We start from the raw sequence: 57,671 nt of genomic DNA on the forward strand, positions 1-57,671 counted from the left end.
TAGAGAACTAATCCTGGCTTTACCGACATGCTTTGGTCCCCGTCGGGTTATCCCCTAAAGGTAAGTCGGTTGCTTTACATCGCAATGCAGGAGCGATGATTTCAAAAGAAATATATATTTTAAGCGCAAGAACGTGCGCACAAAGGGGAGGAAAATATATGAACTATAAAAAATATAGAAGATTTGAAACAATTAAATTGGCAGATCGTACATGGCCAGATCATGAAATTGAACAAGCGCCTATCTGGTGTTCGGTTGATTTACGTGATGGGAATCAAGCTTTAATTACACCAATGGATATTAATGAAAAAGTAGAAATGTTTCAAATGCTTGTTGATTTAGGCTTTAAAGAGATAGAAGTTGGTTTTCCATCATCATCACAGATTGAGTTTGACTTTTTAAGATTACTAATAGATAAAAATCTGATACCTGATGATGTGACAGTGCAGGTATTAACACAAGCGAGAGAACATTTGATTAAAAGAACATTTGAATCCTTAAAAGGATTAAAAAAGGCGATTGTGCATATTTATAATTCAACATCTATTTTACAAAGAGATGTTGTGTTTCATAAGAGTAAGGAAGAAATTAAGAAAATTGCTGTTGATGGAACAAAATTAGTCAAGGAGTTATCTCAGGATTTTGATGGAGAAGTTATTTTAGAATATTCGCCTGAAAGTTTTACTGGTACGGAAGTTGATTATGCGATGGAAGTCTGTGAAGCTGTTTTAGATACTTGGGGTGCTTCAAAAGAACATAAAGTGATTATTAATTTACCATCTACAGTTGAAATGGATACACCAAATGTATACGCCGATCAGATTGAATGGATGTGCCGTCATTTTAAAGATAGAGAAAGAGTTATTGTGAGTGTTCATCCACATAATGATAGAGGTTGTGGTGTGGCTTCTACTGAACTTGCTTTATTGGCAGGAGCTGATCGTGTTGAAGGAACATTGTTTGGAAATGGGGAAAGAACAGGAAATGTTGATATTGTGACATTGGCTTTAAATATGTTTACACATGGCATTGATCCAAAATTGGAATTAGGTCAAATGAATCAAATTAAAGATGTTTACGAAAAATGTACAAAAATGGAAATTCCACCAAGACAGCCATATGCTGGAGAACTTGTTTTTACTGCCTTTTCTGGCAGCCATCAAGATGCCATTAATAAAGGTATGTATGCTTATCATCAACGTGGAGATGGTATTTGGGAAGTCCCTTATTTACCAATTGATCCAGCTGACTTAAATCGTCAATATGAGCCAATTGTACGTATTAATTCACAATCAGGTAAAGGTGGAGTGGCTTTTGTTATGGATACAGTCTTTGGATATCATTTACCAAAAGCTTTACAGGCTGATTTTGCAAAAGCTATTCAAAATATTAGTGAAATTGAAGGAGAAGTTTCTCCAGAACGTATTTATGACACATTTAAAAAGGAATATATAGATTTGGAATATCCATATAAATTTATTAAACAGAGATTAATAGATATTAGTGATGAAGATAATGAGTATGAAAGACGCGCTGAAGTGACAATTGAAGATCATGGTGAAGTGAAAACTTTAATTGGATATGGCAATGGACCTATTGATGCAGTTAAGAACGCATTCAATGCCACAGATGATTTTCTATATACAGATTTAGTGGATTATAGTGAACATGCTTTAACATCTGGTTCAAATTCTAAAGCTGCTGCCTATGTCCAATTAAGACCACAAGGTGAAGAGCTTTGTGAGTATGGGGTAGGAGTGCATTTGAATATTACAACAGCGACGATTAAAGCTATGATTTCAGCTATGAATCGTATTTATAAAAATATAAAAAAGGAAGGATAATTTATGGAAGAACTTATTTTATCAATTCTTGTACACAATAGTGCAGGGGTCCTGACACGTGTGAGTGGTTTGTTTTCAAGACGTGGCTATAACATTGATAGTTTAACCGTAGGACCAACAAACACAGAAGGTGTTTCAAGAATGACAGTGGTTGCACATGGGAATCAGCAAATTCTTGAACAGATTGAAAAACAGCTTAGAAAATTAGAAGATGTCATTGAAATCTTTGCCTTACCAAGCGAAGCATCTGTTTACCGTGAACTTGTCATGATTAAAGTTGAAGCTGATTGTCACACACGTGCAGATATTGTTTCAATCGTCGATATATTTAGAGCTAAGATTGTTGATGTGTCACCAGATTCAATGGTTATTGAAGTAACAGGAACACATAATAAAATCAATGGTTTATTAGCAATGTTAGATGGCTTCAATATTGTTGAGATCGTGCGTACTGGTTTAGCTGGTATTTCAAGAGGTCTTAATAATTTTGAAATAAATAAGAAAGAAAACAGGGGGTAAAAAAATGTCAAAAATTTATTATGAATCAGATTGTAATTTAGCTTTATTGGATGGAAAAACAGTCGCTATTATTGGTTATGGATCACAAGGGCATGCTCATGCATTGAACTTAAAAGAATCAGGAGTGCATGTTATTGTAGGACTATATGAAGGTTCAAAATCTTGGGCAAAAGCTGAAGCTCAAGGATTTGAAGTTTATACTTCAGCTGAAGCTGCTAAAAAAGCAGATATTATTATGATTTTAATTAATGATGAATTACAGGCAAAATTATATAAAGAATCAATTGAACCAAATTTGGAAGAAGGAAACATGTTGATGTTTGCACATGGATTTAATATTCATTTTGGTCAAATTGTGCCACCAAAAAATGTTGATGTGACAATGATTGCACCTAAAGCACCAGGACATACAGTACGTAGTGAATATCAGGCTGGAAAAGGAACACCATGTTTAGTAGCAGTAGAACAAGATGCAACAGGTCGAGCTTTAGATATGGCTTTGGCTTATGGTTTAGCTATTGGTGGGGCAAGAGCAGGTATTTTGGAAACAACATTCAGAACTGAAACTGAAACTGACTTATTTGGGGAACAGGCTGTATTATGTGGTGGTGTCTGTGCATTAATGCAGGCTGGTTTTGAAACATTAGTAGAAGCAGGATATGATCCAAAGAATGCATATTTTGAATGTGTTCATGAAATGAAATTGATTGTTGATTTGATCTATCAATCAGGATTTGAAGGAATGAGATATTCTATTTCAAATACAGCAGAATATGGAGATTATATTACTGGACCAAAGATTATTACTGAAGATACAAAGAAAGCTATGCGTCAAATCTTAAAAGATATTCAAGATGGAACATTTGCGAAAGATTTCTTATTGGATATGTCACCAGCTGGAGGACAAGCTCATTTCAAAGCTATGCGTAAATTAGCTAAAGAACATCAAAGTGAAAAAGTTGGAAAAGAAATCAGAAGTTTATATAGCTGGTCTGATGAAGATAAATTAATTAATAATTAAGACACACACACTTTGTGTGTGTTCAGTAAAGAGTCAAATGACTCTTTAGTGAGGACATACAAAGTCATAAGGGGGAATATATATGTCAATGACAATGACACAGAAAATATTAGCTGATCATGCAGGATTGAAAGAAGTTGTGGCTGGTCAGTTAATTGAAGCAAAACTAGATGTTGTAATGGCTAATGATATTACAGGGCCAATGGCTTTGCCGATTTTTAAACAAATGGCTGATCATGTTTTTGATAAGGATAAGGTTGTTTTGGTTCCTGATCATTTTACGCCTAATAAAGATATGAAATCAGCAGAAAATTCAAAGGCCATCAGAGAGTTTTCTAGAGAACAGTGTTTAACACATCATATGGAACAGGGAAAATGTGGTGTTGAACATGCCATTTTACCAGAACAGGGAATTGTCGTTGCTGGAGAGTGTATTATTGGGGCTGACTCACATACTTGTACTTATGGAGCGTTAGGGGCTTTTTCAACAGGTGTTGGAACAACTGATATTGCGACAGGTATGGCCACAGGAGAACTTTGGTTTAAGGTGCCAAGTGCTATTAAGTTTGTTTTAAAAGGAGCATTACAGCCGTATGTCAGTGGTAAAGATGTGATTTTACATATTATTGGACGTATTGGTGTTGATGGTGCTTTATATAAATCTATGGAATTTACTGGGGAAGGTGTTTCTTCTTTAACGATGGATGATCGTTTTACAATTTGTAATATGGCGATTGAAGCAGGCGCTAAAAATGGTATTTTCCCAGTTGATGAGAAAACAAGAGAATATATGAAACAACATTCAAAGAAAAGTTATAAAGAGTATCAGGCAGATGAAGATGCAGAATATGATGAAGTCATTGAAATTGATTTATCAAAAATTACACCAACTGTAGCTTTCCCTCATTTACCTGGAAATGCACATACAATGGAAGAAATCAATGAAAGTGAAAAGATTTATATTGATCAAGTTGTGATTGGTTCATGTACGAATGGTCGTTTAAGTGATTTGCGTAAAGCTGCGGCGTTATTAAAAGGAAAGAAAGTCGCTGATACAGTTAGAGTCATGGTCATTCCTGCAACACAGAAAATCTTTGTGGAATGTATTCGAGAAGGTTTGGCAGAAATTTTTGTGGAAGCAGGATGTGCATTCAATACACCAAGCTGTGGACCATGTATGGGTGGTCATATGGGTGTTATGGCAAAAGGTGAAAAATGTGTTTCTACAACAAACCGTAACTTTGTAGGAAGAATGGGAGATACAGAATCTTTGATTTATTTAGCTTCTCCTGAGGTTGCGGCAGCGAGTGCTATTGCAGGATATATAGCTGATCCAAGAAAGGTGGGAGAATAACATGAAAGCCCAAGGAACTGTTTTAAAATATGGGGATAATGTGGATACGGATGTGATTATCCCAGCACGTTATTTAAATTCATTTGATGCAAAAGAATTAGCCAGTCACGCCATGGTGGATATTGATCCAACATTTGTAGAAAGATTAAATCCAGGAGATATTATGGTGGCAGGAAAAAACTTTGGCTGTGGTTCTTCACGTGAACATGCTCCATTAGCTTTAAAAACAGCTGGAGTCAGTTGTGTGATTGCCCAGTCTTTTGCTCGTATTTTTTATCGTAATTCGATTAATATTGGATTTGCTATTTTGGAATGTCCTGAAGCCGCTCAAGACATAGATGAAGGCAATCAGGTAGAAGTTGATTTTGATACAGGAATCATTAAAAATATAACAAAAAATAAACAATATCAGGCACAGCCATTCCCTGAATTTTTACAAAAAATGATTCAGGCAAATGGATTGGTGAATTATGTTAACGAAAAGAAAAGAGGATAATCTATGGAAAAAACAATTGCAGTCATTAAAGGTGATGGTATTGGTCCAGAAATTGTCAATGAAGCATTGAAAGTCTTAGATGCTATTGCCAAGAAATATCATCATACTTTTCATTATCAATATATAGATATGGGTGGTATATCCATTGATAAATATGGTGTGCCTTTGACTGATGAAGCTATTGAAATGGCTCAAAAAAGTGATGCTGTTTTATTAGGCTCTATTGGTGGGGATACAAATACTTCACCATGGTATCAGTTAGAACCATCATTAAGACCAGAAGCCGGGTTGTTAAAGATGCGTAAAGCTTTGGGGTTGTTTGCCAATTTAAGACCTGCTTATTTATATAAAGAATTAAAAGGTGCCTGTCCATTAAAAGAAGAACTAAGTCAGGATGGTTTTGATATGATCATTGTTCGTGAATTGACAGGGGGACTTTATTTTGGTGAAAGGGAAACCAAAGAGATTGATGGACAGATGGTGGCTCATGATAATCTGATTTATAGTGAAGCAGAAATTCGTCGTATTGCTAAACGTGCATTTGATATTGCCATGAAGCGACGTCATAAAGTGACAAGTGTCGATAAGGCTAATGTTTTAGATACTTCTCGTTTATGGCGAAAAGTTGTCAATGAAGTTGCTAAAGATTATCCAGATGTGGAATTAGAACATATGCTTGTGGATAACTGTGCAATGCAGTTAGTCAAAGATCCACGTCAGTTTGATGTCATTTTGACTGAAAATATGTTTGGAGATATTTTAAGTGATGAAGCTAGTATGATTACCGGATCAATTGGTATGTTATCAAGTGCATCATTAAGAGAAGATAAACTGGGTATGTATGAACCAAGTCATGGAAGTGCACCAGATATTGCTGGAAAGAATATTGCCAATCCTATCGCAACAATTCTTTCAGCAGCAATGATGCTTCGCTATTCATTTGATATGGATGAAGAAGCAGATGATATTGAACAAGCTGTAGAAAAAGTTTTGGAAAAGAACTATCGTACAACAGATATTATGTCTGAAGGAAAACAACAGGTGACATGTTGTCAAATGGGACAATATGTTGTAGAGAACTTATAGGAGGTAAATGCATGAAAAGTGATCAAGTGAAAAAAGGAGTAGAAAGAGCTCCACATCGTTCATTATTTAATGCTTTGGGAATGACTGAAGAAGAACTAGATAGACCACTCATTGGAGTGGTAAATTCTTATAATGAAATTGTTCCAGGTCATATGAATTTAGATAAAATTGCTGAAGCAGTGAAAAAAGGAATTTATTTAGCAGGTGGAACACCTGTTGAAATTCCTGCAATTGCTGTTTGTGATGGTATTGCTATGAATCATACAGGAATGAAATATTCATTAGTCACAAGAGAATTGATTTGTGATAGTACTGAATGCTTAGCCAATGCACATCAATTTGATGGTTTGGTAATGATTCCAAACTGTGATAAAAATGTTCCTGGTTTATTAATGGCAGCCGCAAGAATTAATGTGCCAACAATTTTTGTGAGTGGTGGACCAATGCTGGCTGGAAGAAGATTAGATGGCAAACAAACATGTTTATCATCATTATTTGAAGCTGTGGGACAATATAATGCAGGGAAAATCACTGCTGAAAAATTAAAAGAATTTGAAGAAAAAGCATGTCCAACATGTGGTTCATGTTCAGGTATGTATACAGCTAATTCTATGAACTGTTTAACAGAAGTTTTAGGAATGGGATTAAAAGGTAATGGAACTATTCCAGCTGTCTATAGTGAAAGAATCAGATTAGCTAAACATGCCGGTATGCAAATTATGGAATTAGTCAAAAAAGATATCAAACCAAGAGATATCATGACAAAGGATGCTTTCTTGAATGCTTTGACTGTTGATATGGCTTTAGGTTGTTCAACAAACTCCATGTTACATTTACCTGCTATCGCATATGAAGCTGGAGTTGAGTTAAATTTAGAAATTGCTAATGAAATCAGTCAACATACACCAAACTTGTGTCATTTAGCGCCTGCAGGGGATACATTTATGGAAGATTTAAATGAAGCTGGTGGTGTGTATGCTGTGATGAATGAATTAGATCAATTAGGTATTTTACACACAGATGTTTTAACTTGTACAACAAAAACATTAAAAGAAAATATTGAAGGATGTGTTAATTTAGATCCAAATATCATTCGACCTGTAGAAAATCCATATATGAAGACAGGTGGAATTGCTGTTTTAAAAGGAAACTTAGCACCTGATAGCTGTGTTGTGAAACAAAGTGCAGTAGCTCAAGAAATGTTACAACATACAGGACCAGCAAGAGTCTTTGACTGTGAAGAAGATGCGATAGCTGCTATTCGTGCTGGAAAGATTGTCGCTGGTGATGTTGTTGTCATTCGTTATGAAGGACCAAAAGGTGGACCAGGAATGCGAGAAATGTTATCGCCAACATCTGAAATTGCTGGCATGGGATTAGATAAAGATGTCGCTTTAATTACTGATGGTCGTTTCTCAGGAGCAACACGTGGAGCATCTATTGGTCATGTTTCACCAGAAGCAGCAGTTGGAGGACCAATTGGGCTTGTGAAAGAAGGAGATATGATTGAAATTGATATTATCAATCATCGTATTGAATTATTAGTGAGTGATGAAGAATTAGAAGAAAGAAGAAAGAATTTTAAACCAAAATTACCAGTTGTCAAAGGATATTTGAAAAAATATGCGTCTATGGTGACATCTGCAAATACTGGGGCGGTTTTAAAAGTCAAAGAATAGGAGGAGAAGTATATGTTATTAACTGGAGCCGATATAGTCATAGAATGTTTATTGGAACAAGGCGTTGATACTGTTTTTGGGTATCCCGGAGGAACAATCCTGAATGTTTATGACAGTTTATATAACTATCGTGACAAAATTAATCATGTTTTAACTTCTCATGAACAAGGGGCTTCACATGCAGCAGATGGTTATGCCAGAGCAACTGGAAAAGTAGGCGTTTGCATGGCAACAAGTGGACCGGGGGCGACAAATCTTGTGACAGGAATAGCAACAGCTTATATGGATTCTGTCCCTTTAGTAGCGATTACTGCTAACGTAGGTGTGCCATTGTTAGGAAAAGATAGTTTTCAGGAAGTTGATATTACAGGTGTGACAATGCCTATTACAAAACACAATTATATTGTCAAAGATGTAGAAAGTTTAGCACCAACAATTCGTAAAGCTTTCCAGATTGCCAAAGAAGGAAGACCTGGACCCGTTCTTGTGGATATTACAAAAGATGTCACAGCTGCCAAATGTGAATATCATCATCAAAAACCAGAAAAAATAGAAAGACGTAGTTATACTTATCCAACATCAACATTAAAAGAAGCTATTGAAATGATTGAAAAAAGTGAAAAGCCATTTGTTTTTGTTGGAGGAGGTGTTGTCAGATCTAATGCTTCCCAGGAACTACGTGAGTTTGTAGAAAAGATTGATGCGCCTGTTACCGATTCTTTGATGGGAAAAGGTGCTTTTGATGGAACCAATCCACGTTATACAGGAATGCTTGGAATGCATGGAACAAAAACAAGTAATCTTGGTGTTTCTAACTGTGATTTATTAGTGGCAATAGGTGTCAGATTTAGTGACCGTGTCATTGGAAATGCTCAAAAATTTGCGAGACATGCTAAAATTATTCATATTGATGTCGATGAGGCAGAGATTAATAAAAATGTCAATGTTGATTTAGGTATTGTGGGTGATGCAAAAAGTGTTTTAAATGCTTTGAATTTATTGTTAAAGCAACAAAATCATTCACAGTGGTTAAAGGAAATTAGAGCTTTAAAAGAACAATATCCATTATCTTATGATAGTGATAAATTAACAGGACCATATGTGATTGAACAAATTGAAGCACTCACAGATAATAATGCGATTATCTGTACTGAAGTAGGTCAAAATCAAATGTGGGCAGCTCAATATTACCATTTTAAAAGACCAAGTCAGCTCATTACCAGTGGTGGACTTGGAACAATGGGTTATGGCTTAGGGGCTTCCATTGGTGTAAAATATGGAAAACCTGATCAATATGTCTTTAATATTGCTGGAGATGGATGCTTTAGAATGAACATGAATGAATTAGCAACAGCTTCACGTTATCAAGTTCCTATTATTGAAGTCATTTTAAATAATCATGTTTTAGGAATGGTTCGTCAATGGCAGACATTATTTTATGGAAAACGTTATTCAGCAACTGTACTTGATGATAAAGTTGATTTCTGTAAAACAGCAGAGGGACTTGGATGTAAAGCCATAAGAGTCACAAAGAAAGAAGAAGTGGCTCCAGCTATTTTGGAAGCAATGGATAGTCAGGGACCAGTAGTGATTGAATGTATGATTGAAGAAGATGATAAAGTCTTCCCAATGGTTGCTCCTGGTGCACCAATTGATGATGTTTTTGATCAAAATGATATACAGGAATAGTCAAAAACTATTCCTTTTTGTATACAATAAATATCCACCAGTTGCTGATGGATATTAATGATTATATTATTTTTGATACAGGCATAGTTAATAATGATATGCTCTTACATAAATAAAGTTGACTTCGAAGATTTTTTAAATGGCATATTTCATCTTTTTCTTATTTTGTCGTTTTCATTTATGCTGATTCCTACATTCTTTTAATATAGCTAAAGTCATATTTTTTGCGATTATAGAAGGTTTGACACAATTTTTTTCAAAATTTTCAACACCTTTGTGCTCAGCAGTATCAGTAATACAGCGAATTGAAAGAAATGGTATTTTGTTTACATAGCATACATGAGCAATACTGGCTGTTTCCATATCAACTGCTAAAGGGGCAAATTCATCATTGATTTTTTTACGTCCCATATCTGTTATAAAAGCTTCTCCTGTCACAATTCGTCCCCAAAATACTTTGTTTTTTGATTCTATGTTTTTTACAGCTCTTTTTGATATTTTTATTAAGTCTTGATCTGCTTTAAAAAATACAGTTTTTAGCCATGGATGAAATTCTGTTAAAGTATCTTGTGCAACATCGTGATAACAAACTTCAGTAGATATAACAGTGTCAAATATTTTCAATTTTGGATTCATTCCACCAGCGGTTCCTGCATTTATAACTATATTTACATTAAAATGATCAATCAATATTTGTGTTGCTATAGCAGCATTGACTTTACATACCCCAGAAAATAGGGTGACAACTTGCATGCCATAAATCTCTCCCTCATAAAATTTAAGCATTGCCTTTTTTGTGATATTATAGTTATCTATCATGGCTAAAAACGGAGAAAGTTCATCATCAGTGGCACATACAATTCCGATTTTCAATTTTATTCCCTTCTTTCGTTTATGAAAATTAAAATTTATCTAAAATAATTATCATCAATTTCTCCAAATTGGAATTTGAAAACCATAAAATTATGAGTGATTATTGCTCTCCATAGGTTATCAATAAAATCCTCCGAAAGCCTTGAAAACAAAGGATTTATCGCAATCAGTACACCTTATCTCTTTATATGGTTTCACACAATGTTACCCTTGTTCTGCACAATCATAAGGGCAAAATCAAGGGCAAGAAAATCTCATAACAAGATATAACAGAGTGTGGCAATCGGAGAACTGTGACATATGTGCGAATATATTATAACGGAGGATTTTTTAATGGACAAGTATATTTATGATGCAAGCAATGGTTTATGGTATGAGTTGCAGGGGGATTATTATATTCCTTGCCTTACTTTACCAGCCGAAAAAGAAAACAAACCTATCAGTTTGTGGGGGCAGCGACACAAACACTACTTACAGGAACATAAACGGACGGTTTATATTTCGCTGCTCACAAGCGGTAAATTGAATAATTACCTTGCCGACATTGACGAACAAGCAACGGAAATGATGTTTCGATTGGTTGAGCAAATGGCTGACAAGGAGGGCGTGACCGAACAACTTAAAGTAGAAAACCCGATGTTGTGGGTTGGTCGAATGAATGAGATACAGGCAAGAGCATGAGAAATTGTATATGCCGATATTATCTATAAGTAAAAAATGTAATATATAGAATATTAAAATAGTGGCAGTCAAAAATTAAAACTTTGCCTGCCACAATTATGATTCGATGTGTTTTCTTTCATAATGACTTTGGTAATTCATTATGCTATAATGAATTTAATTTACGGTATCGCGCTGCATCTACTAATTTGGAGTTCGATTAGAACAGGAAAAGATTATATTGATTGCTCTCTATGCGAGATTAAAACCGATTATACAGGAGGAAATTGAATGAGCAATATTATTCAAATCAATAATCTTAATAAAAGTTTTGGAAGTGTAAACGCTGTTCAGAATTTGAGTTTTCGTGTGAAAAAAGGAGAGTTGTTTGCCTTTCTTGGTATCAATGGGGCAGGAAAATCAACTACAATCAATATTATGTGTGGACAACTGTCGAAAGACAGTGGAAGCGTTTTTATTGATAAACACGATTTAGATAAGGATATGGACTATATTAAGCGTGAACTGGGCGTAGTTTTTCAATCATCTGTCTTGGATTCTGCCCTTTCTGTTTATGATAATTTGGAAAGTCGTGCCGCTTTATATGGCATTACTGGAATGGAGTTTAAGAAACGACTTGAGGAACTGGCGAAAATATTATATTTTGAAAATTTATTGAAACGCACCGTTGGTAAATTATCAGGAGGGCAACGCCGAAGAATTGATATTGCAAGGGCTTTGTTTCATAAGCCTAAAATTCTTATTCTTGATGAGCCGACAACAGGGCTTGATCCGCAGACACGCCGACTTATTTGGAATGTTATATCAAGTTTTCGCAAAGATGAAAATATGACTGTATTTTTAACTACGCACTATATGGAAGAAGCTGCGGAAGCTGATTATGTTGTAATCATTGATAATGGAAAAATATCCGCAGAGGGTACTCCGCTTGAATTAAAAAATATTTATACTGGGGATTACATCACAATTTATGATGTAGATGAAAAGGATATTAAAGCACTTGATGTGGAATATGAGCAAATCCGAAACGGTTATCGCCTTTCTGTACCGAATACAAAGGCTGCAACTGAATTGATTATTCGTAATCCACAGTTGTTTAATGATTACGAAATAACAAAAGGAAAAATGGACGATGTTTTTCTTGCTGTTACAGGAAAAACATTAGTGGGAGGTGCTGAAAAATGAGTATGGCTTTCATTCTTATCAAAAGGAATATCAAATTGTTTTTCAAAGATAAGGGAATGTTCTTTACCTCTTTGATAACGCCTGCTATATTGCTTGTACTCTATGTAACTTTTCTTGGGAATGTGTATCGGGATAGTTTTACATCTAATTTACCTAATTCATTAAAACTATCAGAAAGCATAATAGAGGGACTGGTAGGCGGTCAACTTATCTCATCTATTCTTGCTGTTTCGTGTGTAACGGTTGCTTTTTGTTCTAATTTTTTAATGGTGCAAGATAAAGCAAATGGTACGATAAGAGATTTAAGAATATCTCCTGTGAAGTCAGCTACACTTTCGCTGAGTTATTATGTTGCAACCTTGCTTTCAACACTTATTATTTGCTTTGCTGCAACGGGTATCTGTCTTACTTATGTGGCTATTGTCGGTTGGTATATGTCACTCGCAGATATATTCTTTTTGTTTCTTGATATTTTACTTCTTGTTTTGTTTGGAACAGCATTATCTTCGATTATTAATTTTTTCTTATCAACACAAGGACAAATTTCAGCGGTAGGCACAATCATCAGTGCGGGATATGGTTTCATTTGTGGTGCATATATGCCTATTTCTTCATTTGGAGAAGGGCTGCAAAAAATAATCTCATTTTTGCCAGGCACTTATGGTACATCACTTATCCGAAATCATACAATGCAAGGGGCGCTTGCCGAAATGCAAAATCAAGGTATTCCAACAGAGGTTATTGAAAAAATAAAAGATTCCCTTGATTGCAATATTTATTTTTTCGGAAGTCAAGTAAATATTGGAACGATGTATATGATACTTGGTATCACTATTTTGGTATTGATTGGAATTTATATTTTGTTAAACAAATCAAAAAAATATAACTGTTAATTTAGTAGCTGCAAATGATTATGTAATCCGCCACTATGGGTAAGACCATAACGGCGGTTTTTCAATGCCTATCGGCTATCTCTGTCAATGGATTTTTTACGCTGTCTTTGCGGTGGGTTCTGCTTGTTGTGTTCCTGTATCTCACGCAAATGTTTTAGCACGCTCTGCTTTTCGGGCGGTCTAAGCTGTTCTTTAGCGGTGGCTGTCGGTTTCCTGCTGACTTATCCGAAACAAATATGGAAAGAACGCTGTATTAAAAGGTATGAATTTTTATGAAAAAGCGACACAAAGAAAACGTAATGGATTGGTAGGTGGTCATAATGCATAAAACTAGAGCAAGTCGAGCTCAGATATTTCAATCATTTGATGCGCTTAAAGGATTTAGAGAAATTCTGAAAGAAAAGGAAAGAATTATCGTTCCCAAAAAGATACTATCTGAAGATGATTTGGCAGAATTAGATTATAAAATACATCAGGTTAAAATAGGTATGATAATACAAATAACATATTACGACAACGGTCAATACATTCAAATTGATGGAATAGTATCTAAACTTAATTTAGAAACAAAAATAATCCAAATTGTGAAGAAAAAAGTAGATTTACAATCAATATACAGTATTAACTTTTGAACAAAAATTCGATTTACTTAATTGATTTTCAGAATTCTATTGAGCGCATATCTCTTTCTTTTATTAAATTCATGATATCATCAATATTCATATTGAACATTACACTATCAGATTTTATAATTGAGAAATAATAATTTACAAATTCTTTTCCAAAATCATTTTCTAATTCTTTCCAATTTGAAGTTTGTCCAATACAGAAGGCAAGTGTATCACTACCAAGAGAGTCCATATACCATCTAATTTGATACTTTGGATATAAATATTCTTGAATACTTCTAATCGTAGTATCTCTATCTGTACACTCATCTGCATATGGAACCACTATATCTAAACCATCTTTTTCTAAAATAATATCAATATCACGTTCTTTATCTATTTCTACACATCTAAATTTTATTTTATCATCATCAGGAAGTTTCTTGTTAAAATATTCGATAATAGATTCTTCAAACTCTCTCCAGTCAATCCATACCAAATCATCACTTTCCCAGAACTCATCTCTATATTCATTTGGTGAACTTAAGAACTTCTTTACTTTTTCCATAAATTATCCCTCCATTTTATAAAATGTATTATTACCATGTTCTAATTTTTATTAATATAATGTGATATCTTGTTTTCTAACAGTTCATAAAAATTATTACACAATTTTTTCACTTTATTTTTTTCATGAGAATAATAATAAATTATTTCACTAGCTGATTGCATCAATAATAGGTCACCATCTGCTTCTTTCCAAAATTCTCCCAAAACACAGTATTCTTTTTCATTAATAGACAAGATATAAATACCTGATAAATCGATTATAACTCCTGTTGAAATATTTATTCCTTCTGTTAATAAGAAGAATTCCTTAATTTTTTTAGAAAATGTAAACCCTAATTTCTGTTCGAAATCGTAGATCTGACTTTCTTTCGCAGGTAATTTTATTTTGTCGCTAGGTAATAAAACTTTAGCAAGTGCTTTTGAAAACTTTGGATAATGTATAAATAAATCCTTATAATTCTCTTCAAATTCTTTTTGTTTTCTTTTCTGAATTATTCTCTGTTTCTTACAAAAATCATCTAATTCTTTTAAATACTGTTCTTGATAAAAGTTACTAGATTTATATTCAATTCCACAATTATTTAAAATATATATGGCTCCCTTTTGACTGGTAAGTACTGGAACCCATTGAAAGCCATGCTGACATGGTTTCAGTTTTAAATATTCTCCTCGGCTAAGCATACTTTCCAGTTCTGCCTCGTGATTATTCCACCATCCCCACCAACTTTCGGGGGTTTCGCGGCCTTCGACCAAGTCTAGAAGTTTTACTATCAATAATTCTTTGTTCATAGATGTCCACTCTCTTTCCCAACCTTAACTTTCACATTACTCGGTATCACAAAGCACATTCATTTTCGGAATCAGTAATTTATCCATCCACTGACAAACAATCTTAAAGGTATTGTCAATTTTTTCTTCATTTCCTATATCAAGATATATTTCATTGTCTCTTAAACTGTAAAACAGTGGTTGTGTATTGATATCTGGTTTGGCGTAACTATAAGGATCGTATGGACGGGTGTTGATAATATAACAAACCTCTATGCTTATGCTCTCCTTTGTGTTCCCGCCGAATGAGGAAAACGCAATCATATAGGTGAACTTTTTACTGTGCCTCGTAAGCGTTTTGTCGGATTTTTTATACTTAAAGCCTAAATGTCCGTACTTTACTTGCAACTTGCCTCCAAGCATTTGCATTGCTTCGTTAAAGTTCATTGACGCAAGCACCTCCATCTCAATCGAAATCCATCCAAACCAGGTGCTTTCCACAGTGGATACATTGAAATAAATAACATTGAATATGTCCGCCGTTTATGGAGTTTTGAATCATTTCCTTCTGTTCTTCATCCCATATAGGATCTTCTAAAACTTCTTCTAAAATCCCTAATGCTTTTAACTCTAATGCACCAACATATCCCAAATAAGCACAAAAATCATTACAGTGTACCCTCCAATATTCTTGTTGCCAACCACAATAACCAGGAGTACGATGGATGAGTTCATCGATTCTATCTAAATCTTCTACACCCTCTTCAATAGAGAAATTATCCTGAAAACTTCCATTGAATTTTTTTGCAGCATTACCATTAGATATACATGTAGGACACAAGCAATCAACATTTTTAATTGAATAAAATGGTGCTTGATAATAGATATGAGTTAGCTTTTTGCAACAATCGCATACAACACCTTCTTTAGATTCTTCAAAAGCTCTAGTAATTAATGGATTTGGATGATATTTAAAAGTTGGAATTCCTAATTTCTTTAATTTTTCATTTTCTATTTTAAGTTCTTCATTCGATTTAGGTTTAGGTATCGCAAATTCATTTTTCCAATTTTCTGCATAAAACTTCATTTTAGCTAATCTTTTTTTTATTTTTATATCATGTGAATCGCTAATATTGACTAATAAATCATAAGCATCTTTTTTATAATTTAATAAATCATATACATTCACTAAGACTTCTTTTGCATCTATAGAATCAATTGTCTCTAAATATTTTTTTAAATTATAAAGTGCTACTACACTTTCTTTATCTCCCTCTGATTGCTCAAATTGTTTTTTTCTCTCTATATATAATTTTTGAAACTCATTCATGAGATTTCCTCCATAAATCATTCTTCATCTACTGCTTCGCAAAGTTTATCCATTATTTCTGAAATCTCTGTAGGAATTCCTTCCTCCCAATCAGGCGCCTCTAAAAACTCTCCATTCAATGGTTCAAATAATTTGTATGGTATTTTTGATTTCACTTTATTCTCATCATACCTTTCAGTCCAATCATATCCTTCAGAATATAAATCCTTCTTTGGATTAAATCCATAAATCTGTTCTTTATAATAATCAGAAATATAATTTTTTTCTATGGTAGCTATAATGTCATAATCTTCCAAGGTCCAAGAATTTTCTATCTCACATTCCTTTCTATTTGCGTAATTCTCTTTATAAAATATTGGAGCCATATACCAATACAGATATAGAATTGTCCCTTTATCTGTATCTTTTTGATCTACTATCCATTTTATTACTTTTTTAGAATTATCAAAGTTCCAACTTAATGCCAATAGTTGTCTTTCTTTTGGAGTATTTTTCTTAAGGAAATCTATAATCAGATCTGCACATAATTCATCAAATTGTTCATCATCAATTTTTAGTTTTTCCCAATCAAAATCTGGTTTTAAAATTTCATTTATACTTATCATATAATTTCCTCCTAATTAATCCCACCAAAAATACCAAACAGTAGACTGCCATAGTACATCAGCCAAGTTACCGATAGTAGGATCATCTTCTTGTTGATCTATAACATCAGGACAAAATCCATATTGTTCTGTAGCTACTTCCATCGCTTTTTCTTTATCGATTGGTTTTGGTAATAGAAATTCTAATTCATCATGCGTTATAACAGATGGAATTGCATCATATTGTTCAAACCAATATTTAGAGACTGCCATTAGTTCTAGTGTATTAGGACATTCATTCCAACCACCAAATGGTAAATATGCAAAAATTTCCCAAGGTTTTTTCACAGGTAATTTCGCTAAAATAACAGGATAAGTCATAGTTGTTTCTGAATTCCAATAACTTGAGAAACGGCAATTGTCATATCCTCCACTCATAGTACCTATTATTTCTTCATCCCAATCCATCTCATCATCTTCTGCTTCTGATTTTCTATCACTCAGATAATTTTCAATAACTTCTTTTCCATCTTTTAATACTGAAGATAAGATTTGCTTACGATAATTTGTTACATTGTCTAAATTAAACTCATAACCATCCTCACCGTCACTATCAGGATCAGAATTCATTATTAAGCATTCCCACAATATTTCATCTACATTGATAAGCACTGGGATATATCCTTCATTTGCTCCATCCCTTTTAGCATAATCGTATGCAGAAGTGATTGGGTCATCATCTTTCATAGAAGGGAAATAAATACATTCACAATCTAAATATTTCATCATTGCTTCTGCAAGTTCAGAAGGTTCCATAGTGTCTGGATTAAATTCTTGACCTTGCCAATTGACAAAGCGTCTTTCAATAATTTTTGACATATCTTGATAAAATGTTTCATCATATGGAATAAACAGATATGCTTCATCTTGTATTTCATCAGAATAGTTTCTGTCTATTCCTATTTTTTTGATGGCATAGGTATCGATATCACTTGGATAATATGGATGATTAAAGTTACCATAATAATAATTTGCAAACATCTTTCCTGTTTTATTAAACAAAGAGGTATTCAAATAACCATCTAAGGTATCCCATATAAAATGCCTTAAATCTTCACTTGTAGGATCTTTTTTCACTGATTCTACAAGTCCTTTATATTCTTTTAAGAAATCATCACTCATTAGATCATGCTCCATACACCAACGTAAATAGATTGCCATATGATTATAAACATTGACTTCTTCTACTGATAATTCTTTTTCTAAAATTGTTTCAGTGTGATATTCACCATAATCCATAACTATATTTTCTATTTCTTCGGAATAATCTTCAAAATTATGCTCTTCAATTTCTTGTGAATCATATGATATTTTTAAGGTCATTCCTTCAAGAGATACCCCTTTACTTCTAGTAATAGTATGCTTATCGTCTTCTGAGAATCCTATCGTTTCACCATCTTGTAAAACTGCATCATACTCTAAAACATAAGATACTAAACTTGTTAAAAAGTCATATACTTCTTTAGGTTCAGCATCTACATCTAAAACTTCCATCTCATCTTTGCCAAATATGTCCATGCCATAAGTATATGCGTTCATACCTTTTTCATTTTGATATAGACCAAACCATATCCAGTTATAGATAGGTAAGTAGTCTTCTTTCATTATATCAGCACAGTTTTCATAATAACTTGGTTCAAATACAACACCACTAGTATAGATACCACTTACATAAGGTTGTCTACAACAAGCAGATATGATCTTTGTAAATAACTTACCTTTTTTGTAAACATCATCTTCTTGACCGACAATAGCAACTATTATATGTGCACAATGCTCTTTTGCAGCATTTACTGCATCTTTCCACATATAATTATTCTCTGCATTGATTTCTGCCTCTCTATCAGGAACAGGATATGGCATAAATCCCAACATAGCCATCATTCCATCAACTTCAAATACCAATGTATCTTCATTATTTTCACCTTCATCTTCATAGGCATAAATATCCCATTTTTCTTTTAAATCATTAATAAATTTTGCTTTATCCCATTTTCCTTTTGATAATAATACAAATCCCGTAAACATTCCTTTTTTTGTTTCATCATCTTTTATGTCCTTAGATTCATCACCTGATTCAATGTCATCATACAATTCAAATTCTTCATCGCTCACAAGACCACAGATAAATTCTTCAAAACTGTCAGCCAGATGTGTTATTTTATAATCACATTCTTGATCAATATGCACTACCTTAGGTTCCCCTTGTGGACCACATTCTCTATAATCTAAGAAAATCATATCATGACCTGCACTAGGACAATCGCATATAGCTACACCGATATCAGGATATCCCCACTCATCAATCATGAACTGACTTCCTAAACCTCCACAAATTGAACAATCCTTATCTTTACCAATGCCCATTATTCCAGTGATTGCCACATGATCTTCTGCCCATGATGTAGGCTCATCAGTTGGGAAACATGTATTTTTAGGGATACCACCATTATGTTGTTTCATAAGCCAGATATATGACTTTGGAAGTTTATAACCAAGCTTTTCTTCCACTTCAGCAATCAGCTTATCTGTAGGTGGATTACTTACATATTCTTTTAAAGCACAATCACTATCATCCCAAAAATTATCAAGATCAAATCCTTCAAAAGGTATGTCACTTAATATCCTCTTTTCTTTTTTATTTTTCTTTGTACTTTTATTTCTTATTTCTATTTCTTTTTCACATTCTTGAATGACCAATGATGCATCTTCATCTTTAGGATCAAGGCTCGCCCAGCGTTTCGCATATTCTATGGCTTTTTCTTCTTGTTTATAAAGATATTGATAAGCATACGCCATTCGCATATTCCATTCTGCTTTGTCTTTACCTTCTTCACGTACACTTTCTAAAGCTTCAATAGCCTTATTAAGTGCTTTATCCCCCATATATCTAGGTGTTCCTTCTTTATGATCGCCAATTATTGCATAATTTTCTAAAGCCCTAGCTAAAGCATAAGTAGAGCGATAATCACGCAAATCTTCTGGTATCGTATTTAGTGCCTGAATACAACGTGTATATTCATCATTATCATTCCATTTTTCAAGTTGATTGTAAAACTCCTCACAATTTTGCTGATCATAATGAATATAGTCCATACCTGTAAGCATTTCATCCAATTCATCGGTATGTTCATTATTATCGTTTTTATCTTTAGTATATTTTAGACATACGCTTCCTGCATTTCTTCTAAATACATGGAAATTAGCCCATTCAACATCATCTGTTCCATCAAAAAATTCTTTAGCTATTTTTAAAACACTTTGTATATCCCATGCAATAAAGTCTACATAACCAAATCTAGTTCCACTTGCACCGCCAATTAAAACTATGCAATCTTCACCACATGTCTTAAGTAAATATTCTTCAAATTTATCCCTGAAATCAAATATTTTTTGTGTGAAATTTTCTCCACTAAACCCTCCTAAAGGATAATAGAAGAAACCTGCCACACTTCCATCAGCCTGTAAATTGTCCATGCTGTCTTCTTCATTACTTAAATACTCATTAATTATAGCTGCACAACATGTAGAACCAAAAATTGTATCCAACCTTAAATCCGCGTCTTCATCTTCAACAGGTTTCATTTCATATCCAGTATACAGTTCTATTAAAGCCTCAGGATCATTCCCAAGAGTAAACCCCATTTCTTCAAGTTTTAGAGGTAACTTTGTAAGAGTAATCCAATTATCATCTTTGATTGAATCTATGATATCAAATGAGTCAATGTATCGCATATGTATGATTTCACCTAAAACTAAATCTGTCATAGTTGTAAGAAGCCACCATACCCTATTTTCTTCTTCTTTTAAAAGTTTTTGTGTCTTTTCACAATAAACACTTAAATCTACGCCACCTTCATTTTGTTTAACCCATACTAAGACATCATCTGCATTAATATCAAAGTCATCTACTCTAAGAGACATATTTGTAATTGGCTGTCTACCAACAATAATATTCCAATCATTTTCTATTTCTTTAGGAGCATGTTTAGCAAAATAAACTAGCTCAAAAAATTTGACTTTATCACCTTCTGGAGTAAGAATAAGCTCATATTTATTTCCGTTATATCCTAGTTCGAAGGATATATCATAAAACGCTATATTCAGTATTTCAGTACATTTCTTTATCAATTCGTTTCCATGTTCATTATTTTTGTCTTCATCAATAATCTTACGAAGTTCTTTCTCTTGTTTTATAAATTCTTCCCAAGCCTTTTTTGTTCGGTCTTTAAAACTTGCATAAAATAAAGGATAATCGATACGTTCCTTACACCAAGAAATAAACTCTTCTGTATCTTCGTCATTTGGACGAGCTTCTAAAGCTTTTTCAAAATAATAAAGTGCACGGGCTTCCTGATTCAAAAAGAGATAGGCATAGCCCATACGAAAATTCCAACAATGATCATCCTTGAAATATTCCTCATGAGGTTTGAGTAGATTTATGGCTTTTTTAAGTATTTCATTACATGTTGGCTTATGTGGATCAGCTAAATTATTATAGGCACGAGCTAGTTCACTATCCATTTCAGGAATACGATCTGAAATAGCCTCAAGTGTTTCTATAATCTTATAATACTTACCTTCTTCATTCCACTTTTGACATTGAGCTAAAATATCCATATTTATTTCCTCCTCATAATTTTCCAATTTTTCATCTTCAATCTGATAAAACTCTCCATTATTATCACGTTCAAAAGCACAAGGATAAGGCGTAGAAAGTAGAGGCATAATATCAATATCATTATTACATACTGAATTTAATGAATATATTCCTGCATTATTAGGATCATTCATATAATCATCACTTTCATCGCCTGCTGTAAAGCGCCAACCACTATCCCAATCACCATCAGGCTTTTCTCTATAAAAATAGCCAACCTTACATCCTTCTACCATTACACGATTAGATGCAAGACAACCATTAGCTTCTTTCCAATCCACTAAAAGTTCTTTCATATCATCTCTTTTTATATTAAAATTCTTATTTCTTCCACCTGATTCATACAGCTCTTTACGTATTTCTTCTACATCTTTAGCCATTGCATACATATCTTCATCTTCAACAAATTCATGTAAATCATAGCTAAGAGGATCACTTACAAATTCTTTAAGCGCATTATTTAATGCTGAATTTTCCTCAGAAGTTGCAACTATCCTAATTCTACGTAACGGTGTATGATAATTATCTAAATCATTTAGATTTACAAATCCATTTACATAACATTCCAATAATATAGCTACTAAATCAGTAATGATATCGATTGCAAAATGAAAATCTATTTCTACTCCGTTTGAATGAGTATATTCTAAATATTCAACCGTTTGATGAAAATCCCAATTTTGACTATCTAGACCTATCTTCGAAAATATTTCACTAAGAGTAATTTCTTCCTTATTTTGATCTACTAAAAATTCTACTAAATTTAGACTATCATCTGTTCCACCAATATAGTTTTTCCAATATTTATCGATATACATAAATTATACCTCCAATAATAAAATCATAACTTCACGTTATTCAGGCCATTCATCTCCCTCACATCTACTTATAAAATCAAAATGTAAACTTTCAAAGTAATCATTAGGATATGAAACTCCATTTTGAATTATCTCTAAGCCATCTAAATCCATCATTTTATTAATATAAGCAAGTACAGTATGAATGCCAGCAATATGTTCCTCTTCTAACATAGACGCCAATACTTCTTTTTGTTCTGATGTCAAATTTGCAATGAATTCATTTTTCGCCTTATTATCATCTGTCTTAGGAAATCCATCACACTTGATCCATTTAGCAATCACACTGTCTTTACGTTCTACAAGACCATCAATAAAATTTTTATATAACTCCAGTTCTTTCTTCATATTCGTCCTCTTTTCCTCTTTTTATCTTGTCTTATAAAAAGATTTCTATTATCAATAATTCAACATTCAAATGAGAGGAACCAATCACTTATAAATCTTTAATCTCCTAAACAAATTCACCACATATTCATCTGTAGCAAATATATATCAAAGATTTTATAAATTTGTTATCTTTTCGATAAATAGGAAAAATCAATATTAAAAATTTTATAGCAATTATCATAATTCACTTTATTTATCCCGCGCCACCAATTTAGCGGATAAGATAGACTTTGTCTTAAATCTCCTGTATCTCTCATTAATGGCGGGGTAAAAGAATATAAATAGCCTTTATGCGATGGTGATTCCAAAATTCCACAAATTGCAAGTGTTTCAAGAATTCCAATAATCTCACTTTTATTACCCGACAAAATTTTACTCTCTTGAATTTTTTTACATAGCATAATACCAGTGGCTTGATCACTCATTGTTGATGATATTGATATTATTTCTTTCAAAATATTCTTATCAATATTTGTAGGAGTTTGTTTTTCCATATGAACATATTCACTGAGATAAAAAATAGGTTTTCCAATTCCACCCCAAATTCCACCTCCACGATACTTAACCCAATTAAAAAATGTTCTTTCAATTCTAGATGGTACTTTATCTGTCTTACCTCTATCAAACATCAACCAGCTTAAAGCATATACATAAGATGCTAAAATATATCGATGCTCCATATCGCGTGTAGATAAACTATATAAAAAAGAGTTAGCTGCGTCACTAAGAGAAATAGATTCTATACTTTGTGTCAAAATACGTATAGCTTCTTCATTTGAAATAAATAAATCCTCTAGAATAGCTCCATGTTCTTTTGCATATGCAATTTCTTCTAATGATAAAGACTTTCTCTTTGTATCATCCATATAACGAATCAGAATTTTTTTGCTTTTTTTATCCATAAAAACCTCCAAATCACATCATCGTTCCATCATAAATTAAGTTAATCCAAGTTTTATCAAATTCTTCTTTATCTATTAAACATGCTCTTATTTCAGTTCCCCAGATTCCTTTATTCAATTCTTCAACCTTTGGAATAGGCGCTATTTCTAAAACCTCTGCATAAAAATTTTCAACATTATTGGTACTTCGGTCAAAATAAACATCTATGGCACGACTAACCAGTCGTTCATTATCTACATCAACCTCATAAAGAATAACTTTAGGTTCTTTATCTAGTTTGTGGTTCCAAAATAATTTAATATACTCTTTCATTTTATATTTGACTAAGAAAACTTGTTGCTGTTTTTCTTACCTTTTCCATAACCATAACAATCTAGTATTTCTTCCAGTTTTTTTGCTAATAGTTCAACAATAGCATGGCAAGGATTACTATAATTTTTAGCCTCTAATTTTTGTAACTCAACACAATGCAAAGTACCACATGCTTCAAACATAAAATCTGTTAATTCTAGAATCATCTGATATCCTTCAGAATTATCAACATTAATTTGATTATCTTCTGTTGTCATTAAACCAATAATACCTACCGCAACAGTAAATGCTCCACAACATGATTGTTCTGTTTGCATACCTATTCCCATAAGTGAAAACATCTTTCGTGTCTCCTCACTAAGTTTTAAGTCATAGTATTCATTACAAGCCTTAAACATAGCTTCAGCACAACTCAAATCAGTATCAATATGATATTCATTTACTAGTTCATAAAGTTTTTTATTATTCATATATGATTCTCCTTATTATTTGAAATAATATAGTAACGATAGATATATTTCACTTATATCATTTAATCTACCTTCTCCTAAAACCTATACTTTTGACAAAATTTATATTTTTGTTCCATTTGGAAAAATAATATCTCCATTTTCCTCACTTGCATCGAAAAAACCAACATCATATTTTACTGCTAATTTACGCATATGTTCATATGCTTCTTGAGCCACAGACCACGAGAATGAAGCATAAATCATATCGTGACCAATAGAATAATCAACCAAATGAAGTTCCAATTCTTCCGCTTCTTTTTCATCGAGTGGATCAAGATTTGGAGAATAGTCACCATTCATAGGTGGAAAATTATTAATCATTTCCATAAACCAATTTTTTAAAGATGGTGAAGATACACTTATATTCTGATAATCGTGATCTTCACTCCATTCTGTTTGTTTTTCATACCATGCTATAAATTCGTTTCTTGTAACAGGTGCCTTTGTTTTTTCAAATACCATTAAATCGTAACTCATTATGATTTATCCTTTCTTTAATTTACAATCAATGTCATATATATGAAAACTAGAATTGCCTATTTGAATCCATGATTATTTTTATCTTTAATTCATTTAATGCTATACTAAATAATTTTAATACTTACATATTTTATATGTAGTTAAATTAAATATTTTATAGTCAAGGAAATAATTTTTAAAGCTAGATAATCTGTATTTTATTATGTCTGTTGATGAAACATTGTAACGATTTTACATTCTGGACATATCTCTATATACAATGTACCTTCGGCACAATCTTCTATTGTATCCCAATGAATTTGAGCCAAATATTTCATTTTCTTTCCACATTCAGGGCATTCTCTATATTCCCAATCTTGTACCCAACTTGCAAATCCGCCGATTGTGTTTACATCATCACCATAGGCACCGTAAAATACATGCCTTTCTTTTTCAGATACAACAAATCGATTATTAACGAGGCTTTCTATTTCTTCATCTCTATAATAGTTTTCTTCCATACCTTCATATTCTAAAATTTCATTTTTACCATCAAGAGTAAATCTATTAGAAATACCATCAGTAGCAAATGTCACACAATTAGGGCAACAACTTGCAGTAATTATTCCGTCAAGTCCAAGAAAAGAAAATCTCTCATCTTTCCCATCAATCACAAGAATATCTATTAACTCACAGCCACAATGAGGACATCTTTCTCCTCTCTTTCTTCCGATGAATGTACCGTTTTCATCTTTCTTATCTCCTAATTCAAAGGAATAACATTTGTCGTAATTAAGTTTTATGTAGTTATTGCCTTCATCAAAAGTCCAACCTGCTTCTTCAGCATATACATCAGAATCTACATATAAACTTTTTCTCCATGGTTTAGGATTCACCTTAAGTTCATGCAAAATATCCTGAGCTTTTTTTCCTCCTGCCATAGCGACACAGCATAAAAGTTGACTTCCTTCATCTGAAGATTCTGCATTAATAAGTTTTTCTATAAGTTCGTCAGTTATTTTCTCACTAGCCTTGTAATATAGTTCACTTGGATAAAATATATTATTTTCAAGTGCCACTTTTGAAATTTCACTACAATCAGCTCCAATTGTCATTAAGTCATGGAATATATCCCACTCATCAGTCTTGTAAAACTCATCATCTAAAGTTTTTAACTTTTCTATGACTTGTTTCTTCTTATCTTCAATTTCTTGCAAAGTCCACTTATTTATTTCCTCTCTTTTATGTTTTGCTTTACATCTCCAACAAAGACCTTCATAGCCTAAAGATGTTCCACATTCTGGGCATTTATAATTTAACCCCATAGAAATCTTCTCCTTTCACTAATTCCTATATCAAAAATTATGTATTACAAACCTACACGTTGCCACCCATCAAGACGTTCCTGTAGCCCATCAATTCTCCAGCTATTTCCAACACGTTTCATCAGAAAACGCCTTTCGAATCCAATAATTTTATCTCTTGTATAAATATAAAGTTTATTTCTTGTAATATGTTCAGCATCAATAAATTCTTCGTTCTTATACGTTCCTTGTGAATTATAAGAAAGACACAGAGGGCGATAACCTGAACGTGGTTTTTCACTAACATATTTTTCCCAAATCATCAGTAATTGTGACTCTACCTTTTCATTTTCAAATCCTACTTGTTCAACATACTGTTCCCATATAGTCATATCTTCAAAAAACTTAGTTAAGATAATTTGACATTCATTAACGGATTTTTCATCAAGTACCAAAGATTTCTTAGCTTTTTGCCTTTGAATTTTGAAAAAATTCTCCATTTGTTCCTTTGTAAATTGATCAAAAACAACAGGTTCGATTCTCTTATTATCTGTAATAGCCATAATTCCTTCATATGTAACATTAGTATGATCAATTTGAATGTGGGTAAGCTTTGAAATAAAAGAAGCTTGCTTTAACCCTTCGTCAGTAAGATTTGTATTATTTAGCGATAACAGATCAAGCTTACAATCTTTTAATACTGATAAATTAATGCCATTTATTGAGGTGTTTCCATCTAATAATAGAATTCTTAATTTAGGCATATCAGCAAACATTTCAAGACAACTATCAGTAATAGCTCCATATTCCACGCCGAAGTTTACCATACTCTTATGTCCTTTAAACGGAATTATCATATCGTCTGTTATTGGATAACCATTAACATGAAAACCTACAAGATTGTAATTTGCTAAATGTTCCATCATTTCCATAGTTAGATTTGAAACTTGATATTGTTTAACATTATCTATTGTCAATACACCATTTTCCCACTTGGCTGTCCGTGCTCTTTTTGGTAATTCCATTTTACCTCTAATTACTCCTCAAAAGTATTTTCAATATCTATAAATAATATATATACAGCACAGACATTATTATCTTTATCATATCCAAAATATACTGGATAATATCCATCACCCCATCCGGAAGTAAATATAGGAACATTATATTTAGTATTAGGAATAGTCCAATTTAACCAATCTCCACAATCTCTTTGATAATAAGGATGTAATTTTGCATTTTCTTCTAACAAATCACAAAACAAGTCATTATATGGATCTATATCAGGATCCTTTTTTAAACATTCTGACCAGTAATTATTGAATGCTTCTTGTGTCTGAATATCAGCAATACATGCCATTCCAGCATCGACAACAAATCCAAAATAATCTTCTTCAGATAATTCTTCATCTAAGTTTTCATTCCCTACCATTCCTAATTCATAGCGAATAGGCTTTTCTTTGGTAATTTCTAATTTTGAGCAAGCATAACGATTTCCATATTTTTCACTTGGAACAACACAAATTCTTATTGGATATGTTCCAACAGGAATAGTTTGAATAAATGGTAAACTATCTTGTAATTCTATTAATGGATCGCACGCAAAAGTTTTTCCTGTAGGAAAATAAACTTTTCCAATATCCAGTACATCAACTTTCATTTTGCCTATCTTATTTTCTGTGTAATACTTCTCTATATCTATCTTACAAACAAGTTTTTCCTTAATTAAATCATACTTTTCCATCCAATCTGCCATAACTATTATGCCTCCTATCAATTTAGTAATAGAAAAAATCAGTTTTCTACAATGTGAACCTGTTTTCCTCCGATTTCAATTTCTAATTCTACTCCATTGTCCTCTACCCATGCTGGGCATTTACTGAGCAATACCAAAACAAGTTCATCTGGCTTACAACCAAAAGTTAAACGAAGAATCCCTTGCCAGTCCTTATATTTCTCTTTAAATTCCTCACTTTGAGCATAGCCTAAATAATACTCTATCTTGTCCAACAATGCAGTTTGCGTTTCTGGTGAGCCATCAATGAAGCCATTGCATACAAGAACCATCAATACTTTTTTCTCATCAGGCTTTTCTGCTATAATATCTATCTTATCCAGTTTACCAAACATATTTTCAATGCTCATTTGTATCTACCTCTCTTTTTGATATATAATCTGTTGAATATTTAAGAAATTTTATATAGTCACTTTCAGAACCGTCCCAATAACATTTTAGACATCTACCATTTCTAAAATCATGAGCACAGTTAGGATAACCATATAAAATATGAGCACACTCTGGACATAGCCCACTCATCTTTGATGATTCGCTAAAAAATAGACTTCCACACTCATCACATATAACAATTCTTTTTTCGTAACTGATACTACCACTCTCTTTCCCTAATTGCTTCTTCAATATCTATTGAAATATCAAACCATTTTAAAATATAATCAACTGTAACTCCAATTGAATCTCTTGCCACAGTCTCTATTTCACTATTATTTTCATCAAATTCTTCTTGCAAATCATTAATTTCCAAAACTACCTTATCAAGAGTTCCTTGAATCACTTCAGTATCAGTTTCTCCACTTTCAAGTAAATCGATGATCTTTTGAAGTTGTTTTTTTATCTTATCCACCAAAAAAGTAGGATAGTAATCATCTTCGTACATATCTTCCAACATATAATAATTAGCATCAAACTTTTTCATATTCAGCTTCCTTTCTATTTATATGGTAAAGCAACAACTGTAATTTATTTCATATATTAATAACATTGAAGTATCAACCATGTATTATAAAATTTTCTTTCACTTAAATCTTCTTTCGTTATATAAAAATAAATATGACCACAATCACCAAACATCAACTCAAAATCATCATTTTCTACTATATCTAATTGAAACAATAACATCCAACGATCTCTAGCACTTTCTTCAGCTCGTTTCCTTATATCTTTAGGTATTTTGCTCCATCCTTCACTATTTCCCAAATAATATCCTTGTGAAACTAGATCGCATTCTTCAAACATACTATTTTGTATTACATCAGGCCATCCTAATAACTGTGAACGATTTACAGGTTCTTCTACATCATTTCCTGTTAATTCACTCCATATCTTTTCAAATTCATCGTCGTCATCATCAGGAAACATCTCATTATAATCTACCCAAGACGGATATGATTTTGTAGATGTAGCTTTTATTTTTATCATAGGGAATTTAAAATCATCTTCCATTTCTTTCGGAAATTCAGTCTGTGATAATTTTGAAATATCTTCAAACCAATATACTCTTGCACATCCTTTATCCTCGGGATTAAATCCCCAACATTGTGTATCAGTTTCATAGAAAAATGATAATAACCCATGTTTAGGTAATATATGATCTACATCATATTTTGATATTTCTTCACAGTTAAACTGAGCCAAAAAAGTTAAGGGACGTTCTTTTTCAATATCATCATAACTTTTTCCTTTATATGTAGGCCATGTAAAATCAACAGGTGTATCTGGTTTGCCACCAAATCTAGTAGCTCCTAATTTATAACTCTCTTCATCTTCTATTTGTAATATAATACAATTTTTTGATAAAGCTTCTAATCTTTCTTTAACATTCATAATTTGCTCCTTTCATCATATTATCTATTTCCTGAAGCATATTGTCCCATATTAATATCTAAAACAATTCTCTTTGGTTGAATAAGCGAATCTTCATACTGACATTTCCATTGAACATCTCTACTCATATTACCGTCTAATACACCATCGATTGTCTCATTATCCTTAATTGGATTGTCATTATCTAAAATATACGATGTCAAATTATAGGCATGATTAACTATCCAGTTAGGATCAATATCATGAAAATGATATTGAAGATCTGGTAAGAATATAGTACTCATTCCTACAGTATCGATTAACATATCATTTGTCCCTTGGATATTAAAGAATCGAACATTAACACCAAAGTAAATAAAACGATCTGCTCCCTTTATCTCATGTGCTCTAACCTCTTTAGCAAGAAATAATTTTCCACAGTTTTGAAAATAAAATGCTTCGCACGTTGGATACATTTCTGCCAATGCATCTAGAAAATCAGCATCTAAAATCGCTCTTTCTAAAGCCGGAAGACCAGCTGCCATCATATCTGTCGCAATAACCATATAGTTGCATTCTTTAAAAATTCTTTCTTTGTCTTCCTGACAATCCCACATCTGAGACATAACAAAATCATCAAATCCTTCTCCATCAAAAGTATTGCATCCCATAATCATAAGTTGAACAGGGCATTTACCATCTTGAAATTCTGCGATATGATCTAATGCAGCAAAACCAGCCATCTTTTCATCGTAACAAAATGATTCTATTGGACCAACATGTTTTTTCATTATATGAATCATTTCATCTTTGTCTGGCATTTCTACAGGTTTTTTAAAAAGCATTTGTATTATGTATGGCCCGCCAGGTTCTAAAACAGATTCGTCATCAATATCTTGTTTAAAAACTTCATCACTCATGTTTGCACCTCAGCATCTCTATTTAACCCCTTCCTTTTTCTGATTATCTTGAATGTCAATTACTCTTTGTTTTTGTATGCTTTGTAACCGCCAATGCACACAACATCAAATAACAATGGGACTGCTGCGTATCCTGCATTTGCTGTCCCGTTTGATGTTAAGACATAGATTGCCCCTGCGAATGTAAAAATCGTAAGAGTGACTGATAGTATTAGTAATAGCTTTTTCACATCATGTTCTTCCTATCCCATAATGTTGGTTTCCTTGACGGTCAGATTGTCGTAATTCATGTCGATCAGCTTCTCGGCGGCCTCCGAGGTACACATGAAGCAAGTGCTCATTCCATAAAATATCATATGTAAACTCACGAATTTCCGGATAACATTCTAATGCCATTTTTTCTGAAATACTTTTATCAAAATAATGCATTTCATTGTGAAAAAACCACTTTAGCTTATCCATGAGTTTATATAAGCGAATTAATTCTTCTTCCGACATAAAATTTAACCTTATACTCTATAATAGCGTCATATTCCAGATGCTAACTATAATAAGAACAGTACCTAAAAGGAAAAAAATCACTCTTCTTGAACTTCTTTTATATCGTTGTGAGTTTGGTTTCCCAACTGGATTACATAACCAATTCCAATTAAAAATAGATCCTAACAATATCAAAACCCCAAAGAATAATGTTACGTAGTACCAATGGTCTTGAAAATAAAATGCTAATTGTTCTAAATTCATCGTTACTCTCCTTTACTTAAATAATAATACTATCGTAATAGCCCAGAAAAAAAACAAAAAAGCCCTACTCAGCTTGGTCAAAAAAGACTAGCTGAAGTAGGGCATGAAAAAGCCGCAATGAAATACACGCATCTATGTTTAGATGTGAGTCCACCTGAAGAATAGAATATTTTTAAATAGCAAAATATAGTTTCTTTAAATTGCCATAGATTTCTAGTAATCTTTTTCATTGCCGGCCTCCAATTACACTCTTAATATTAACTTTATTTTACCATAAAACGCAAATTAAATAAACGCTTACAATTTAAATATTATCTATATTTAATTGAAATTATTGTAATAAATCATTTAACTTTTAATTATATAATAAATAATAATTCTTTGAATACTACAATTACAAAGTTGCATATTTGATAATGAAAAAAATGGTCGAATCTAATGTATTGCAATTGACTGAAAAACATCTTGTTACTAATCATATTTCTTTATATATTGGTTATTCTAAGAATTGTATCCAGCATCCAGAGGATTTAGAAAGATCACCAACACAACAAACTCTTATCGAATTTTGCTTGAAGAATTTAAATTATTATACAAAAAACTATTAATTCTAATTATCCGATTAGACAGATTGGGATAAGTTTTGGAAATGTTAAAGACGAGATCTATGAACAGTTTGATTTATTTGCAGATCAAGAAGATATAGAGAAAGAAAAAAAGTGCAAGAAGCACTCGTACACATAAGAAACAAATACGGAAAGAACGCTGTATTAAAAGGTATGAATTTCTATGATAAAGCGACACAAAGAAAATCGCAATGTATTGGTAGGTGGTCATAATGCATAAAACTAGAGCAAGTCGAGCTCAGATATTTCAATCCTTTGATGCATTAAAAGGTTTTAGAGAAATTCTGAAAGAAAAGGAAATAGTTATCGTTCCCAAAAAGATATTATCCGAAGATGATCTAGCAGAAGTAGATTATAAGGTTCATCAGATAAAGGTTGGAATGATAGTAAAAGTAACTTACTATGATAACGGGCAATATGTTCAAATCGAAGAAAAAGTCTCAAAACTTAACTTGGATACAAAAATGATCCAGATTGTGAAAACAAAACTGGATCTAAAACATGTAGTAGATGAGAGTGTAATATAAACTGTGTAAGTTGAGAACAGGCAGCTCAACTTTCACGGTTTTCTTTTTTTACATTTATGATATGATTGGAGGAAAAGTAAGGAAAGATGGAAATGGCAAAAATTAAAAGAGATCCAAAAAAGTTGCTTTGGCTCAAGCTATCCTTGACGCTTATCAGCCTAAATCCGCAGAGGAAATGAATGATGCGCTCAAAGACCTGTTTGGCCCCATGTTTGAAGCAATGCTCAAAGGAGAATTGAATCATCATCTTGGCTATGAATCAAATGATAAATCGCAGAAAAAAGATGATAATCGACGTAACGGTTATGATAAGAAGCAGATCAAGACGACTCAGGGCGATATCGCGATCAATGTCCCCAGAGACCGTGACGGTTCTTTTGAACCTCAACTCGTTCCAAAACGAAAAAAAGATGTTTCTGCAATCGAAAATAAGGTTCTGGCTATGTATGCGCGCGGCATGTCGCAAAGAGATATCTCCTCGACGATCGAGGATATCTATGGCTTCAGCATGTCACATGAGATGATCTCGGATATCACTGACGCGATCGTTCCTGAGCTTGAAGAATGGCGCGTAAGGCCTTTGAAGAAGTGCTACGCGTTCCTCTTTGTTGATTGCATGTACGTTACGCTGAGAAGCGATTATCAGAGCAAAGAGTGCGCGGTATACGTCATATTGGGATATGATCTCGATGGAAAGAAGGACATCCTGGGATTATGGCTGAATGAAAGCGAGAGCAAGAATTATTGGATGCAGGTATTCGATGAGATCCACAGTCGCGGCGTAGAGGATGTGTTCTTCATCTCGATGGATGGAGTAAGCGGATTAGAGGCAGGGGCAAAAGCGATATTTCCTAAGGTGATCGTACAAAGATGCATCGTACATCTGATACGAAATTCGATCAAATACATTCCCACAAAGGAATACAAGCCATATACGCAAAGCCTGAAGAAGATATGCGGAGCAGTAAACCTGAAAGTGATTATTATGGCGTAGCTGATCAAGTATTCTGATTTAAGTTGATCATCAATTCTGATAAAACTGACCAATCATTCCGATTAGGGTGACCAACCATATAATATATACTCCTTTTGGTGTAATATTGAATTGTAGATAGGCATCGAATCTACAAAAATATTATGGCGAAAGGAGTTTTTTGTTTTGAAAGAATATGAAGAAAAGTATAAGCAGATTTTTAGATATCTATCATTAAGAATGTCGCAAAATGAGATATCTAAACTATTATCTACATCTCGCAATACTATCAGAAAAATCAAGGCTGTAACCGACAGTATCAGATTATCCTGAGAAGATGCCTCAAAAATGACAAACGAAGAATTTGTTCATACCATCTTCCCAAAAAACAAAAATGACAATGAAGAATTACAGCCAAGACCAGATTGTGAAATGATGTATAAGGAACTACAGAAACCAGGCGTAACCAGAACAACTTGGCGTCCCCACTCGGCAAGGTCGCGGTTGTATTGTTCCACAACGCTTTCCATTTCTCGGAAAGTACGCATAAATATCTGAACATCGGGATAACCGTCCTCTTTGAGCGTGTCGGGGATTTTATCCAGCCTGTCGGCAATCTCTGCTTCGGTTTCTTTGATTTTTACTTCCAACGCTTTTCGCTCTTTGACTTTGAAAAGCCCCTTTGTATCGGCAAGCTGCTGTTTCAACTGCGGCAGAACTTTGTCCTGCTGGAGGTTAAAGAAAAAGACCGCACCTATTATGAGGTTTACAGTCTGCCGAGGTCGGAGGAAGTCCCAGAGGGGTACAAGGAACTATCCTTTGTCTGCCTTAGACCTGACGGAGCATTTGAAGCACCGAGTACGGTGGGGATTATGCGCAGGACAGCGAGAAAAAAGGTGGAGGGATTGGAGGATTTCCACTTCCATATGCTCAGACACACCTATACAAGCAATCTGCTTTCAAATGGAGCTGCCCCGAAAGATGTGCAGGAACTTCTCGGACACGCTGATGTCAGTACCACAATGAACATTTACGCTCACGCTACAAGGGAAGCGAAACGTACTTCCGCAAGACTGCTAGATAAGGTAATCGGCGGAGAATAAAAAGTTGCCCTTGTTTTGGCTCGTAAGGGCAAAAACAAGGGAAAATACATAAGGTTTGAACATTTAATAGGCGATATGCCTTGAAAATACAGGGTTTATAGAGGATTGAATAGATAAATAAGAATTTGTAAAATATTTCTATCTCATTATTTTTTGTCCCTATTTATCATAGGACAAATATACCTTTATTTTTTTAATTTAGATAGACTGATTTGAAAATTTATTGTTATATTTTTAAGTGTTGGATAAAAATTGGCTTTTTCTCACATACAAAAATGGAAAAATAATTTGTCTTTAATCGCATTATATTATGTGCTTATAAGTATTTCTATTTCTTTTTCTACTTTTGAAAAGATACTTCATACTATATTGCTGATACAGGTTCTTCTATAACTTTATTATTTATTTTTTATAGATAATCTGACACTTTTGTTGAAAATATCTTAGCTTATTCTTTCAAATAATTTTATTAAAACACAAAACTAAGAATTGCTTATATAAACCAACTGATTTAAATGGTCAATGAAGTTTATTTAGAAAAACTTTAGAAAAAATACATGGCTTTTCCATATAAATATGATAAGATTAGAAATAGTTATATATTAAAAATGGGTGATATTATGAGTGAAGTGAAGGGATTAACAAGTCAGCAGGTGAAAGAACAAGTTCAGTTAGGACATGTGAATGTTTCACCAAAACCTTTAGTTAAGACAAATAGACAGATTTTTTGTGAACATGTGTTTACACTTTTTAATGTTTATAATTTTGTGATTGCCTGTGCTTTGATTTATGTTAAAGCATGGTCAAGTTTATTTTTTGTATTGATTGTCACAATGAATACAGTGATTCATATTTATCAGGATATTCGTTCACGTAATATGGTGGCACGTTTAAATTTAATTATTTCACCAAAGACAAAAGTTTTACGTGATGGCTGTATTCAGGAAATAGATAATGAAGAGATTGTTTTGAATGATGTTGTTTTCTTGGAAACAGGAATGCAGATATCATCAGATTGCATTGTGCTAGATACGCAGGTAGAAGTTGATGAGTCATTATTAACTGGTGAGGCTGATCCGGTTTTAAAGGATATCGGTGATCATCTTTTATCAGGAAGTTTTATTATTTCTGGAGCATGTCATGCTTGTGTTGAACATGTGGGTATGGATAACTATGCAACAAAGATTGCCAGTGAAGCACGTAAACGTAAGCCAGTGACATCCCAGTTGGTGAAGACTTTTAAGAAAGTCACACGTTTTACAAGTATGCTTGTATTACCAATCAGTATTTGCTTGCTTTATCAGGCTATGGGTATCAGAAATGAAACTTTGAATACAACCATTGTCAATACGTCAACAGCATTATTAGGTATGTTACCAATTGGTCTGGTTTTATTAACAAGTGTATCTTTAGCCACAAGTGTTGTAAGACTGGGGAAACGAAAAGTGTTAGTTCAGGAAATGTTCAGTATCGAAACATTATCCCATGTCGATGTGTTATGTTTGGATAAAACAGGAACATTAACACAGGGAAAAATGCAAGTTCAAGATGTTTATACTTTTGATACACAATGGAGTCATCAATTTTCTTTGATTATGAATTCATTTGTGAAAGGAACTCTTGATAATAATGCAACGTCTTTGACTTTACAGGATTATTTTCAAGGTGAAGCCCCTTATTCCACATTAAGAAGAGTCTCTTTTTCTTCAGCAAGAAAATGGAGTGCACTAGAATTAGAAAATATAGGAACGATTATTGTTGGAGCACCTGAAATCATCTTGCCTGATTTTGTTTTACCAACCCAAATTGAAGAGGCTAAACATCAAGGTGCTAGAATTTTATTGATTGCTAGACATCATGATTTTGATACTTTTCAGGAAGATATGATGCATAGTGTTCCATTGGCAGTGATTGTTATTTTAGATCCATTAAGAGAAGATGCTAAAGAAACAATACAGTTTTTTAAAGATAATGATGTTGATGTGAAAGTTATATCTGGGGATAATCCTGTCACTGTTAGTGCTTTAGCGAGTCAGGCTGGTATTGAAAATGCTCAAAATTATATTGATGCCTCTACATTATCAACGCCACAAGAATTAGAAGATGCCATTTTAAATTATCATGTGATAGGACGTGCCTCACCATCACAGAAACATGAGATGATTTTATGTTTACAAAAACATAAACAAAAGGTTGCGATGACTGGTGATGGCGTGAATGATGTTTTGGCTTTAAAAGATGCTGATGTATCTATTGCTATGGGTTCTGGATCAGATGCCGCTAAACAAATTTCACAATTTGTTGTCATCAATGGTGAACTATCAACAATGGTAGATGTTGTGAAAGAGGGAAGACTGGATATTAATAATGTGACACGTTCTGCTTCTATGTATTATTTAAAAACAATTTATACAATTTTGATATCTATCACATGTATTCTTTTGAATATGCCTTATCCATTTATTCCTTTTCAAATGACATTACTGGATAACTTTGTAGAGGGATTCCCATCATTTATGATTTTATTTGAAAAGAATATCTCTAAACAAAAAGAATCTATTGGTAGGTATACAATGCGCTATTCATTTCCAAATGCTATTGCGATTGTTTTATGTGTCATTGCTTTAAAACTATTAGCACCGACATTATCATTATCTTTAAATCAGGCTTTTACAATTCTCTACTATACAACAGCTATTTTATCCATTCATATGATTTATCGTATTTATAGTCCTATTAATCTTTATCGAACAGTCGTTTTAATTGTTGATATTGTAGCTTTTGTGCTTGTTTCTTATATCACATACGATTTATTACAACTTGCACCAGTGACTTCACTGCTGCTTCAGTATCTTATCATGACACTTCTTTTTGGTTTGATTGTATCAACATGTTTATCAAAAATAGTTGTCCATTATTTGGATACACATCCTCAAGACTAGGCTTAGCCTAGTTTTTTGATAATGACTTATGTTAAAATAAAAATACGAGGATGGGTGATGTTATATGAAAGCTGTGATTATTGATGATGATACAGAGTTTACAAAACAATTAAAAACATATTTAAATCAGACATTTCAAGATATACAGATGGATACATATATTTCTTTTTGTAATGATATTTACACGAAAGAATATGATTGTGTGTTTTTAGATGTAATGTTAAAGGAAGGAGAAAGTTTTGAATATGGTATGAATATTTCAAAACTTTATCCACATACTATTATTGTTTATATTTCTAGTGTTGATCATTTTGTTTATGAAAGCTATCAACAAAATACTTTTTTCTTTATCAGAAAATCACATTTTAATGAAGATTATCAAAACTTTGTTAAAAAATATCAAAAAATGCATTTACGAATTCAAGAAGAGATTTCATTCATTATTAAAGGTGTCCATATCCATATCAAACAGCAAGACATTATTTATGTAGAGTCATTGCGTAATCAGATTATCATACATACACCCATACAAACATATACTTCATATCAGACACTTAAACAAACATATCAAGAATTAAATCATCATCACTTCTATAAATTTAATAATCATATCATTATTAATTTAGATTATGTTGTCAGTATACAAAAACAACATATTGAACTCATCAAACAAATCTGCATTCCTTTTACTCGAGGGAGTAAAAAAACATTTATGCAAAGATATATGCACTATAGGAGTCAACGCATATGGAATGGATAGGATTAAATGTCATCAGTTCTTTATTACAGACATGGTTTATAACAGAGTTGTTAGATATAAAGAAAAATATGAGCTGGTTTTATAGAATCACGATGGTTATTATGAATGTTGGCATTGTGACAGTGTATGGATTGACAGATATTTTTGATATTCCTCTATCATATGTTTTTATTGTGTTAAATATTATTTTAGCATGTATATTTACATACAATAAAATAAGTGAAATAGTATTTGTTGTTATATTGGAAAGTATTTATAGTTTGACAATGAATATCATGTTGTTGTTTATTAATAAATTATTTTTATTGGAATTCAATGATTATTATGCTAAGTTTTTTTATTTTATATTAGCACTATTCTTTTTGAAAAAATTAAAAGCTATGCGTCTTTCTTTGCATCAAATGAATTATTATATTTTAATTGTTGTTTTATTTGGTCTATATTGTATAATTTCACTCTTTACACAGGAATATCTTGCTTTCAATTTTGATACACCTGAATTAATCAAAATGTTTGGAATACTATTATTATGTTTGTTAGGTGTTTTTATACTTTTGCTTTATCTATTTGATTTAAACAATAAAAAAGAAGAATATGAAAAATTAAAACAACAACAAGAAAATGAACAGACTTTACTTCATATATATGATCAATTAAAAATGACAAAACATGATTTGAAACATGATTATCAATTGATTGACTACTATTTGAATCAAAAGGATTACATAAAAATTAAAGAATTAATCAATAATCATAGTAATCTGATTTCATCAATACCCGTATTAGTTAAAACAAATAATCAGCTGATTGATGCTATTATCAATAATAAAATCATTAATGCTGATATGAAACACATAAAGGTAGAATGTTTGATTAATGTTCCTCAACAATTTCATATCCAAGATTATATTTTAAATGATTTACTATCTAATATATTAGATAATGCGATAGAAAATTGTCCTGAAAATGGACTGATAAAAGTTAATATTATTTATGAACAACAAATATTACATATTCAAGTGGAAAATGATATAGATCAGTTATTTGATCAAACGTTGAAAACGAAGAAAGATAGAAAATATCATGGGTATGGATTAAAGAGTATTCGTAGAATCGTGAATCAGTATCATGGCAATTTAGATATTGATTATAGTGATAAAACCTTTATTATACAAATTTCTTTACTAGCAGAGTAATGCTATTTATCCTTCAAATCAACACTTTATCCTTAGATTATATCAATCTCATATCCTTTATTATAAGATGAATATGAAAATATTCATCTTTTTTACATATAAGAAGAGATAGAAATCAGTAGGAAAGTGGGTGATGCTATGTTAGAAATGAGGAATATTTGTGTTCATTATGATCATCATGTTGTTTATAATCATGCCTATTTTTGTGCTAAAGACAATGAACTGACTGTTGTGATTGGGAAAAGTGGGAGTGGGAAATCTACTTTACATGAATTATTAACTTTTCAAAGAACAGGAACATATGAGTATTATTATAATGGAAAAGATATAACACATTTAAATGAGAATCAACAACAGGAATTTATTCAATCTCATATGGGAATTGTGAATCAGATACCTGTATTTATTAATGATTTAAAGATTAAAGATCATATTAAATTATGTCAATCATTATTTCATGGATATGATATTGATGAGATTTCCAAACAATTAGAAATTCAACATACTTATTCATTATTTCCTCAACAGTTATCTGGTGGAGAAAAAATAAGGGTTAGTATTTTATTGGCTATGATTCATCAACCTGAAATACTTGTTTTTGATGAACCTACGGCATCTCTAGATAAACATCATACGCAATTGATTGTGAAATTACTCAAAGAATATGCTCATCAAGGACATACAGTCATTATTTTTACACATGATGCTTTCATAAAAAAAGAAGCTGATGTTGTTTATCAGATTGAAAATTGTCAATTCATTCAAAATATAATCAATGTTCCTCAAAGGATTGAAAAAAATCAGTCTGTTTTAGCGAATTTAAAACATTATACGCAATATTTATATAAAATGTTTGAACATCGTAAGTTATTAAAAATGACTATGATTTTTTTCGTTTCTTTGTCTATTGGGTTATGTAGTTTTTCTGTTTTATATGGTCAATCTGTTATTCAAAAGTATGTCGATCAATTAGAACCTTTGAATAAAGGCGGTATATTTTATCATGAGTATTCTCAAAATAGCATTGCACCTCCTTCGATTGGTGAGGAAATGAAAGGAGTTCAAAAATTATCGCATATAAAAACATGGCCATTTGTTATAGATCAAAGCTGGGAGAGTCATTTAGGTATAGAGGAAAATGATAGAACATTAAAGATATATCAAAATGGTCAATTAGAAAATCAAGCAGAACTAGAACCAAATGTTGGAGCTTTTTTAGTCGCATCTTATAATGAGGATTATGATTATCAAATCAATGATGCAAAAGAAATTGATAATGATGAAGGTATTTATATCTCACCTGATTTTTTATATTTTTTAAAAACGGGAGATTTGATAGAAGATTTTGGTGCTCATAAAGAAGAATTAGAAAGAATGTGCCAAGAAGTAAACGAAGATACAGAAATAGAATTTCCAATCAATGTACCTATTTATCGTACAATGGATAATGATATAGATGATATTTGTTATAAGACAGTCAAAGTCAAAATGAAAGTCAAAGGGATTATAGAAACGTCTTATTCATTAACGATGGCGACAGGGAATGGTATGTTAGATGCTGATATTTTTTATCCTTTGAGCGTTATGGAACAATACCAAAAAGAACTATCTCAAACAATACCAGAAGGTGCAGTACCTTTTTATTATAATTATTATCAATTTCTAGTAGAAGATGGTTATGATTTTCATAAAGCTAAAGAAGATATAGAAGCCTTGGGGTTTAAAGTTGCATCTATGTATGATGAAACTTATACAAAAGTTCAGATTGTCAAACAATTAAATGAAAGTATTTTTATGATTTCAGGATTAATTATGCTCGTTGTTTTCATGTTGTTTTTTGGGGTGAAATATAATCAAAAACAGGATTATGTTGATTTTATTCATTTCTTTACAAAACGTGGTTTAACAGTTTCTCGTTCAAGAAAAATGTTAGGTATTTATTTTTTGTATGAAAGTTTGATATGTATTGTTTTATCCATTATTTTTATGTTTATCATTGCGTATGTGTTTTTTGATTTGATGTATAATGAAGTATTTATTGTTCGTCCATTATTCTTTGTATTTTGTATGATAGTTAGTTTATGTATAGAAGTAGGTATACCAATGATTGTATTGGGGAGGGTTGAAAGATGATTCAATTAACACATGTGTCCACACGTTATACATCAAAGAAGGTGAAAAAACAAAGTTTATGGATTCCTGAACATCATTTAACATTTATTCAAGGATTAAGTGGTAGTGGAAAGTCAACTTTATTATATAAATTAGGTTTAATATCACGTGATCAAAAGTATCACTATAAATATCAAAATCAGGATATAATGACTCTAAGTAGTCGTCAACAAGCAAAATTAAGAAGGTATACTATTGGCTATGTTTTTCAGGATTATGGTTTACTAGAAAATATGAGCGTAGCTGAATGTTTAAAATATTATTGTTATTTAAGTGGGAAGTCATTTGATGAAGATGCGATGAAAGTACTGTTAGATAAGGTACATCTTGATTGTCATTTTAATCAAAAAGTGAAAACTTTATCAGGAGGAGAAAAGCAAAGATTGGCGATTGCCTGTGCTTTACTGAAAGAACCAGAAATTTTGATTTTGGATGAACCAACAAGTGCTTTGGATGAAATAAATGAAAGAGACATTTTTCAATTATTAAAAGACTTATTGAAAACAGAAAATTGTACGATTATTGTAGCAAGTCATAGCTATCTTGTTGAAGAATACGCAGATTGTATCTATGAAATGAACGAACAGGGAATTGTATTAAAAAAAGAATGTGAAGACCAACCTATGAGTCACGTTCAAAAAATAATGCAACCTAGAATAAAGTTTCTTTTATATTATTTAAAACAAAGTTTTCACAATGAAAGATTGATGAATATACTAATGGTTATTGTCTTAGCTCTAGGAAGTTTAGGAACGTTAGTGATTCAAAAATCTATTGATCAGGCCTTAATGGATGTAGATGATAAGATGCGTCGTATATCTGATTTTCAAATGATGATTGAAAGTCAGGATGTATCACAGAAATTAGGGGTTTATCGAGATGCTTCTCCACTACCACAAGAATTGATAGAGAATATTCAAGAATTTTCAGGAGTTAAAAAAGTTTACCCATATTTTGATTTATCTGTTCAAGTAGGTGAACAGACAGTGCCAGTATATCCACTGTATCCTGAAAATCATTTGGAAGGAAAATTGTTTCAGACAATTCAAGACAACAGACACCTCTATCCTTCTTATCATAGTCTATATCAATTTATTAATGACAATAACGAATATCATTTCTCACACTTTATTTTTGATAGTGAGGTTACAGTGAATCAGGAAGTTCCCGTCAGTGGAATTATGGCGATAGGAATGAATGTAGCGTATGAAAGTTCGTTGGATTATATGTTGATGGATTATAGTGATATGCAGGCTATGGCTTTACGTGCTGGTGTTGAACCGGTAAAAAGTGCATATGTAATCTTTTGTGACAATATTGATGCATTAAACGAATTAGAAGATTATATTGTGAAAAAATACGAAAATATTTATATTAATGATCAATTTCAAGACAACATTTTATTAATCAATACAAAAAATGAAACAATACGTATGTATACAATGGAAAAGTATATAACAATGATATTGTTTGCTTTGATTTTTGTTTATATGTGTTATTGGTCATTAAAAAGACGTGAAAAAGAATTGACTATTCTAAAAGCTAACGGTGTGATGTTTGATGAATTTATTTTTATTTTAAATATGGATCAAGTATTGAAAATGTTTTTATCTTTCATATGTGTGTTGATATTATCTTGGATTATTCAAATACAGTCTTTAGAAATGATAGCTATTTTATCTTTTATTTATGGCTTATCGCTTTTATGTTCTATTTTGTTATCTTGTGTTATGGTTAAGAATCTCAGTCCTGAAAAAATCTTTAGAAATTAATTTGTTGAAAGCGTTTTGATAAAGCGATATAATATGTGTCAGGAGGATACGGGAAATGAAAAGATTATTAAATTGTACAACAAGTGAAATGTTATCAATGAACAAAGATGAATTGAAACAATCTATTCTAGCCAGTGAAGGAAGAACAATTATGACTGAAACAGTTGTGGCTTGTCCACCTTTACTTGGTGATTTAACAAATGCTGAATTAGCTGTTTCTTTTGGAAGTGATATGGTTTTGTTAAATGTTTTTGATTGCAATAATCCTCATATTAATGGATTACCTGAAACAGATGAACCTGTGAAATTATTAAAGAAATTAGTAGGTAGACCAGTAGGGTGTAATCTTGAACCAATTGATGAAAATGCAAAGATGATGGAAAACAGATTAGAGATTTCTAGTGGTCGTCATGCGACAAAAGAAACATTTATAAAAGCTAAAGAATTGGGATTTGATTTTATCTGTTTGACAGGAAATCCTGGAACAGGTGTAAGTAATGCATCTATTGAAAATGCCATTAAACTTGCAAAAGAATACTTTGGTGGAATGATTATTGCAGGTAAAATGCATTCTTCAGGAATTGATGAAGCATTAGTTGATTTAGATAGCATTGAAAGATTTATTGATGCAGGTGCTGATATTATTTTAATGCCTGCTGTTTATACAGTACCTGGTTTATCAGAAGAAGAAGTGACTGCTGCTTGTAAATTAATTAAATCTAAAGGAGCATTATCATTAAGTTCTATTGGAACATCTCAAGAAGGTAGTGATGAAGGAACAATTCGACAAATTGCATTAGTCAATAAACGTTGTGGTATTGATATCCAACATATTGGTGATGCTGGTTGGTGTGGTATTGCTTTACCTGAAAATATTATGGCATTATCAATTGCGATTAGAGGTAAACGTTGGACATATCATAAAATTGCATCTTCAGTGAATAGATAGGATTCGAAAGAGTCCTATTTTTTTATTTGAAAAAACGAGTTTTCTTGTGGTGAGAAATTATTTTTTATAAAATAAAAGAAAGAAGTCTTAAAAAAGAAAGGAGTGTTTGTATGGATGATTATGGAATTAAAAAATATGGGATTAGTACGACAGGAAATGTTTTTAGAAATATTCCAGCGGGATCATTGATTGAAAAAGCTTTAATTAAAAAAGAAGGACGTTTAAGTCGAGCTGGATGTTTATGTGTGGAAACAGGTCAAAGAACGGGACGTTCACCTCATGATAAATATGTTGTAGATACACCAGCTGTTCATGATAAAATTGCTTGGGGAAAAGTGAATCAACCTGCATCTAGAGAACAGTTTGAAAAAGTTTATCAGGCAATTATTCAACATTTTCAAGATAAGGATTTATATATTTTTGATGGTTATGCTGGCGCAAATCCAAAGTATTCTTATGGTTTTAGAATTATTAATGAAAAAGCAAGTCAAAATCTTTTTATTTCTAATTTATTAATTAAACCAACACCACGTGAATTACAACATTTTCAAGAGGATTATTTGGTATTGGTTGCTCCTGATTGTCATGTTGATGCATCAGTTGGTTTAAATAGTGATGTGGCTGTTATGATTGATTATGAAAAACAGATTGTTTTGATTGCAGGAACTGGATATTCTGGAGAAATCAAAAAGAGTATTTTCTGTGTCATGAATTATATGTTACCTCAACGCAATGTTTTTACAATGCATTGTTCAGCTAATATTGGGCAAGATGGAAATACGGCATTATTTTTTGGATTGTCAGGAACAGGAAAAACAACGTTATCAACAGATCCTCATCGTCAATTGATAGGTGATGATGAACATGGTTGGTCACGGACTTCTGTTTTTAATTTTGAAGGTGGATGTTATGCAAAATGTATCAATCTTTCACAAAAAAATGAGCCAGATATTTGGGACGCTGTTAGATTTGGGGCTATGGCAGAAAATGTCTGTTTATTTGAAGATACAAGAATTATTGATTTTGATGATGATTCTATTACAGAAAATACACGTGTGGGGTACCCACTTGAATTTATTAAAAATATTGAACCAAGTGGTATGGGACCTATCCCTAAGACAATATTCTTTTTAGCTGCTGATGCTTTTGGTGTTTTGCCACCTATTTCTAAATTAGATCAAAATTCAGCTGTTTACCACTTTGTATCAGGTTATACAAGTAAACTGGCTGGTACGGAAAATGGTATTACTGAACCACAGGCAACATTCTCTACATGTTTTGGAGAACCATTTTTACCAATGGATCCACTACTTTATGCGAAACAATTTCAAAAACGCATGACCAAAGCAGGATCTAATGTCTTTTTGATTAATACTGGATGGGTTGGCGGTTCTTATGGTATAGGACGTCGAATTCCATTAAAATATACTAGAGCAATGATTGAAGCGGCCATTAATGGAGAATTAGATTATGTTAGCTATGAAGTTGATCCATTCTTTAATTTAAACATTCCACTCTTTTGTCCGGGAGTTCCTCATGAATTATTAAACCCTCGAACAACATGGGTTAGTAAAGATGCTTATGATATGACAGCTCAAAAGCTTGTTGAAATGTTCCAGGAAAACTTTAAACAATATACAAATTTCCCAGAAATGATTATCAATGCTGGACCAGGAGGAAAGATTAACAATACGTTTTAAAAAATAATGGGTTGTCTTTTTTAACTTGTATAGAACAATGAAGATATGTAAATACTATGAGTGATAAGTGATTTTGAAAGTATAAAGATTGCACAAGATCAGAAAATGTGTTATTCTATTAATAGTTAGTTATAACTAACTTATATGTGATATAGATCATACAATGAAACTTATTAGGAGGAAAGTAAAATGAGTCAAATCGTCAGTGTCTATGCAAGAGAAGTCTTGGATTCACGTGGGAATCCAACAGTAGAAGTAGAAGTGAAAAGCGAAAGTGGTGCTTTTGGTAGAGCCATTGTTCCAAGTGGTGCTTCAACAGGTGTTCATGAAGCTGTTGAATTAAGAGACAAAGATGCCAACAGATATTTAGGATTAGGTGTTTTAAATGCTGTTCAAAATGTTAATGAGGAAATTGCAAAAGCAGTTGTAGGTGAAGAAGTCACTGCACAAAGAAAAATTGATCAGATGATGATTGATTTAGATGGAACACCCAATAAAGGTCGTTTAGGAGCCAATGCGATTTTAGGTGTGTCATTAGCTGTTGCCAAATGTGCTGCTGATGAATTACATGTTCCTTTATATCGTTATATTGGAGGAGCGAATGCTCATGTGTTACCTACGCCAATGATGAATATTATTAATGGTGGGGCACATGCGGATAATAATGTGGATTTCCAGGAATTTATGATTATGCCAGTCAATGCACCTTCGTTTAAAGAAGCTATTCGTATGGGAGCTGAAGTTTTCCATGCATTAAAGAAAGTTTTAAAGGGAAAAGGATTAAACACTGCCGTTGGTGATGAAGGTGGTTTTGCGCCTAACTTAGCATCTAATGAAGAAGCAATTCAAACAATCTTAGAAGCGATTGAAACAGCCGGATACAAACCAGGTGTTGATGTGAAATTAGCTATGGATGTTGCAAGCAGTGAATTCTACAAAGATGGAAAATATACATTACCAGGAGAAAACAACAAATCATTTACGTCTCAAGAACTTGTTGATTTCTATGTTGAACTTTGTGATAAATATCCAATTATTTCTATTGAAGATGGATTAGATCAAGATGATTGGGAAGGATGGGATTACTTAACTGAAAAATTAGGTGATCGTGTTCAATTGGTTGGTGATGACTTCTTTGTGACAAATACAAAACGTTTACAACAAGGTATTGAAAAAGGTGTTGCTAACTCTATTTTGATTAAAGTGAATCAGATTGGAACTTTAACTGAAACATTAGAAGCTATTGAAATGGCTCAAAAAGCAAACTATACAGCTGTTGTTTCACATCGTTCTGGAGAAACAGAAGATACAACAATTGCTGATATTGCAGTAGCGACAAATGCTGGTCAAATTAAAACTGGATCTGCTTCTCGTACAGACCGTATTGCAAAATACAATCAGTTGATGAGAATTGAAGATGAGTTAAAAGATCAATCTTGTTATGCATCAACAGAAGCTTTTTATCAATTAAATAATCAATAATATTTTATTGGTCATAGATAAAATGGAAAGACTTGAGTATCAATCATAAGTCTTTCCTTTTTTATTAAAAATATTGTTCATTTTTTAAAATCAGTAAGGATTGAAAGCTATGTGGAAAATATTGACATTGAAAACCTAATTGTTGGCATTGTTCTGCCATCTTTTTAGCAGTTTTTCCAGTATCACAGATAAAATATAGAAGTTTATCATGAGGTAAATAAGGAATTTGACTTTTTAAATCATCCCCAGGAATATTGATAGCATTTTTTAAATGAAGTTGACGAAAAGAAAATTCATCACGTAAATCAATAATGAGAGTTTGTGGATTATAGATATGTTGAAGGATATCATCATACATAAAATCACCACTATTAATATATGTCAATATCATGTGTTGGTGAAAGTGTTTTTATAGAATGAGTCAATAAATGACGATTATACGGAGATTATTTTGAGTTCACATAAAATATAAAAACAGCTTTTTCTATTTTTACAAAAAATGACAATTCTTATTGCTTTAACAACTATAAAAGCAATTGAAAATCAGTTGTAAGAATGTTATAATTTGCACATGGAGGGTTGAGAAAAATGGACAAAAAAACAATTAAAGATATTGAAGTCGCTGGAAAAACTGTCTTAGTTCGTGTTGACTTCAACGTACCTAGAAACAAAGAAACAGGAGAAATTACAAATGACAACAGAATTGTTGCCGCATTACCTACTTTAAAATATTTGTTAGAACAAAAACCAAAAGCTATCGTATTGTTCTCACATTTAGGTAAAGTAAAAACTGAAGAAGATAAAGCTAAAAATGATTTATCTGTTGTAGCTCCTAGATTATCTGAATTATTAGGAGTAGATGTGAAATTTGTAAACTGTACAAGAGGACCTGAACTTGAAAATGCTGTTAAAGAAGCTGATAATGCTCAAGTCATCTTAGTACAAAATACACGTTATGAAAAAGGTGAAAGCAAAAATGATCCTGAATTAGGTCAATATTGGGCATCACTTGGAGATGTATTCGTTGAAGATGCATTCGGTTCAGTACATAGAGCACATGCTTCTACTGCTGGAATTCCTGCTCATTTACCATCTGCTGCTGGATTCTTAGTTGAAAAAGAAATTGCTTATATTGGAAAAGCTGTTAGTGATCCTGAAAGACCAATGGTTGCTATTTTAGGTGGAGCTAAAGTTTCTGATAAGATTTTAGTTATTGAAAACTTATTAAAGATTGCTGATAAAGTTATCGTTGGTGGAGGTATGACTTATACTTTCATGAAAGCTATGGGACATGAAATTGGTAATTCTTTAGTTGAAGATGATCGTATTGATGTTGCTAAAGAAATTATTGAAAAAGGTGGAGATAAATTAATCTTACCTGTTGATTCAGTAATCAATAATGCATTTGCTGCTGAAGGTGATATTAAAGTATGTGGTGAAGATATTCCAGAAGGATACATGGGATTAGATATTGGACCTAAATCAGTTGAAAATATCAAAGCTGCTTTAGAAGGAGCTAAAACTGTTGTATGGAATGGTCCAATGGGTGTATTTGAAATGGAACCATTCGCTAAAGGAACTATCGCAGTATGCGAAGCTTTAGCAAACTTACCAGATGCTAATACAATTATCGGTGGTGGAGATAGTGCTGCTGCTGTTATGCAACTTGGATATGCTGATAAAGTTTCTCATATCTCAACTGGTGGAGGAGCTTCATTAGAATATATGGAAGGTAAAGTATTACCTGGTATTGCTGCAATTGATGATAAATAATAAGGGGATTATGACAATGAGAAAACCAATTATCGTAGGAAACTGGAAAATGAATAAAACAATTGCCCAAACAAAAGCTTTTGTTGAAGCAGTTGATGGGGCATGCACTGATAAAGCTGATTGGGGAATTGCAACTCCATATTTAGCTTTACAGACTGCTAAAGGTGCAGCTAAAAACTTAATTGTTGCTGCTCAAAACTGTCATTTTAAAGATAGTGGTGCTTATACTGGAGAAGTGAGTGTAAGCATGTTAAAAGAAATTGGAGTAGAATGGGTTATTTTAGGTCACTCTGAAAGAAGACAATATTTTGGTGAAACTGATGAAACAGTGAATGCAAAAATGCGTCAAGTTTTATCAAATGATTTAACTCCAATTGTATGTGTTGGTGAAACATTAGAAGAATATGAAGCAGGAACAACTAAAGATGTTGTGAAAACTCAAACAGTAGCTGCATTTAAAGATGTATGTCCAAACTGTGCAAGTCGTGTTGTTATTGCTTATGAACCAGTATGGGCTATTGGTACTGGAAAAACTGCAACTAATGAAATTGCTCAAGATGTTTGTGCATATATTAGAAGCGTTGTTGCTGAATTATATGGTCAGGAAGTTGCTGATCAAGTGAGAATCCAATATGGTGGATCTGTAAAACCAGAAGGATTAAAAGCTTTATTAGAACAACCTGATATTGATGGAGCATTAGTAGGTGGAGCTTCTTTACAAGAAGATTCATATAAAGCTATGATTGCTGCATTAGACTAATTGTTCATTGAAAAGTCAACCTATAAATATGGGTTGGCTTTTTTTGAAAATGAAAATAAAAGATATGGAAAATATTGATTTTTATTGGGAAAAATAATTTTATAAATTGAAAAGGTTTACATTGTTTTTTCGCTTTTTTTATTATGAAAAATATATACTCTTGCTTGTTTTTTCACAAGGAATATAGTATATTAGACGTGTAAATAATTTTATGATGTCGGAGGAAATGTTATGGCAGAAAAAAAAGCTGTAAAAAAAGAAGCCCCAAAGGCTGAATGGACTAATGAACAAGTTGATGCTCATATTGATGAGTTAGTACAAAAAGCATTAGTTGCATTAGACAAATTTGAATCTTTTGATCAAGATGCTGTAGATTACATCGTTGCAAAATGCTCTGTTGCTGGATTAGATCAACATGGTGTTTTAGCAGAAGCAGCTGTCAAAGAAACTGGAAGAGGTGTCTTTGAAGATAAAGCTGTTAAAAACTTATTCGCCTGCGAATATGTAACAAGTAATCTTCGTCACTTGAAAACTGTAGGAATTATTAATGAAGATCCTTTAACTGGAATTACTGAAATTGCTGAACCAGTTGGTGTTATCTGTGGTATTGTTCCAACAACAAACCCAACTTCAACAGTTATCTTCAAATCATTAATTTCATTAAAGACAAGAAACCCAATCATCTTCTCATTCCATCCATCTGCATATGAATGTTCAGTTCAAGCTGCAAAAGTAGTGAGAGATGCTGCAATTGCTGCTGGAGCTCCAGAAGATTGTATTCAATGGATTGGTGTACGTGGATCAATGTATGCAACTAGCGCATTAATGAACCATCCAGGTGTTGCAACAATCTTAGCAACTGGTGGTAACGCAATGGTTAAAGCTGCTTACTCTTGTGGTAAACCTGCTTTAGGTGTTGGTGCTGGTAACGTACCTGCATATGTTGAAAAATCTTGTATCTTAAAAAGAGCAGTTAATGATATCGTATTATCAAAATCATTTGATAATGGTATGATTTGTGCTTCTGAACAAGCTGCAATCGTTGACCAAGAAATTTATAATGAATTTAAAGAAGAAATTTCTCGTTTTAAAGTATATTGGGTAAATGCTGAAGAAAAAGCTAAACTTGAAAAATATATGTTTGGTGCTGAAGCATACAGTGATAAAGTTAACGAAGTTGGAACTGTTAATGCTGCAGTTGTTGGTAAAGCAGCAACTTGGATCGCTGAACAAGCTGGATTTAAAGTACCAGAAGATACTCAAATCTTACTTGCTGAATGTAAAGAAGTTGGTCCAAATGAACCATTAACAAGAGAAAAATTATCTCCAGTATTAGCTGTATTAAAAGCAACTTCAACTGAAGATGGTATTGCTAAATCTGCTGCTATGGTAGCATTCAACGGTTTAGGACACTCTGCTGCTATTCATACACAAAATCATGATATTTCAGTAGAATTTGGTTTAAAATGTAAAGCAATTCGTGTTATCGAAAATGCTCCATCTACATTCGGTGGAATTGGTTCAGTTTACAATGCCTTCATTCCATCATTAACATTAGGATGTGGATCTTATGGTCACAACTCAGTATCTAATAACGTTAGTGCTGTAAATTTATTAAATATTAAGAGAATAGGGAGACGTAACAACAATATGCAATGGGTTAAACTTCCTCCAAAAATCTACTTTGAAAGAAATTCAATTAGATATTTAAGAGATATGAAATACATGGAAAAAGCCATGATTATTACTGATAGAGGTATGTACAATCTTGGATATGTTGAAAAGATTGAAGACGTTATCAGAAGAAGACGTAATAAAGTTGACTTAGAATTATACTTCGATGTAGAACCAGATCCAAGTATTGATACAGTTAACGAAGGTGTTGAATTAATGAGAAAATTCCAACCTGATGTTATCATTGCATTAGGTGGTGGATCATCAATGGATGCTGCAAAAGTTATGTGGTTAATGTATGAACATCCAGAAGTTAACTTCGATGATATCAAACAAAAATTCATGGATATCAGAAAACGTGCATTCAAATTCCCTGAATTAGGTAAGAAAGCAAGATTAATCTGTATCCCAACAACTTCAGGAACAGGTTCAGAAGTTACACCATTCGCAGTTATTACTGATAAGAAAGCTAATAAGAAATATCCATTAACTGACTACGCATTAACTCCAACTGTAGCTATCGTAGATCCAGAATTCGTTATGAGTTTACCACCAGCAATTGCTGCTGATACTGGTATTGACGTATTAACTCATGCTGTTGAAGCTTATGTTTCAATCTTAGCTTCTGACTTTACTGATGGATGGGCTAAACAAGCTGTTAAGATGGTATTTGATTACTTAGAAGAATCAGTTACAAAAGGAACTCCAATCGCTAGAGAAAAAATGCACAATGCTGCAACTATCGCAGGTATGGCATTCGCTAACGCATTCTTAGGAATGAACCACTCATTAGCTCATAAGATTGGTGGAGAATGGCATATTCCTCATGGACGTACAAATGGTATCTTATTACCACATGTTATTAGATACAATGGTACAGTTCCAACTAAATTAAATATCTGGCCAAAAATTGAAAACTATAAAGCTGATATTAAATACATGGAATTAGCACAATTAATTGGATTAAAACCAAAAACTCCTGAAGAAGGTGTTCAAATGTTCGCTGATGCATGTGAAGAATTATGTGTTAAAGTTGGTGTTGCAACTAACGTTAAATCTCAAGGTATTGATAAAGCTGCTTGGGAAGAATCAATTCATAGAATTGCTATGAACGCATATGAAGATCAATGTACTCCAGCTAACCCAAGAATGCCAATCGTAAAAGATATGGAAGAAATCTTACGTACTATTTACGATTATGAATCAAAATTTGCACCTAAAGATGCAAAATAATATAAATCGAGCATAACCTTATGGCTATGCTCTTTTTTCTTACAAATAGAAAAAAATATTGTATAATAAAGTTATAAGGAAATGGAGGTAATAAAAAATGGGTTTTCCTAAAGGATTTTTATGGGGTGGAGCAGTTGCTGCCAACCAATGTGAAGGTGCTTATCTAGAAGATGGAAAAGGTTTATGTGTGCCTGATATGTTATTAGGTGGAGATGTGAATACACCAAGAACATTTTTACCAAAAACAGATCCTACAGCCTTTTATCCAAGTCATGAAGCTGTAGATTTCTATCACCATTATAAAGAAGATATTGCTATGTTTGCTGAAATGGGATGGAATGTTTTTAGATTTTCAATTAACTGGGGACGTATTTTCCCTAATGGTGATGATGAAGAACCAAATGAAGCAGGTTTGGAGTTTTATGATGATGTGATTAATGAATGTCATAAACATGGAATGGAACCTTTGATTACTTTATGTCACTATGAAATTCCATGGAATATTGTCACAAAATATAATGGGTTTACTGATCGAAGAGTGATTGATTTATTTGTAAAGTATGCAACAACATGCTTTAAACGATATAAGGATAAAGTGAAATATTGGTTAACTTTTAATGAAATCAATATTGCATGTATGGGTGAAGGAGGAATTGGAAATCTTTATGGTTTAGGAATGATGGATCCTGAAGATGTCAATTCAGATCACCGTATTCCATTGAATGAATTAAAGAGTGATCCACAAAAAATGTTTGAAGCTTTACATAATGAATTTGTTGCCAGTGCGTTAACTGTAAAAGCAGGACATGAAATTAACCCTAATTTTATGATAGGAAACATGATTGCTCATACAACAGTTTATCCATTGACACCAAATCCTAAAGATATTTTAGCTGCATATGATGAAGATGATTTCAAGAACAATTTCTGTGGTGATGTTCAGGTTCGTGGTGAATATCCATCATATATGTGGCGCTATTTTAAAGAAAACGGTATTGATACTTCTTATATTACTGAAGAAGATAAGAAAATTTTAAAAGAAGGAACAGTTGACTTCTATACATTCTCATATTATCAATCTAACTGTATCACTGTAAATAAGGATGTAGAAATGGCTAAAGGTAATATGACAGTTGGTGCTAAAAATCCTTATTTAAAAGCAAGTGACTGGGGATGGCAAATTGATCCAGACGGATTACGTTATACATTAAAATTATTAAATGGTCGTTACCCACATACACCATTAATGATTGTTGAAAATGGACTTGGAGCATTTGATAAGGTTGAAGAAGATGGCTCTATTCATGATGATTATCGTATTGCCTACTTAAGACCACATATTGCTGCTATGAAGGAAGCTATTGAAGATGGTGTTCCATTAATTGGTTATACAACTTGGGGACCAATTGACTTGGTTTCAGCAGGAACAGGACAATATGCAAAACGTTATGGATTTGTTTATGTGGATAGACATGATGATGGAACAGGAGATTTCTCTAGAAGTCGTAAAGACTCATTTTATTGGTATAAAAAAGTTATTGCATCTAATGGAGAAGATTTAGATTAAGTAAAAAAAGGACATTTAGAAATGTCCTTTTTAAGTATTCATATGTTAGCGAATGTTTAACGCTTATTTTTTCCAATCTTCTAGCATTTTTAAAGCTTGGTCTAAAACTTTTTCACCGTCCATCATACCATAAGTACGCATGTCAATAACATCAACAGGGATAGCGTTTTTAACTTGTTCTTTGATAGAATTTAAACGGAAACGAACTTGAGGTCCAATAAGTAAAACATCACATGGATCAGCAGCATATTCTGATGTAAGAGCAGTTTCACTAACGGCCCAAATTTTAGCTTCTAAACCTCTTTCTTTTGCAGCTTTTTGCATTCTTGTGACAAGTAAGCTAGTTGACATACCAGCGCTACATGCTAACATGATTTTAACCATATCAAGATTCCTCCTTATTTATAATATTTCTATATAAATATTATACACCTATCTTATCAATTATGAAATAACAAAGATTAAATTTCATAAAATTATTGACTTATGTGACACTCTTGATTACCATAATAAAGAAAATAAAAGTAAAGGAAATCATATATGAAAAAGAAAGACATTATTTTTATTATTGGCTTATGTATTGTGATTGGCGCAATCTATTTTATTTATCAACTGACTCAAGATAAAAAAGGTGGTATTATAGAAATCCATTATCATGATGAAATTATTGAAACAATAGATATATCAAAGAATCAGACATATACTTTTAGAGGAGATTATGGTGAATTTCATTTAGAAGTGCAAGATCATCAATATCGTGCAATCAATGTTGATTGTCCTAATCATGATTGTGAAAAAGTTGGTTGGGTTAAAGAAGGAAGTTCAAAAAGTATTATATGTGTACCAAATCAGATTTATGTTGTACAAGCAAATGTAGAAGCACAATACTGATCAAGAAAAACTGTGAATTAAGAAATTGTTCATAGAGAATTCATAAGTTCTCGGTAGTATATAAGTGTCTTAAGACAAGACATATAATATGATAAAATATAGACGATCCCTCTCCCTATATACCAATTCGTCTATAAAAGTAAAAAGAACGTTTCCCCACGTTCTTTTTTTGTGTTTAAAATGGCAATATTAAAAAAGTTCACATAAAGTTCTTATGAAATTCACAATGAATTCATATGGCTGGGTTAATATATAAGTGTCTTAAGACAAGACATATAATATGATAAAATATAGACGACCCCTCTCCCTATATATCAAATTCGTCTATAAAGCAAAAAGAACGTTTCCCCACGTTCTTTTTATTTTTATATAAGATGAAAATGTTCTAAAGCATGTTGAATACCATCCTGGTTAACAGGGGTTGTTATGTAAGTGACTTGGTCCAATAAAAGAGGATGACTATTTCCCATAGCAACTGATTCATGTGTATAAGTTAACATAGGTAAGTCGTTAAGGGAATCACCCATGCTTATAGTGTCTTTTAAAGTATATCCAAGATGATCAATCAAGTATTGAATACCAGTTGCTTTAGAATATGGAAGAGGCACAATTTCTAAGAAATCAATATCTCTTTGTATAATAAGAAAGTCGTTTTCTAATGCTTTTTTAAAGGCTTCAATTGGTGTGTCAGGTTGATACCAGACAGTGAGTTTATCAAAAGGAACATCCTCATGACTAGAAAAACTGTGAACTTGAAAATGAAGATCCTGATATTTCTTTTTAATAGCTTGAATAAATGGATGCTTTAAATGTTGTGAAAAATAAACACCACTTTTTCCTTCTAACATTGCATCAACCTGATATTGATCAATGCTTTGAATCACTTTTTTTCTTAGTTCAAAATCTAATTCAGTATGAAATAATATTTTTTGTTGATATTCGATATAGGTTCCACAACCACAGACATATCCATCAAAAGGAAGATCAGTGATGATCTTATCAATTGTAGAAATAGGACGACCGGTATTAATAAAACAAAGATGACCATTTTTTTGAGCTTTTTCAATAGCTTCAATTGTAGAAGCTGGCACAGATCCACTCTGTTCATCCAACAAAGTCCCATCTATATCAAAAAATATAAGTTTTTTATTCATAAAACATTTCTCCTTTTTTCATATCATAAGCTATGAATCCTATGGTGGTCAAGAGATAATGATGATGTTGTATTGCGAAAAAATTATCCCTGTGATATAATTTTTTAAACTACGAGAGGGGTTGATCGAAATGTATAAGATTTTACACAAAGAAAAATTAAATGATGTTGTAGAGTTAATGGTTGTTCATGCACCCCATGTTGCGAGAAAATGTGAACCAGGACAGTTTATCATTTTAAGAGTGGGTGATGATGGAGAAAGAATCCCATTGACAATTGCTGATTATGATAGAGAAAAAGAAACAATTACGATTATTTATCAAATTGTTGGATATTCTACAAAAGCATTATCTTTATTAAATGAAGGTGATGAAATTACAGATTTTGTAGGACCTTTAGGAGAACCAACAAAACTACATGCTTCAAAACATGTTATTGGTGTTGCTGGTGGTGTAGGAAGTGCACCACTTTATCCACAGTTAAGAGCTTTAGCACAAATGGGTGTTGAGGTTGATG

At 32.4% G+C, this 57,671-nt stretch carries 53 protein-coding genes and 1 pseudogene (1 of these 54 running past the window's edge); 30 read left to right on the forward strand and 24 right to left on the reverse strand.

Annotated elements, in window-relative coordinates; all coding sequences use genetic code 11:
- The first annotated feature begins 158 nt into the window (after window positions 1–158).
- The 8 genes from leuA (at window position 159) to ilvB (ending at window position 9,688) form a co-directional block, all read left to right on the forward strand.
- Window positions 159–1,844: a 2-isopropylmalate synthase gene (gene leuA / locus B5E48_RS00590; RefSeq protein ID WP_087297220.1), complete on the forward strand. Its 1,686-nt coding sequence runs from the start codon at window positions 159–161 to the stop codon at window positions 1,842–1,844.
- Window positions 1,845–1,847: 3 nt separating this feature from the next.
- The gene (gene ilvN / locus B5E48_RS00595; RefSeq protein WP_087297219.1) at window positions 1,848–2,363 is read left to right on the forward strand and encodes an acetolactate synthase small subunit; all 516 of its coding nucleotides are present in this window, start codon (window positions 1,848–1,850) and stop codon (window positions 2,361–2,363) included.
- 4 nt (window positions 2,364–2,367) lie between these two features.
- Window positions 2,368–3,384: a ketol-acid reductoisomerase gene (gene ilvC / locus B5E48_RS00600; protein WP_087303734.1), complete on the forward strand. Its 1,017-nt coding sequence runs from the start codon at window positions 2,368–2,370 to the stop codon at window positions 3,382–3,384.
- Between the two features lie 82 nt (window positions 3,385–3,466).
- Window positions 3,467–4,738, forward strand: a complete 1,272-nt coding sequence (leuC, locus tag B5E48_RS00605; protein WP_087303735.1) for a 3-isopropylmalate dehydratase large subunit — start codon at window positions 3,467–3,469, stop codon at window positions 4,736–4,738.
- Window position 4,739: 1 nt separating this feature from the next.
- Window positions 4,740–5,234, forward strand: coding sequence for a 3-isopropylmalate dehydratase small subunit (gene leuD, locus B5E48_RS00610; RefSeq protein WP_087243837.1), 495 nt, complete (start codon window positions 4,740–4,742; stop codon window positions 5,232–5,234).
- 3 nt (window positions 5,235–5,237) lie between these two features.
- Complete coding sequence (gene leuB, locus B5E48_RS00615; RefSeq protein ID WP_087303736.1) at window positions 5,238–6,320, forward strand: 3-isopropylmalate dehydrogenase; 1,083 nt, start codon at window positions 5,238–5,240, stop codon at window positions 6,318–6,320.
- 11 nt (window positions 6,321–6,331) lie between these two features.
- Complete coding sequence (ilvD, locus tag B5E48_RS00620; RefSeq protein WP_087303737.1) at window positions 6,332–7,999, forward strand: dihydroxy-acid dehydratase; 1,668 nt, start codon at window positions 6,332–6,334, stop codon at window positions 7,997–7,999.
- A 12-nt stretch (window positions 8,000–8,011) separates the two neighbouring features.
- A complete protein-coding gene (ilvB, locus tag B5E48_RS00625; protein WP_087303738.1) occupies window positions 8,012–9,688 on the forward strand; it encodes a biosynthetic-type acetolactate synthase large subunit in 1,677 nt (558 codons plus the stop codon).
- A gap of 174 nt (window positions 9,689–9,862) precedes the next feature.
- Here ilvB and B5E48_RS00630 read toward each other — a convergent pair whose 3' ends face one another.
- The gene (locus B5E48_RS00630; protein WP_087303739.1) at window positions 9,863–10,561 is read right to left on the reverse strand and encodes a 5'-methylthioadenosine/adenosylhomocysteine nucleosidase; all 699 of its coding nucleotides are present in this window, start codon (window positions 10,559–10,561) and stop codon (window positions 9,863–9,865) included.
- A gap of 333 nt (window positions 10,562–10,894) precedes the next feature.
- Between B5E48_RS00630 and B5E48_RS00635 the strand changes: the two genes are divergently transcribed.
- The 4 genes from B5E48_RS00635 (at window position 10,895) to B5E48_RS00650 (ending at window position 13,952) form a co-directional block, all read left to right on the forward strand.
- Window positions 10,895–11,242: a TnpV protein gene (locus B5E48_RS00635; RefSeq protein WP_087303740.1), complete on the forward strand. Its 348-nt coding sequence runs from the start codon at window positions 10,895–10,897 to the stop codon at window positions 11,240–11,242.
- Window positions 11,243–11,512: 270 nt separating this feature from the next.
- A complete protein-coding gene (locus B5E48_RS00640; protein WP_087303741.1) occupies window positions 11,513–12,427 on the forward strand; it encodes an ABC transporter ATP-binding protein in 915 nt (304 codons plus the stop codon).
- Window positions 12,424–13,320, forward strand: coding sequence for an ABC transporter permease (locus B5E48_RS00645; protein WP_164483582.1), 897 nt, complete (start codon window positions 12,424–12,426; stop codon window positions 13,318–13,320). The genes B5E48_RS00640 and B5E48_RS00645 overlap by 4 nt, the downstream gene beginning before the upstream one ends.
- Before the next feature lie 320 nt (window positions 13,321–13,640).
- Complete coding sequence (locus tag B5E48_RS00650; RefSeq protein ID WP_087303742.1) at window positions 13,641–13,952, forward strand: YolD-like family protein; 312 nt, start codon at window positions 13,641–13,643, stop codon at window positions 13,950–13,952.
- A gap of 28 nt (window positions 13,953–13,980) precedes the next feature.
- Here B5E48_RS00650 and B5E48_RS00655 read toward each other — a convergent pair whose 3' ends face one another.
- The 20 genes from B5E48_RS00655 to B5E48_RS00755 form a co-directional block, all read right to left on the reverse strand.
- Complete coding sequence (locus tag B5E48_RS00655) at window positions 13,981–14,496, reverse strand: glutathione reductase (protein ID WP_087303743.1); 516 nt, start codon at window positions 14,494–14,496, stop codon at window positions 13,981–13,983.
- A gap of 41 nt (window positions 14,497–14,537) precedes the next feature.
- The gene (locus B5E48_RS00660) at window positions 14,538–15,287 is read right to left on the reverse strand and encodes an SMI1/KNR4 family protein (protein WP_087303744.1); all 750 of its coding nucleotides are present in this window, start codon (window positions 15,285–15,287) and stop codon (window positions 14,538–14,540) included.
- 36 nt (window positions 15,288–15,323) lie between these two features.
- A complete protein-coding gene (locus B5E48_RS00665) occupies window positions 15,324–15,713 on the reverse strand; it encodes a hypothetical protein (RefSeq protein WP_087303745.1) in 390 nt (129 codons plus the stop codon).
- Between the two features lie 19 nt (window positions 15,714–15,732).
- Window positions 15,733–16,596 carry a CbrC family protein gene (locus B5E48_RS00670; RefSeq protein ID WP_087303746.1) on the reverse strand — a complete coding sequence of 288 codons (864 nt, stop codon included), beginning with the start codon at window positions 16,594–16,596 and terminating at the stop codon, window positions 15,733–15,735.
- Window positions 16,597–16,613: 17 nt separating this feature from the next.
- Entirely contained in the window at window positions 16,614–17,201 is a 588-nt protein-coding gene (locus B5E48_RS00675; RefSeq protein ID WP_087303747.1) for a DUF4274 domain-containing protein, read from the reverse strand.
- Between the two features lie 15 nt (window positions 17,202–17,216).
- Window positions 17,217–22,718 (reverse strand): immunity protein Imm33 domain-containing protein, encoded by a 5,502-nt coding sequence (locus B5E48_RS00680; RefSeq protein WP_087303748.1) that lies wholly within the window; start codon window positions 22,716–22,718, stop codon window positions 17,217–17,219.
- Window positions 22,719–22,754: 36 nt separating this feature from the next.
- The gene (locus B5E48_RS00685) at window positions 22,755–23,105 is read right to left on the reverse strand and encodes a DUF6547 family protein (RefSeq protein ID WP_087303749.1); all 351 of its coding nucleotides are present in this window, start codon (window positions 23,103–23,105) and stop codon (window positions 22,755–22,757) included.
- Window positions 23,106–23,272: 167 nt separating this feature from the next.
- Window positions 23,273–24,049, reverse strand: a complete 777-nt coding sequence (locus tag B5E48_RS00690; protein ID WP_087303750.1) for a hypothetical protein — start codon at window positions 24,047–24,049, stop codon at window positions 23,273–23,275.
- Between the two features lie 13 nt (window positions 24,050–24,062).
- The gene (locus B5E48_RS00695; RefSeq protein WP_087303751.1) at window positions 24,063–24,362 is read right to left on the reverse strand and encodes a DUF6881 domain-containing protein; all 300 of its coding nucleotides are present in this window, start codon (window positions 24,360–24,362) and stop codon (window positions 24,063–24,065) included.
- 11 nt (window positions 24,363–24,373) lie between these two features.
- Window positions 24,374–24,832, reverse strand: a complete 459-nt coding sequence (locus B5E48_RS00700; protein ID WP_087303752.1) for a C-GCAxxG-C-C family protein — start codon at window positions 24,830–24,832, stop codon at window positions 24,374–24,376.
- Between the two features lie 102 nt (window positions 24,833–24,934).
- The gene (locus tag B5E48_RS00705; protein ID WP_087303753.1) at window positions 24,935–25,351 is read right to left on the reverse strand and encodes a hypothetical protein; all 417 of its coding nucleotides are present in this window, start codon (window positions 25,349–25,351) and stop codon (window positions 24,935–24,937) included.
- Between the two features lie 203 nt (window positions 25,352–25,554).
- The gene (locus B5E48_RS00710; RefSeq protein ID WP_087303754.1) at window positions 25,555–26,658 is read right to left on the reverse strand and encodes a hypothetical protein; all 1,104 of its coding nucleotides are present in this window, start codon (window positions 26,656–26,658) and stop codon (window positions 25,555–25,557) included.
- Window positions 26,659–26,702: 44 nt separating this feature from the next.
- Complete coding sequence (locus B5E48_RS00715) at window positions 26,703–27,662, reverse strand: NTF2 fold immunity protein (RefSeq protein WP_087303755.1); 960 nt, start codon at window positions 27,660–27,662, stop codon at window positions 26,703–26,705.
- An 11-nt stretch (window positions 27,663–27,673) separates the two neighbouring features.
- A complete protein-coding gene (locus tag B5E48_RS00720; RefSeq protein WP_087303756.1) occupies window positions 27,674–28,393 on the reverse strand; it encodes a DUF4241 domain-containing protein in 720 nt (239 codons plus the stop codon).
- A gap of 38 nt (window positions 28,394–28,431) precedes the next feature.
- Window positions 28,432–28,782 (reverse strand): DUF6572 domain-containing protein, encoded by a 351-nt coding sequence (locus B5E48_RS00725; RefSeq protein WP_087303757.1) that lies wholly within the window; start codon window positions 28,780–28,782, stop codon window positions 28,432–28,434.
- A 242-nt stretch (window positions 28,783–29,024) separates the two neighbouring features.
- Window positions 29,025–29,351 carry a DUF5713 family protein gene (locus B5E48_RS00735; RefSeq protein ID WP_087303758.1) on the reverse strand — a complete coding sequence of 109 codons (327 nt, stop codon included), beginning with the start codon at window positions 29,349–29,351 and terminating at the stop codon, window positions 29,025–29,027.
- A gap of 56 nt (window positions 29,352–29,407) precedes the next feature.
- Window positions 29,408–30,259 (reverse strand): YwqG family protein, encoded by an 852-nt coding sequence (locus B5E48_RS00740; protein WP_087303759.1) that lies wholly within the window; start codon window positions 30,257–30,259, stop codon window positions 29,408–29,410.
- A 20-nt stretch (window positions 30,260–30,279) separates the two neighbouring features.
- Window positions 30,280–31,158, reverse strand: coding sequence for a DUF4261 domain-containing protein (locus tag B5E48_RS00745; protein WP_087303760.1), 879 nt, complete (start codon window positions 31,156–31,158; stop codon window positions 30,280–30,282).
- A gap of 231 nt (window positions 31,159–31,389) precedes the next feature.
- Complete coding sequence (locus tag B5E48_RS00750) at window positions 31,390–31,656, reverse strand: hypothetical protein (RefSeq protein WP_087303761.1); 267 nt, start codon at window positions 31,654–31,656, stop codon at window positions 31,390–31,392.
- An 18-nt stretch (window positions 31,657–31,674) separates the two neighbouring features.
- Complete coding sequence (locus B5E48_RS00755; RefSeq protein WP_087303762.1) at window positions 31,675–31,902, reverse strand: Imm17 family immunity protein; 228 nt, start codon at window positions 31,900–31,902, stop codon at window positions 31,675–31,677.
- A gap of 416 nt (window positions 31,903–32,318) precedes the next feature.
- Here B5E48_RS00755 and B5E48_RS00760 point away from each other — a divergent pair, with 416 nt between their 5' ends.
- The 12 genes and pseudogenes from B5E48_RS00760 to eno all read left to right on the forward strand — a co-directional run bounded on the left by B5E48_RS00760 (window position 32,319) and on the right by eno (window position 48,104).
- On the forward strand, window positions 32,319–32,510 hold the full coding sequence (locus tag B5E48_RS00760) for a hypothetical protein (RefSeq protein WP_087303763.1): 192 nt from the start codon (window positions 32,319–32,321) through the stop codon (window positions 32,508–32,510).
- A 230-nt stretch (window positions 32,511–32,740) separates the two neighbouring features.
- A complete protein-coding gene (locus tag B5E48_RS00765; protein ID WP_087303764.1) occupies window positions 32,741–33,055 on the forward strand; it encodes a YolD-like family protein in 315 nt (104 codons plus the stop codon).
- 92 nt (window positions 33,056–33,147) lie between these two features.
- Window positions 33,148–34,031, forward strand: a pseudogene (locus B5E48_RS00770) (IS256 family transposase); the annotation flags it as partial.
- Window positions 34,032–34,537: 506 nt separating this feature from the next.
- A complete protein-coding gene (locus B5E48_RS14055; RefSeq protein ID WP_479684556.1) occupies window positions 34,538–35,131 on the forward strand; it encodes a tyrosine-type recombinase/integrase in 594 nt (197 codons plus the stop codon).
- Window positions 35,132–35,751: 620 nt separating this feature from the next.
- Entirely contained in the window at window positions 35,752–38,073 is a 2,322-nt protein-coding gene (locus tag B5E48_RS00785) for an HAD-IC family P-type ATPase (RefSeq protein ID WP_087303791.1), read from the forward strand.
- Between the two features lie 64 nt (window positions 38,074–38,137).
- Entirely contained in the window at window positions 38,138–38,833 is a 696-nt protein-coding gene (locus B5E48_RS00790; protein WP_087303765.1) for a LytR/AlgR family response regulator transcription factor, read from the forward strand.
- Window positions 38,821–40,029: a sensor histidine kinase gene (locus tag B5E48_RS00795; protein WP_087244929.1), complete on the forward strand. Its 1,209-nt coding sequence runs from the start codon at window positions 38,821–38,823 to the stop codon at window positions 40,027–40,029. The genes B5E48_RS00790 and B5E48_RS00795 overlap by 13 nt, the downstream gene beginning before the upstream one ends.
- Before the next feature lie 138 nt (window positions 40,030–40,167).
- Window positions 40,168–42,162: an ABC transporter ATP-binding protein gene (locus B5E48_RS00800; protein WP_087303766.1), complete on the forward strand. Its 1,995-nt coding sequence runs from the start codon at window positions 40,168–40,170 to the stop codon at window positions 42,160–42,162.
- Complete coding sequence (locus B5E48_RS00805) at window positions 42,159–43,973, forward strand: ATP-binding cassette domain-containing protein (protein ID WP_087303767.1); 1,815 nt, start codon at window positions 42,159–42,161, stop codon at window positions 43,971–43,973. The genes B5E48_RS00800 and B5E48_RS00805 overlap by 4 nt, the downstream gene beginning before the upstream one ends.
- A gap of 55 nt (window positions 43,974–44,028) precedes the next feature.
- Window positions 44,029–44,922, forward strand: coding sequence for a DUF7916 family protein (locus tag B5E48_RS00810; RefSeq protein WP_087244926.1), 894 nt, complete (start codon window positions 44,029–44,031; stop codon window positions 44,920–44,922).
- A gap of 110 nt (window positions 44,923–45,032) precedes the next feature.
- Window positions 45,033–46,622: a phosphoenolpyruvate carboxykinase (ATP) gene (gene pckA, locus B5E48_RS00815; protein ID WP_087303768.1), complete on the forward strand. Its 1,590-nt coding sequence runs from the start codon at window positions 45,033–45,035 to the stop codon at window positions 46,620–46,622.
- A 189-nt stretch (window positions 46,623–46,811) separates the two neighbouring features.
- The gene (gene eno, locus B5E48_RS00820; protein ID WP_087297211.1) at window positions 46,812–48,104 is read left to right on the forward strand and encodes a phosphopyruvate hydratase; all 1,293 of its coding nucleotides are present in this window, start codon (window positions 46,812–46,814) and stop codon (window positions 48,102–48,104) included.
- A gap of 64 nt (window positions 48,105–48,168) precedes the next feature.
- Here eno and B5E48_RS00825 read toward each other — a convergent pair whose 3' ends face one another.
- The gene (locus B5E48_RS00825; protein ID WP_158093943.1) at window positions 48,169–48,462 is read right to left on the reverse strand and encodes a rhodanese-like domain-containing protein; all 294 of its coding nucleotides are present in this window, start codon (window positions 48,460–48,462) and stop codon (window positions 48,169–48,171) included.
- A gap of 230 nt (window positions 48,463–48,692) precedes the next feature.
- On the opposite strand from B5E48_RS00825, the gene B5E48_RS00830 reads away from it, so the two are divergent.
- The 4 genes from B5E48_RS00830 (at window position 48,693) to B5E48_RS00845 (ending at window position 55,111) form a co-directional block, all read left to right on the forward strand.
- Window positions 48,693–49,877 (forward strand): phosphoglycerate kinase, encoded by a 1,185-nt coding sequence (locus B5E48_RS00830; protein WP_087297209.1) that lies wholly within the window; start codon window positions 48,693–48,695, stop codon window positions 49,875–49,877.
- A 16-nt stretch (window positions 49,878–49,893) separates the two neighbouring features.
- Complete coding sequence (gene tpiA, locus B5E48_RS00835; RefSeq protein ID WP_087244921.1) at window positions 49,894–50,637, forward strand: triose-phosphate isomerase; 744 nt, start codon at window positions 49,894–49,896, stop codon at window positions 50,635–50,637.
- A 231-nt stretch (window positions 50,638–50,868) separates the two neighbouring features.
- Complete coding sequence (gene adhE / locus B5E48_RS00840) at window positions 50,869–53,544, forward strand: bifunctional acetaldehyde-CoA/alcohol dehydrogenase (protein ID WP_087297208.1); 2,676 nt, start codon at window positions 50,869–50,871, stop codon at window positions 53,542–53,544.
- 97 nt (window positions 53,545–53,641) lie between these two features.
- Window positions 53,642–55,111: a glycoside hydrolase family 1 protein gene (locus B5E48_RS00845; protein WP_087303769.1), complete on the forward strand. Its 1,470-nt coding sequence runs from the start codon at window positions 53,642–53,644 to the stop codon at window positions 55,109–55,111.
- 63 nt (window positions 55,112–55,174) lie between these two features.
- On the opposite strand, the gene B5E48_RS00850 is transcribed toward B5E48_RS00845, so the two are convergent.
- The gene (locus B5E48_RS00850) at window positions 55,175–55,495 is read right to left on the reverse strand and encodes a PTS sugar transporter subunit IIB (protein WP_087303770.1); all 321 of its coding nucleotides are present in this window, start codon (window positions 55,493–55,495) and stop codon (window positions 55,175–55,177) included.
- 156 nt (window positions 55,496–55,651) lie between these two features.
- On the opposite strand from B5E48_RS00850, the gene B5E48_RS00855 reads away from it, so the two are divergent.
- Window positions 55,652–56,002, forward strand: a complete 351-nt coding sequence (locus B5E48_RS00855) for a NusG domain II-containing protein (protein WP_087303771.1) — start codon at window positions 55,652–55,654, stop codon at window positions 56,000–56,002.
- 365 nt (window positions 56,003–56,367) lie between these two features.
- Here B5E48_RS00855 and B5E48_RS00860 read toward each other — a convergent pair whose 3' ends face one another.
- Window positions 56,368–57,156 carry a Cof-type HAD-IIB family hydrolase gene (locus B5E48_RS00860; protein ID WP_087303772.1) on the reverse strand — a complete coding sequence of 263 codons (789 nt, stop codon included), beginning with the start codon at window positions 57,154–57,156 and terminating at the stop codon, window positions 56,368–56,370.
- Window positions 57,157–57,286: 130 nt separating this feature from the next.
- Between B5E48_RS00860 and B5E48_RS00865 the strand changes: the two genes are divergently transcribed.
- A protein-coding gene (locus B5E48_RS00865) for a sulfide/dihydroorotate dehydrogenase-like FAD/NAD-binding protein (protein ID WP_087303773.1) crosses the window boundary here: on the forward strand, window positions 57,287–57,671 show its 5' end (the start). It continues 464 nt past the right edge of the window; the window shows 385 of its 849 coding nt (coding positions 1–385); the start codon lies at window positions 57,287–57,289; the stop codon falls past the right edge of the window.

This window comes from Massilimicrobiota sp. An105 (genome assembly GCF_002161155.1).
Taxonomy (GTDB): Bacteria; Bacillota_I; Bacilli_A; order Erysipelotrichales; family Coprobacillaceae; genus Allocoprobacillus; species Allocoprobacillus merdigallinarum.

Bases quoted from the DNA above. Each gene is read 5' to 3' on its own strand.
- leuA (WP_087297220.1), top strand. From the start codon at position 159: ATGAACTATAAAAAATATAGAAGATTTGAAACAATTAAATTGGCAGAT.
- ilvN (WP_087297219.1), top strand. From the start codon at position 1,848: ATGGAAGAACTTATTTTATCAATTCTTGTACACAATAGTGCAGGGGTC.
- ilvC (WP_087303734.1), top strand. From the start codon at position 2,368: ATGTCAAAAATTTATTATGAATCAGATTGTAATTTAGCTTTATTGGAT.
- leuC (WP_087303735.1), top strand. From the start codon at position 3,467: ATGTCAATGACAATGACACAGAAAATATTAGCTGATCATGCAGGATTG.
- leuD (WP_087243837.1), top strand. From the start codon at position 4,740: ATGAAAGCCCAAGGAACTGTTTTAAAATATGGGGATAATGTGGATACG.
- leuB (WP_087303736.1), top strand. From the start codon at position 5,238: ATGGAAAAAACAATTGCAGTCATTAAAGGTGATGGTATTGGTCCAGAA.
- ilvD (WP_087303737.1), top strand. From the start codon at position 6,332: ATGAAAAGTGATCAAGTGAAAAAAGGAGTAGAAAGAGCTCCACATCGT.
- ilvB (WP_087303738.1), top strand. From the start codon at position 8,012: ATGTTATTAACTGGAGCCGATATAGTCATAGAATGTTTATTGGAACAA.
- B5E48_RS00635 (WP_087303740.1), top strand. From the start codon at position 10,895: ATGGACAAGTATATTTATGATGCAAGCAATGGTTTATGGTATGAGTTG.
- B5E48_RS00640 (WP_087303741.1), top strand. From the start codon at position 11,513: ATGAGCAATATTATTCAAATCAATAATCTTAATAAAAGTTTTGGAAGT.
- B5E48_RS00645 (WP_164483582.1), top strand. From the start codon at position 12,424: ATGAGTATGGCTTTCATTCTTATCAAAAGGAATATCAAATTGTTTTTC.
- B5E48_RS00650 (WP_087303742.1), top strand. From the start codon at position 13,641: ATGCATAAAACTAGAGCAAGTCGAGCTCAGATATTTCAATCATTTGAT.
- B5E48_RS00655 (WP_087303743.1), bottom strand. From the start codon at position 14,496: ATGGAAAAAGTAAAGAAGTTCTTAAGTTCACCAAATGAATATAGAGAT.
- B5E48_RS00660 (WP_087303744.1), bottom strand. From the start codon at position 15,287: ATGAACAAAGAATTATTGATAGTAAAACTTCTAGACTTGGTCGAAGGC.
- B5E48_RS00665 (WP_087303745.1), bottom strand. From the start codon at position 15,713: ATGAACTTTAACGAAGCAATGCAAATGCTTGGAGGCAAGTTGCAAGTA.
- B5E48_RS00670 (WP_087303746.1), bottom strand. From the start codon at position 16,596: ATGAATGAGTTTCAAAAATTATATATAGAGAGAAAAAAACAATTTGAG.
- B5E48_RS00675 (WP_087303747.1), bottom strand. From the start codon at position 17,201: ATGATAAGTATAAATGAAATTTTAAAACCAGATTTTGATTGGGAAAAA.
- B5E48_RS00680 (WP_087303748.1), bottom strand. From the start codon at position 22,718: ATGTATATCGATAAATATTGGAAAAACTATATTGGTGGAACAGATGAT.
- B5E48_RS00685 (WP_087303749.1), bottom strand. From the start codon at position 23,105: ATGAAGAAAGAACTGGAGTTATATAAAAATTTTATTGATGGTCTTGTA.
- B5E48_RS00690 (WP_087303750.1), bottom strand. From the start codon at position 24,049: ATGGATAAAAAAAGCAAAAAAATTCTGATTCGTTATATGGATGATACA.
- B5E48_RS00695 (WP_087303751.1), bottom strand. From the start codon at position 24,362: ATGAAAGAGTATATTAAATTATTTTGGAACCACAAACTAGATAAAGAA.
- B5E48_RS00700 (WP_087303752.1), bottom strand. From the start codon at position 24,832: ATGAATAATAAAAAACTTTATGAACTAGTAAATGAATATCATATTGAT.
- B5E48_RS00705 (WP_087303753.1), bottom strand. From the start codon at position 25,351: ATGAGTTACGATTTAATGGTATTTGAAAAAACAAAGGCACCTGTTACA.
- B5E48_RS00710 (WP_087303754.1), bottom strand. From the start codon at position 26,658: ATGGGGTTAAATTATAAATGCCCAGAATGTGGAACATCTTTAGGCTAT.
- B5E48_RS00715 (WP_087303755.1), bottom strand. From the start codon at position 27,662: ATGGAATTACCAAAAAGAGCACGGACAGCCAAGTGGGAAAATGGTGTA.
- B5E48_RS00720 (WP_087303756.1), bottom strand. From the start codon at position 28,393: ATGGCAGATTGGATGGAAAAGTATGATTTAATTAAGGAAAAACTTGTT.
- B5E48_RS00725 (WP_087303757.1), bottom strand. From the start codon at position 28,782: ATGAGCATTGAAAATATGTTTGGTAAACTGGATAAGATAGATATTATA.
- B5E48_RS00735 (WP_087303758.1), bottom strand. From the start codon at position 29,351: ATGAAAAAGTTTGATGCTAATTATTATATGTTGGAAGATATGTACGAA.
- B5E48_RS00740 (WP_087303759.1), bottom strand. From the start codon at position 30,259: ATGAATGTTAAAGAAAGATTAGAAGCTTTATCAAAAAATTGTATTATA.
- B5E48_RS00745 (WP_087303760.1), bottom strand. From the start codon at position 31,158: ATGAGTGATGAAGTTTTTAAACAAGATATTGATGACGAATCTGTTTTA.
- B5E48_RS00750 (WP_087303761.1), bottom strand. From the start codon at position 31,656: ATGTCGGAAGAAGAATTAATTCGCTTATATAAACTCATGGATAAGCTA.
- B5E48_RS00755 (WP_087303762.1), bottom strand. From the start codon at position 31,902: ATGAATTTAGAACAATTAGCATTTTATTTTCAAGACCATTGGTACTAC.
- B5E48_RS00760 (WP_087303763.1), top strand. From the start codon at position 32,319: ATGAAAAAAATGGTCGAATCTAATGTATTGCAATTGACTGAAAAACAT.
- B5E48_RS00765 (WP_087303764.1), top strand. From the start codon at position 32,741: ATGCATAAAACTAGAGCAAGTCGAGCTCAGATATTTCAATCCTTTGAT.
- B5E48_RS00785 (WP_087303791.1), top strand. From the start codon at position 35,752: ATGAGTGAAGTGAAGGGATTAACAAGTCAGCAGGTGAAAGAACAAGTT.
- B5E48_RS00790 (WP_087303765.1), top strand. From the start codon at position 38,138: ATGAAAGCTGTGATTATTGATGATGATACAGAGTTTACAAAACAATTA.
- B5E48_RS00795 (WP_087244929.1), top strand. From the start codon at position 38,821: ATGGAATGGATAGGATTAAATGTCATCAGTTCTTTATTACAGACATGG.
- B5E48_RS00800 (WP_087303766.1), top strand. From the start codon at position 40,168: ATGTTAGAAATGAGGAATATTTGTGTTCATTATGATCATCATGTTGTT.
- B5E48_RS00805 (WP_087303767.1), top strand. From the start codon at position 42,159: ATGATTCAATTAACACATGTGTCCACACGTTATACATCAAAGAAGGTG.
- B5E48_RS00810 (WP_087244926.1), top strand. From the start codon at position 44,029: ATGAAAAGATTATTAAATTGTACAACAAGTGAAATGTTATCAATGAAC.
- pckA (WP_087303768.1), top strand. From the start codon at position 45,033: ATGGATGATTATGGAATTAAAAAATATGGGATTAGTACGACAGGAAAT.
- eno (WP_087297211.1), top strand. From the start codon at position 46,812: ATGAGTCAAATCGTCAGTGTCTATGCAAGAGAAGTCTTGGATTCACGT.
- B5E48_RS00825 (WP_158093943.1), bottom strand. From the start codon at position 48,462: ATGTATGATGATATCCTTCAACATATCTATAATCCACAAACTCTCATT.
- B5E48_RS00830 (WP_087297209.1), top strand. From the start codon at position 48,693: ATGGACAAAAAAACAATTAAAGATATTGAAGTCGCTGGAAAAACTGTC.
- tpiA (WP_087244921.1), top strand. From the start codon at position 49,894: ATGAGAAAACCAATTATCGTAGGAAACTGGAAAATGAATAAAACAATT.
- adhE (WP_087297208.1), top strand. From the start codon at position 50,869: ATGGCAGAAAAAAAAGCTGTAAAAAAAGAAGCCCCAAAGGCTGAATGG.
- B5E48_RS00845 (WP_087303769.1), top strand. From the start codon at position 53,642: ATGGGTTTTCCTAAAGGATTTTTATGGGGTGGAGCAGTTGCTGCCAAC.
- B5E48_RS00850 (WP_087303770.1), bottom strand. From the start codon at position 55,495: ATGGTTAAAATCATGTTAGCATGTAGCGCTGGTATGTCAACTAGCTTA.
- B5E48_RS00855 (WP_087303771.1), top strand. From the start codon at position 55,652: ATGAAAAAGAAAGACATTATTTTTATTATTGGCTTATGTATTGTGATT.
- B5E48_RS00860 (WP_087303772.1), bottom strand. From the start codon at position 57,156: ATGAATAAAAAACTTATATTTTTTGATATAGATGGGACTTTGTTGGAT.